The sequence below is a fragment of the Paenibacillus sp. FW101-FHT12H11 genome (genome assembly GCF_058790355.1).
Genome location: NZ_JBYTCO010000004.1, coordinates 213,464 through 271,134, shown reverse-complemented (window position 1 = coordinate 271,134; position 57,671 = coordinate 213,464). Strand labels below are relative to the sequence as shown.

The 57,671-nt window shown below is 47.4% G+C and carries 39 protein-coding genes and 2 pseudogenes (2 of these 41 running past the window's edge); 6 read left to right on the top strand and 35 right to left on the bottom strand.

What is annotated here, in order from left to right:
- The 18 genes and pseudogenes from AC3WTJ_RS14740 to coxB all read right to left on the bottom strand — a co-directional run.
- Positions 1 to 2,523 carry the 5' portion of a glycoside hydrolase family 2 TIM barrel-domain containing protein gene (locus AC3WTJ_RS14740; protein ID WP_492522409.1) on the bottom strand. The gene continues 2,295 nt to the left of window position 1, outside the view, so only the first 2,523 of its 4,818 coding nucleotides appear in the window; it begins with the start codon at positions 2,521 to 2,523; its stop codon lies off the left edge, out of view.
- A gap of 170 nt (positions 2,524 to 2,693) precedes the next feature.
- A complete protein-coding gene (locus AC3WTJ_RS14735; RefSeq protein WP_492522408.1) occupies positions 2,694 to 4,481 on the bottom strand; it encodes an S-layer homology domain-containing protein in 1,788 nt (595 codons plus the stop codon).
- Between the two features lie 78 nt (positions 4,482 to 4,559).
- Positions 4,560 to 10,877 carry a discoidin domain-containing protein gene (locus AC3WTJ_RS14730; RefSeq protein ID WP_492522407.1) on the bottom strand — a complete coding sequence of 2,106 codons (6,318 nt, stop codon included), beginning with the start codon at positions 10,875 to 10,877 and terminating at the stop codon, positions 4,560 to 4,562.
- Positions 10,878 to 11,034: 157 nt separating this feature from the next.
- Positions 11,035 to 12,342, bottom strand: a complete 1,308-nt coding sequence (locus AC3WTJ_RS14725; RefSeq protein ID WP_492522406.1) for an ABC transporter substrate-binding protein — start codon at positions 12,340 to 12,342, stop codon at positions 11,035 to 11,037.
- A 121-nt stretch (positions 12,343 to 12,463) separates the two neighbouring features.
- The gene (locus AC3WTJ_RS14720; RefSeq protein ID WP_492522405.1) at positions 12,464 to 14,095 is read right to left on the bottom strand and encodes a response regulator transcription factor; all 1,632 of its coding nucleotides are present in this window, start codon (positions 14,093 to 14,095) and stop codon (positions 12,464 to 12,466) included.
- A gap of 38 nt (positions 14,096 to 14,133) precedes the next feature.
- A complete protein-coding gene (locus tag AC3WTJ_RS14715; protein WP_492522404.1) occupies positions 14,134 to 14,385 on the bottom strand; it encodes a hypothetical protein in 252 nt (83 codons plus the stop codon).
- A gap of 80 nt (positions 14,386 to 14,465) precedes the next feature.
- On the bottom strand, positions 14,466 to 16,259 hold the full coding sequence (locus tag AC3WTJ_RS14710) for a sensor histidine kinase (RefSeq protein ID WP_492522702.1): 1,794 nt from the start codon (positions 16,257 to 16,259) through the stop codon (positions 14,466 to 14,468).
- 260 nt (positions 16,260 to 16,519) lie between these two features.
- Positions 16,520 to 18,539 (bottom strand): annotated as a pseudogene (locus tag AC3WTJ_RS14705) (beta-galactosidase).
- 36 nt (positions 18,540 to 18,575) lie between these two features.
- The gene (locus AC3WTJ_RS14700) at positions 18,576 to 19,457 is read right to left on the bottom strand and encodes a carbohydrate ABC transporter permease (RefSeq protein WP_246069069.1); all 882 of its coding nucleotides are present in this window, start codon (positions 19,455 to 19,457) and stop codon (positions 18,576 to 18,578) included.
- Positions 19,454 to 20,338, bottom strand: coding sequence for a carbohydrate ABC transporter permease (locus AC3WTJ_RS14695; RefSeq protein ID WP_492522403.1), 885 nt, complete (start codon positions 20,336 to 20,338; stop codon positions 19,454 to 19,456). Before AC3WTJ_RS14695 ends, AC3WTJ_RS14700 begins: the two co-directional genes overlap by 4 nt.
- Before the next feature lie 194 nt (positions 20,339 to 20,532).
- Entirely contained in the window at positions 20,533 to 21,819 is a 1,287-nt protein-coding gene (locus tag AC3WTJ_RS14690; RefSeq protein WP_492522402.1) for an ABC transporter permease, read from the bottom strand.
- Positions 21,812 to 22,717 carry an ABC transporter ATP-binding protein gene (locus tag AC3WTJ_RS14685; protein ID WP_492522401.1) on the bottom strand — a complete coding sequence of 302 codons (906 nt, stop codon included), beginning with the start codon at positions 22,715 to 22,717 and terminating at the stop codon, positions 21,812 to 21,814. The genes AC3WTJ_RS14690 and AC3WTJ_RS14685 overlap by 8 nt, the downstream gene beginning before the upstream one ends.
- Positions 22,718 to 22,870: 153 nt before the next feature.
- On the bottom strand, positions 22,871 to 23,326 hold the full coding sequence (locus AC3WTJ_RS14680) for a DUF420 domain-containing protein (RefSeq protein WP_127453741.1): 456 nt from the start codon (positions 23,324 to 23,326) through the stop codon (positions 22,871 to 22,873).
- Positions 23,327 to 23,344: 18 nt separating this feature from the next.
- Entirely contained in the window at positions 23,345 to 24,202 is an 858-nt protein-coding gene (locus AC3WTJ_RS14675; protein ID WP_492522400.1) for a cytochrome c oxidase assembly protein, read from the bottom strand.
- Between the two features lie 94 nt (positions 24,203 to 24,296).
- On the bottom strand, positions 24,297 to 24,614 hold the full coding sequence (locus AC3WTJ_RS14670; RefSeq protein WP_127453745.1) for a cytochrome C oxidase subunit IV family protein: 318 nt from the start codon (positions 24,612 to 24,614) through the stop codon (positions 24,297 to 24,299).
- A gap of 1 nt (position 24,615) precedes the next feature.
- Positions 24,616 to 25,230 carry a cytochrome (ubi)quinol oxidase subunit III gene (locus AC3WTJ_RS14665; RefSeq protein WP_127453747.1) on the bottom strand — a complete coding sequence of 205 codons (615 nt, stop codon included), beginning with the start codon at positions 25,228 to 25,230 and terminating at the stop codon, positions 24,616 to 24,618.
- Complete coding sequence (ctaD, locus tag AC3WTJ_RS14660) at positions 25,227 to 27,098, bottom strand: cytochrome c oxidase subunit I (RefSeq protein ID WP_492522399.1); 1,872 nt, start codon at positions 27,096 to 27,098, stop codon at positions 25,227 to 25,229. Before ctaD ends, AC3WTJ_RS14665 begins: the two co-directional genes overlap by 4 nt.
- 27 nt (positions 27,099 to 27,125) lie before the next feature.
- Entirely contained in the window at positions 27,126 to 28,142 is a 1,017-nt protein-coding gene (coxB, locus tag AC3WTJ_RS14655) for a cytochrome c oxidase subunit II (protein WP_492522398.1), read from the bottom strand.
- Positions 28,143 to 28,421: 279 nt separating this feature from the next.
- Between coxB and AC3WTJ_RS14650 the strand changes: the two genes are divergently transcribed.
- The 4 genes from AC3WTJ_RS14650 (at position 28,422) to AC3WTJ_RS14635 (ending at position 33,156) form a co-directional block, all read left to right on the top strand.
- A complete protein-coding gene (locus AC3WTJ_RS14650; RefSeq protein ID WP_127453752.1) occupies positions 28,422 to 29,108 on the top strand; it encodes a hypothetical protein in 687 nt (228 codons plus the stop codon).
- A gap of 168 nt (positions 29,109 to 29,276) precedes the next feature.
- Complete coding sequence (locus AC3WTJ_RS14645) at positions 29,277 to 31,178, top strand: DEAD/DEAH box helicase (RefSeq protein WP_492522397.1); 1,902 nt, start codon at positions 29,277 to 29,279, stop codon at positions 31,176 to 31,178.
- 160 nt (positions 31,179 to 31,338) lie between these two features.
- Positions 31,339 to 31,926 carry a guanylate kinase gene (locus AC3WTJ_RS14640; protein ID WP_492522396.1) on the top strand — a complete coding sequence of 196 codons (588 nt, stop codon included), beginning with the start codon at positions 31,339 to 31,341 and terminating at the stop codon, positions 31,924 to 31,926.
- 81 nt (positions 31,927 to 32,007) lie between these two features.
- Positions 32,008 to 33,156, top strand: a complete 1,149-nt coding sequence (locus AC3WTJ_RS14635) for a virulence factor (RefSeq protein WP_492522395.1) — start codon at positions 32,008 to 32,010, stop codon at positions 33,154 to 33,156.
- 78 nt (positions 33,157 to 33,234) lie between these two features.
- Here the strand turns inward: AC3WTJ_RS14635 and AC3WTJ_RS14630 are convergent, their stop codons facing one another.
- The 4 genes from AC3WTJ_RS14630 to AC3WTJ_RS14615 form a co-directional block, all read right to left on the bottom strand.
- Entirely contained in the window at positions 33,235 to 33,438 is a 204-nt protein-coding gene (locus AC3WTJ_RS14630; protein ID WP_492522394.1) for a hypothetical protein, read from the bottom strand.
- Between the two features lie 207 nt (positions 33,439 to 33,645).
- A complete protein-coding gene (locus AC3WTJ_RS14625) occupies positions 33,646 to 34,893 on the bottom strand; it encodes a M48 family metallopeptidase (protein ID WP_492522393.1) in 1,248 nt (415 codons plus the stop codon).
- The gene (locus tag AC3WTJ_RS14620; protein WP_492522392.1) at positions 34,890 to 35,396 is read right to left on the bottom strand and encodes a hypothetical protein; all 507 of its coding nucleotides are present in this window, start codon (positions 35,394 to 35,396) and stop codon (positions 34,890 to 34,892) included. Before AC3WTJ_RS14620 ends, AC3WTJ_RS14625 begins: the two co-directional genes overlap by 4 nt.
- Positions 35,397 to 35,631: 235 nt before the next feature.
- Positions 35,632 to 35,868: a hypothetical protein gene (locus tag AC3WTJ_RS14615; protein ID WP_492522391.1), complete on the bottom strand. Its 237-nt coding sequence runs from the start codon at positions 35,866 to 35,868 to the stop codon at positions 35,632 to 35,634.
- Positions 35,869 to 35,893: 25 nt separating this feature from the next.
- On the opposite strand from AC3WTJ_RS14615, the gene AC3WTJ_RS14610 reads away from it, so the two are divergent.
- Complete coding sequence (locus AC3WTJ_RS14610; protein ID WP_492522390.1) at positions 35,894 to 36,469, top strand: C39 family peptidase; 576 nt, start codon at positions 35,894 to 35,896, stop codon at positions 36,467 to 36,469.
- Positions 36,470 to 36,542: 73 nt separating this feature from the next.
- On the opposite strand, the gene infC is transcribed toward AC3WTJ_RS14610, so the two are convergent.
- The 4 genes from infC to AC3WTJ_RS14590 form a co-directional block, all read right to left on the bottom strand.
- Entirely contained in the window at positions 36,543 to 37,028 is a 486-nt protein-coding gene (gene infC / locus AC3WTJ_RS14605) for a translation initiation factor IF-3 (RefSeq protein WP_492522701.1), read from the bottom strand.
- Positions 37,029 to 37,169: 141 nt separating this feature from the next.
- On the bottom strand, positions 37,170 to 43,274 hold the full coding sequence (locus AC3WTJ_RS14600) for an S-layer homology domain-containing protein (protein ID WP_492522389.1): 6,105 nt from the start codon (positions 43,272 to 43,274) through the stop codon (positions 37,170 to 37,172).
- A 266-nt stretch (positions 43,275 to 43,540) separates the two neighbouring features.
- A complete protein-coding gene (locus tag AC3WTJ_RS14595; protein WP_492522388.1) occupies positions 43,541 to 44,692 on the bottom strand; it encodes a HupE/UreJ family protein in 1,152 nt (383 codons plus the stop codon).
- Positions 44,693 to 44,740: 48 nt separating this feature from the next.
- Positions 44,741 to 45,925: a WG repeat-containing protein gene (locus AC3WTJ_RS14590; protein WP_492522387.1), complete on the bottom strand. Its 1,185-nt coding sequence runs from the start codon at positions 45,923 to 45,925 to the stop codon at positions 44,741 to 44,743.
- Positions 45,926 to 46,273: 348 nt separating this feature from the next.
- Between AC3WTJ_RS14590 and yxiS the strand changes: the two genes are divergently transcribed.
- Positions 46,274 to 46,582, top strand: coding sequence for a protein YxiS (gene yxiS, locus AC3WTJ_RS14585; RefSeq protein WP_492522386.1), 309 nt, complete (start codon positions 46,274 to 46,276; stop codon positions 46,580 to 46,582).
- A 30-nt stretch (positions 46,583 to 46,612) separates the two neighbouring features.
- On the opposite strand, the gene AC3WTJ_RS14580 is transcribed toward yxiS, so the two are convergent.
- The 9 genes and pseudogenes from AC3WTJ_RS14580 to AC3WTJ_RS14540 form a co-directional block, all read right to left on the bottom strand.
- Positions 46,613 to 47,635, bottom strand: a complete 1,023-nt coding sequence (locus tag AC3WTJ_RS14580; RefSeq protein ID WP_492522385.1) for an LLM class flavin-dependent oxidoreductase — start codon at positions 47,633 to 47,635, stop codon at positions 46,613 to 46,615.
- A gap of 196 nt (positions 47,636 to 47,831) precedes the next feature.
- On the bottom strand, positions 47,832 to 48,536 hold the full coding sequence (locus AC3WTJ_RS14575; protein ID WP_492522384.1) for a phosphatase PAP2 family protein: 705 nt from the start codon (positions 48,534 to 48,536) through the stop codon (positions 47,832 to 47,834).
- Positions 48,537 to 48,577: 41 nt separating this feature from the next.
- Positions 48,578 to 49,243, bottom strand: coding sequence for a TVP38/TMEM64 family protein (locus AC3WTJ_RS14570; RefSeq protein ID WP_492522383.1), 666 nt, complete (start codon positions 49,241 to 49,243; stop codon positions 48,578 to 48,580).
- 465 nt (positions 49,244 to 49,708) lie between these two features.
- Positions 49,709 to 50,872: a YecA family protein gene (locus AC3WTJ_RS14565; protein ID WP_492522382.1), complete on the bottom strand. Its 1,164-nt coding sequence runs from the start codon at positions 50,870 to 50,872 to the stop codon at positions 49,709 to 49,711.
- 182 nt (positions 50,873 to 51,054) lie between these two features.
- Positions 51,055 to 52,023: a formimidoylglutamase gene (gene hutG / locus AC3WTJ_RS14560; protein WP_492522381.1), complete on the bottom strand. Its 969-nt coding sequence runs from the start codon at positions 52,021 to 52,023 to the stop codon at positions 51,055 to 51,057.
- Positions 52,020 to 53,321, bottom strand: coding sequence for an imidazolonepropionase (gene hutI, locus AC3WTJ_RS14555; protein WP_492522380.1), 1,302 nt, complete (start codon positions 53,319 to 53,321; stop codon positions 52,020 to 52,022). The genes hutG and hutI overlap by 4 nt, the downstream gene beginning before the upstream one ends.
- Positions 53,322 to 53,332: 11 nt before the next feature.
- A pseudogene (hutU, locus tag AC3WTJ_RS14550) lies at positions 53,333 to 55,023 on the bottom strand (urocanate hydratase).
- Positions 55,024 to 55,042: 19 nt separating this feature from the next.
- A complete protein-coding gene (hutH, locus tag AC3WTJ_RS14545; protein ID WP_492522379.1) occupies positions 55,043 to 56,620 on the bottom strand; it encodes a histidine ammonia-lyase in 1,578 nt (525 codons plus the stop codon).
- A gap of 307 nt (positions 56,621 to 56,927) precedes the next feature.
- Positions 56,928 to 57,671: the 3' portion of a sugar phosphate isomerase/epimerase family protein gene (locus AC3WTJ_RS14540; RefSeq protein ID WP_492522378.1), read on the bottom strand. Its footprint extends 108 nt past the window's final position; only the last 744 of its 852 coding nucleotides appear in the window; the start codon falls outside the window, past its right edge — the gene reads right to left on this strand; the stop codon is at positions 56,928 to 56,930.

The following is a 57,671-nucleotide window of genomic DNA, read 5'->3' as shown; positions in this document are numbered from 1 at the left end:
ATCGTTGTTTTCGCTGATTTTGTTGGCTACTCCGGTATTCCTGCCGATATGATCGGAGGGATATGCAGACCACAGACCTTTCCGATCCCAGCTCAATCGATCGACTGAACTTGATACATCATAGATAACGCCTGTCTCTTTAGCCCCAGCTATCGGATTTGTAAGGCTATATCCGGTAGTAACGAGCCCTGCACTATCTATACTTACCGTGAAATTCGTCCCCATCGTGCCATAGGAACCCGAAATGCGAATAACGGCTTGGTTTCCTTGCACAGACTGGCTTATGCTGGAAAGCGACCATGCTGGAAGACTCACAGGTGCTAGGTTGATTCTGGGGCCGCCAACAATTATCGTGCTTCCGTTATAAGTTCCGCTCGTGACTTGTCCCGAAGTTTTGCTGAATACGATGCTGAAGTTGGAGCCGGATACGGTGATGTTTGAACCATTCTCAGTTACGATCGGAGCAGTTCCTTGAACAGCCTCAAAAGTTTTTACCGGTGTACCTACCGTCAGATTGTATTCATCAATCCATTTCGAAGATTTGTATACTTGAATGTTTATAGTGTCACCGTACTGCCAATTTCGTCCCGGTATGACGAGTGTACCCTTTTCATGCGGCGCTATGTTCAGGTTGGTTATGCTGCCTGAGTCAGAGCCTGCACGCCAGTTAAAGGAAACTTCATTAAAGTTTGTATGGTCAAACCAGTTCTCTATCGGTATTTGAATGGTTTTCCCATTGCCTGGATTCGCGACTGGAACATCTGGTATACGAATAGGAGAGTAAGCCTTCTTGGTCAACCAGAACTCCGGTTTCTCCCTTCTCCAGCCATCAATAACTCCCCATTCTCCATAACCTCCAATCCAGTTATTTAGCGGGGATTGAAAGACTTCATCGGGAGAAGCCCATATTGCGCCTCCGAGCGCCCCGGTGGTAGGGAACAGGTTTTCCCAGAATTTCTTGATGCTTTCCCCCCAAAAATTCCGGGTATTCGGATCCCTCTTCTGCGTATCCGTATTGTATGAGTTCACATGTACATATTCATCATGAAGCGTAGGCTGTGTCCGAGATGGGGCCAAATTGCCGTCATAGTTCGGATAGTGATTGCTGTAAATGTCGGTTGCCTCATTCCCCCAGCTTACGATGGTAAGCCTGGTCGGATCCTCAGCCTTCACATAATCAAGCTCTTTCTGGAAATTGGAACCCCATTTCGTTTCATTTCCCAACGACCAAATGATAATGGAAGGATGCGTCAAATCCTTTTCCAACATCTCGGCGAATTGATTCATATAATTAGCCGTATAGTCTGCATCGTGGATGGTCGTTTTCCCATAATCCTCGGCTTGCCAGACAACGGCGCTTTCTTCTTCTACATAGACACCATACTTGTCAGCAGCGTCAAGGAAAGCATCCGACTTCGGATAATGCGAGGTTCGGATGAAATTAATGTTGCCGTCGGCAAACTTCGCTACCGTTGCATCATCCAACGCATCATTCGTAGCACGTCCCATTAATGGATCAATGTCATGTGCATTGACTCCTCTTAACTTAATTTCCTTACCGTTGACGAACACCTGGTTTCCGTTCTTCACAACTTCCCGAAAACCGATTTTTTTGGATATCGTTTGTACGGTTGATCCTCCAACTTCCAGGTTTGCCGTTATTGTATACAGATTGGGATGCTCTGCATCCCATTTCTGGGGCGAGGCTACAGGAATACTTACGACTCTTTCAGCCGTCGATGTCGATAGGTTCATTGAGCCTGGACTCATTGCAACATCATTTCCCTGTGGATCTTTCAGGGTAAAGTTGAGTGTCGCATTGCTCACACCGTTAAAAGATGCTGCTCCTGTAACATTCAAAGTCGCGTTTGTATAAGTTGCATCAAAATCCGTAGATGCATGAAATCTTGTTACATAGCTTTGAGGCAACGCCACAAGCTTAACGTCCCGGAGTATGCCTCCGATGTTATGTTTCGCATATCCATCCTCATTGGATATATCATCTGACTTGTCGGTAACGCCAACCGTAATCCAAGCCTGCTGTCCTGGTGTGACATAATCGGTAATATCGCAATCCCACGCCGTAAATCCTCCGGTATGGTCTCTAACATAGTTGCCGTTTACCCAAACACGCGCGTAACTGTATACCCCTTCAAATCTTAAAACGACTCGCTTCCCGCTATAATCCGAAGGAATGCTGATCTGTTTCTTATACGGATATTCATAATCCTGAGTAATATTAAAATTTTGCATAAAGGCCTCACCTGGCACCTGTATATCGCTCCAAGACGAAGGATCCATCGTGTTCTGCCAGAAGTTTGCCGGAGTTGACATGTTAAATTTCCATGTTCCACTCAGACTAATGACAGGATTCGCAACGCCGGATACCGAATTCGGTAACGGAACGATCTGTGGACGCTGCCAGACTGCATTGGCTGCAGCCGATTGAGGAGCAAATGGCACCATACATGTCATAACTGTCATGGCAATTAAAAAGATGCTCAACCATTTCTTTGTTCTCATGAATTTTCCCCCATTAAAATATGGGAATATGGAAGAGAAAGGGTTAACCTTTCTCCTCCACTTCCGATTATTTCTTATTGCAGGATCCGTTTAGCAATACCTACTTTGACATCGATCTTCTTTTTAAAGAAGGGATATTCGACTTCTCAGTTTTCTCTTGAGGCAATATACTAATTGATCAAACTCGCATATTGCAGCACTCGTTTGATAATGACGGCCGCTTCAGCGCGAGTGGCTACATCTTGAGGTGCAAACGTCGTTTCTGTTTTACCGTGAATAAGTCCTTTTCCGGCGGCGTCTGCCACCGCGCTGCGGGCATAATCCGACAACAGGTCTTGATCGGCAAACGGCGCATTCATTGTGCTTGCGTTAGATGCTGATGTTCCCTTAACGAGCCCAATCGCTTTCATCATCATCACGACCATTTGCTCTCTTGTAATCTGCGCATCCGGGCTGAATTTACCTTCCGCGACGCCTTGGACCAAGCCGTACTTTGCCGCTGTATTTACTTCTGGAGCATACCACTGCGCAGCTGCGATATCTGTGAAGACATTCAGCCCAGCCTCTGCAGGCAATCCCAGGCCTCGTACGAGCAAGGCAGCGAACTCAGCGCGAGTGACTTGCATCTCAGGCGTATACGTACGGTCCGAAGTCCCGTTAATAACCATTTTCGAAGCCAACTGTTCCACATCTTGCTGAGCCCAGTGACCGATCATGTCGTCAAATGTTTTCTTATTTTGAACGATCGCATACAAACTGTTTGTGTTTCGAATCACCTTCACTTCGGTTTTACCGTCTTTCACAGTAAACACGGAAGGCACGAATTTCATTTCTCCTGTAGCCGGATCATAAACGACCGCCGTCGCTGCAGAAGAATCTTGAATCATTTCGTCTACCTGAATAACACGAGTCACAAAGCTTTTGCCGAAGCTATGAATTTCCTCTTCTTTGTCCTTGGTTTTCAGAATGACTTTATAATCGATCATATCGCTCACACGCACCATGCCCTTATCGGAAATGGATTGGTCAAATTTCGTTTCATGCAGCGATTTAGCCTTATCGATACGAATGATTAGCGTCGCTCCCTCTGCATCAGCCCCCGCAAAATCCGACTGGTTCAGTACGGACATCGGAAGATCGTAAGTGCCTAAATGGCTGCGTACGCTCAAAATTGTATCTTTATGATTCTTCAGGATGTCGAGCAACGTCGGCAACGGTAATTCCAAGGCATTCAACTGGCGCTCGCCAGGAATCTCAAAGCTCAAAACGTTGCTGCCGCCCGCTGCTTGCAGATCCGCTAATTTCTGTGCCAGACGTTTGCTGTCGATCACTGCTGTCACAGAGGTTTGGCCGTCTTGTGTCGTTTCAATTCGGAGCTCCGATTCTTTTGGTACATAGAGGCCCGGATCTTCTTTCGTTGGTGGAGTCGTTGTGCCTCCTCCTCCTCCGCCGCCACCGCTAGGACCAGGAGTTGTCCCGTTAATTTTAACGGCAGCTTGCGCGTTAACACTCCAAATAGACGGAAGCTCTTGCGATGTCACTGTTGTCATCTTTGTCAATGTAACGTTGGCTTGTCCGCTCTGTTTAGCCTTGAAAATCAGTGTGCAAATAGTTAGATTTCCATTCTCTCCTGGTATATCTTTCATTTTCGAATGGGCAAATGTGACTTGATTCCCCGAATTTTGTGCAATCTTATACCCTTCGAATGTGCCATTCGATTGTGTTGAATTGAATTCCAGACGGTCTGAATCATAATTTAAAATAGCTTCATATCCATATAAATCTGTTACATTAGTACCTTGAATCGTAACGACCACATTGTCGCCGACGGTTACTTGAGAAGCATTTAGATTCACATTAAATGTAGGGATTCCAGCAGCACTTACCGTCATGCCGAATGGGATAATCGTAAATAAGAGCATCATAGTTGTTAAAAATAACCCTGTTTTACGTAACATGGGGTTCACTCCTTCTGAATATCATCCGAATATGGAAAGAGAAAGGGCTGGCCTTCCTCTTCCATTTCAGATTAATTGTTATTGCAGGATCCTTTTAGCGACTCCTACTACATCGAGAATGTTAATCTTGCCGTCATGATTGAAGTCGGCACCTTTGATCTCATTCCAATCGCTTGCTGCGGAAGTCTTGCCATAATTCACCGCTACTTTACCCAAGTCTCCGATATTAACGAATGTATCTTCATTAACATCTCCTGGCGCATAGGTCGTGATGAACTGCTGGTTAAACGCTTGGATCGCTTGGTTTAACACAATGGCTGCATCATCCGACTGTTGTTGGCTAACCGCCGGAGTCGTGTTGACGGCAGTTCCCGTTTGGATCGCAGCTAACAGTACTGCTTTGGAACCTGCTGCATGTTGTCCGACATACGTTCCTTCTATCGCACGATCATAGATGGACTGTGCCAAATTGAGCACCGTTTGCAGCGTTGTCTTGTCTACAGCTTCAGTCCCTGTAATAGAAATCGTTAGATTTGCCAGGGAGGCATCCATCTTTTGACTAAGTGCATTAGAAAGGGCTACCTTGGTCAGAGTCAGATTGGTTGTCGGGGATGATTGTTGGGACTTTGCCTTCCAATTAAAGCTGAATACATCTCCGCTTGCGGTAATAGCTCCCGCTTCTCCTTCGCTAATCGCGATAATCCGAACTTGACCCGGTACATCCGTTTTCGTATCTACCACTTTAAAACCGGATTTCAATGAATCCACCGATACGAATTCAATCGCACTAGCATCGAAGCTTACTACGATGTCTGCTGCATATACGCTGGAAGATGGGCTATTCGTGACGTTCGTTAAACCAAAGTTGGTCGAGAATGCAGCTCCTGCTTGAACGGCTGCCGGCCCTGTTAACGTAGCATGAGGCACATCGGTCGGCGTCGCTGTCTGACCGCTGATCTTGACATAATTGAATCCTTGAACACCACTGCCATCAGCAGCTGTCGCCACCACTTTCACAATTCCATCCGCATGTGCCGATAGCAGTCCGCTCGCGTTAATCGTTGCTTTATTGGTCATCGTGAGACCATCGTTTTCCCAGACACTCCATGCGACTTGACCATTGGCATTCGAAGGCAGTACTACGGCTTGCATTTGCAGCGTGCCGTTTTGAACCACAATCTCATTCATGCCGCCGATGCCGCTCACGGAAATCGATTGAACAGGGTACACATTATCGGTTACGGTCACGCTCGCAACGGCCGGTATCGCTGTGCCGTCTACAACGCCATTCACGTTAAAGCTGCCAGCCACCGCATACTTAGACGGAGCCACTGAGTCCCATTGAACCGATTTTGTCCCCGTTGTAGCATTGTTATAAACGACAGTGACATTGGCAGGCAGAATTGGCGCCACATAGGTAGCTGTAGCTACAGTCACTGGCTGAACGCCTGTAATGACTGGTGCACCAACTTGCTCCCACTTCGCATAGAGCGTAATATCCGTTGCCGGAATCGTGTTCACGCTGAAATCCCAGCCGACTGTCAAGGCTTCATCTTGATACCAGCCTGCAAAAGTAAACCCGTTTTTCGCCGGAGCTTCAGGTGCTGCAATCTTCGAACCTTGTACAGCTCCGTACACGGAACGAACCTCACTGCCACCGTTGCTGTTGAAGCTCACGGTAGTACCTGTTTTAAAGACGGAGTAATCCCACTCGTAGGACCATCTTGCGCCAATCGTTTGATTCTGGGTATTTATTTCGAACGGAAGCCATACATACCTGGAATCCTTCAGATCATTCGGGTACCAACGGTCGGCCATAAAAATAAATTTATTCGGCACGATCTCGCCATTGCCATCCCGGTAAGGCAGGACATACGTGCTTTGACTTTCATGTGTGGTGTGCTTCCAGTCATCCACAAACGGATCGCCTTTATGATCCCATGGACCGAAAATGCCATTTGTCGATACATGATATTCCGCTTGGTTCGGAGCCCACCCCGTCAGTCCGGATGTAATCATGTAATAGACACCATCTTGCTTGAACATCGTCGGCGCTTCTCTGTTCCACGAGAAGGCTCTCACATAATGAGTACCTTCCACAGACTGGCCGTTTGCATTCGTGGCCGGACCTGTGTAGTCATCATTCAGCATCGTGATGACCGTCGTGTGGTTCCCTTCGGATGCATAAATCAGATATGCTTTGTCATGCGTCGCATCATTGCCGTCATCGTCTACATACAACGTCATGTCGCGCAGCATGCCTTCGCCTTCTCCGCCACCCCAACCATTATTCGGCAATCGGAACGTGCCGAGATACTTGAATGGACCCGCTGGCGAATCACTGACGGCAACGCCGCCTGCTGCTGTCCAATAAGCACCGGCAATCGGCCCGTCTTGATGCCACCACATCACATATTTATCTGTTTTCTTGTTATAAACGACCTTAGGACGTTCAACGACTTTATCCCAATTGAAAGCTTTATACATCGCTTGCTTCTCTGCATTCGTTTTGTCCGCATACAAAGCATTCAGCTCCGCTATGCGTTCTGGCGAATTATGTTTGCTTAAAGAATTGACCGGCGATTTCATCGGACCTGTGTAATCGCCAAAACGATCCGTGATATTGACAATTCGATTCGGATTAAATGGAACCCCGCTGTTCTTGTAAGTCTCCGAATTCTCATCCAAGTACATGGGCAGGTCACCGGCAGGCAATACATCTTCCCCAAGTTGCGGGTTGTTGAATACCGGCAATACGACTCCTTCATTCTTCCAATTGTACAAATCTTTAGAAGAGTACGCGTGAACACCTGTTACTGGTACATAACCCGAGCCTACATTATTTTCCGTTTTGTCTTCGCCATACCAGTAGTACGTTTTGTTCTTTTCGTTGTAAAGGATTCCCCCGCCATGAGCCTGAATGGGAACACCGTCTCCATCCAACCACACTTCACCATTTTTAATGGATGCTGTTTTACCTACGGTCTGATATAAATTGTATAAGTCCTGCAGAACTTTACTGTAGTAAGGAATACTTTCCTCCGTTAAATCGCCAAGCGTGCCGATCGAGGCAACTTTACTTTCAATTGCCTCCGCTACTTTCGGGCTAATGCTGGAGGCCGTGCGCAATTGCGTAATGGCATTCTCCAAGCTTGACGTATCGAAGCCAGTGGATTTTTTCTGGCTGACAGCAATCTCTGCGGCAGTTAGGGTATCACCGTCCCCGCCTGTAGAAAGAGCCTGAATCGCTACATATCTGGCTTTATGCGATTTGAATGTTGCCGATTGTGCGCTGGAGCTGGATGTGTCCCAAACGCCGTTTGCTGCAAAAGTGAAATTCTGGTCCAAATAAGCTTGCGTACCGTCTACCGGTTTATTGGTTAAATCCGTATCGCTGTAGTAAATCTTAAATTGCCCAATTCTTCCGTTTGCCTTATCCTGCCTTGGCGTAACCATGACTTTTCCAATGTCCGGCCTGTTCTGACCCAGATCTACAATGATGTAATCGCCAGCTCTGTATTTTCTTCCGTTTAATGCCCAGTTGGATTCATAGAACGTTGAGTTGTTGTTATCCAGCATGAGACTGGAAGGATTAGATGCATAAGCTTCCGGAGCGTAGAAAAGACTGATTCCGTTAGCCTGCTGCTCATTGTTTTGGATTTTCGCGATCTCGGCAGTAATTTTGTTTGCCAGACTCGCCATCTCTTCCTGGGTCGCCGTGCTGCTGTTCAACAGTGCTGTACCTTGCGTGCGCAATGCTTCCAGGTCAGCCAAATAGGCAGGATCACCTAAAAAATTGTTAATGAACGTAGTCGCAGTAGCCATCGCATTGTCGAGTTTGGACGTATCCAAGGTAAATCCAGATTTGTTGAAAATATTGATTTCAGCAGCCGATGCATATTGCTTGCCTGCATCACTCTTTGAAGCAAGTGCAGTAAACTTCACATAGGAAGCGCCGTGTGCGTTAAAGGTTGCCGACTTCTCCAGTCTGTCTGCATCCCAGCTTCCTTCAGCAACTTTAGTGAAAGCGTTACCATCAGGGCTCACGGAGATTTCAAACTTCGTCACAACGCCGTTCCAATCTACGTCTTGTCTCGGCACATAGCTCAGCTTGTATACACCGTCATATGCTTTGCCAAGGTTGTATGTGATGGAATGCGGAAGTGCTGTATAAGAGCCATCCCAAGCCGTATGCCATTTCGTGCCGATGTCGCCGTCCAACGTTTTCGCTGGTCCTTCACCGGATGCAGAACTGTCTGCTGTTGCCGTCATTTGGTTCTGCAGGATGAGCCCCGCCGAATTAATTTGCTTATTATATTCAGAAGTAATTTTGCCTGCTGCCATCGCAATAGCTTCTTGCGTTACATACGCAGTATCCCGAATCGTCTTCCCTTCGTTAACTAGCGTTTGCAATGTTGCCAAACTGGCGTCAGCGGCTATCAAAGCTTCTGCGCTGGCAATGGTCTGGTTCAGTAAATCCTTATCCAGTATAAAACCTGGCTTTCTCAAAATATTGATCTCGGCGGCCGAACCGAATTGTGTGCCGGACCCGTTATTGGATTCCGTAATCGTAAACTTCACATGTGTAGCGCTTACGGCAGAGAATGTAGCCGTCTTCTCCGTCTTGTCGTTGCTCCACGTTCCTTCGGCCACTTTATTGAAATTCACGCCGTCCGTGCTGACCGCAATTTCATACTTGGTCGCGACTCCATTGAAGCTGCTATCCTGCCTAGGCAAGTATTTCAATTGGTACACATCGTCATAAGCGTTGCCCAAGTTGTAGGTGATGGAGTGCGGAACAGACGCTGGAGTACCAGACCAAGAGGAATGCCAATAGGTTCCTGTATTGCCGTCCAAAGTCCTCTCAGGCCCTTCGAGATAGGCGTAGTTGGTTGCATTAGCTGTCATCCCGCTTTGCGGAATCATCGTATTGCCCGTATAAGATGCTCCGTCAATCACAAACGTTGTAATCGATTTCGGGCTAACTGTCGTATTTAATGTTTTATTCATAATTGGAATATCTGCATGCTGCTCTACATTTTCTACAGCAGAAGAAACATAAGGCGTTGCAGTTCCGGTGACAGAGTCAAACTGAGACATGTCTAAGGAAATATCTTGGCTAGTCGTGTTATCATTCCTAAATACGACATAGATTTTATTCTTGGAAGGATCATACGCAGCTAACGTGTTATCATTGTTATCTGCAATGAATCTGGAGCCTTGCGGGATAAATTTGCTGAATTGCGCCATTGCATAATATTTTTTCCCGTAATACCAGTCTTGCGTATCAAAATCCGCGTGAAGGAGACCCCAGTTCATGTTTTCCTTCTGCATGTTTTTCTCGCTCTCAATTGCTTGCCAAAGTACCCAAGCCTTAGGTTCAAGCCAAGTAATATCCGTCATAATTCTTTCTGCTAATGCCAAAGCCGGCTCAAAATCATCATGATTATGAGCAATTCCTGAAGGACCAAGATCAACTTCAGACATCCATAGCGGTTTGCCGGCATCTTTGGCTGCATCCCTGACAGCAGTCCGATTATTCCCGCTGTACGTATGGGTATTCATTTGACCTATATTCGCTTTCGTTGCAGTATCATAGGAGTTCCAATCGGTCATGAACGTGTCTACACTAGTCTCATCCATCGCCGAGATGGCCACAGATTGAAGTCTTTTGGAATCAAGCTTTGCACGAGCGGCATTAATCATTTTCGCTTGCGAGGCCGTATCCCAGTGAGAACCTTCTTGCCCCCCGCCAAATTTCCAATAATCCGTATTGGGCTCATTGATCGGAGACAGTGTGTTGAACTTAATACCCTCAGAGTCGAAATGTTTGACAACAGTCGCCAAATAATCTGCGAAATTGTCGTATTCCGTCGATTTCAAGTTATCTTTCCAAGCATCCCTATTCCCTGTTGTACTTCCACTCTCCGTCATATAGTACGGAGCAGAGTTGGAGAATGCCTCCAATTTATTAGCTCCTCTTGCTATCGCTGCTCCTAGCCACCAACGTTGATTCGCATCCTGTGTCCAATCGTACACACCAGGAGAAGGAGAGAACCCAGGTACTTCACCGCCTTGGCGCATCGTATCGTACGCAGGATTTTCGCCACCGCCTATGTTGTATCTGGCAATATTGAAATTCAAACCTTGTGGCGAATAGAGCGCATCGGCCAATGCGTTTTTCGTCGCATCATTCCAACCGCCTGTCACATTGCCGAACCAAGCTAGCGCCGTTCCCCATCCGTCCCATGATTGCTGCATATTACTCGGATCTAAATTGATTGATGTTGTTGTAGCGGCACTTGCCTGCTGAGCTGTTAGACCATAAAACGCAGGTGTAACTAATGAAGCAGCAAGGCAGGAAGCAAATATTTTTCGTCCAACATTCGTAGTCATCAAGACAACCTCCTTCTAAGATGGCATAACCACCAAAACCATAATTTGGAAACGTTTACCATAATAGCTTGAAAAAATGGAAACCGATTTGCATCAATTTCCCGTAAAGGAGGAGAGAAGATGACCAGCCATCCCTCTCCCTCCTACATGCTAAACCCTACTTGCTGGCTCTTGCTTTCGTCCATTTGTCATTCAGATCGTTAGCAATCTTATCAAGCGGCGTTCCGCCCATCATTTCTTGACCAAGCTTTTTCCAATCCAGTTGGATGGCGTTTACATATTTATTGAAGTTATCGCCGCCTGGAAGGAAGCTGAACTCTTCCACCTTGTTTGCTTTGTAGAAATCATTCAAGAACGGAACATCGGCTTTAACACCCTCCATGACAGAATTCGCTTGCTTCTTGTTCACATAGAAGGAATACGCATCCGAACTGAACATCCACTCTTGGAATTTCTTCGCTGCTTCTACATTTTTGGATTTGTTATTAATCCCGAAGAAGTTATCCGTGAACGTCATCACTTTCAGCGGCTCGCTTTCAGAATGACGAGTAGGCAGTGGGAATGCCGCTAGATCATCGATGTTTCCAACTTTGGATTTGTATTGCGGCAAGTACCAAAGTCCCGCAGCAATAACGGCTGCTTTCTTCGCTTCAAACAAACCGGTTGCTTGGTCATTACTCAGACCAAGAGGATCCGCTCCCATGACTTTTGCATCATACAATGTTTGAATATCCGTGTATGCTTTGTAGAATGGCGTACCTTTATCAAATGGTTTGTCCATTCCAGCTATTTTATCGTAGTAGTTTGCGTCTCCGGACGCTAATATCGGCATGAATTCATTAAACGGATAGTTCGGCCAGGAGTCCTTACCGCCCATCGCATAAGGCTGATATTTACCGCTCTTCTTAATGTCCGTTAATACGCTTACAAACTGATCCCACGTTGTCGGAACGCTTAAGCCTAACTCTTTAAAGACACTCGGATGATAGTAAACAAGTTCAGGGAAAGAGATAACCGGTAGTGCCAGCACTTTACCATCTACAGCATATTGCTTGGCTTTCGTATTTTTGGCCGTAACGCTCAAACCATCAAGCGGCAGAAGCTCATCTTTGAAATCGTTGATAAAGTTAGGCTTCAACTCGATAATATCCGGCAATTCGTTAGCGGCTAATCTAACTTTCATCGCTTGCAGGTAGTCGCCGTCACTTTTGAAAGTTTCAACCTCCATCTTCACGTTCGGCATAACGGTTGAGAACTCTTTTACCTTTTTGGTCCAGCTATCCAGGAACTCGCTGTCGCTATCCCACATGGCGAGTTTCAATGTAACCGCATTCTCTTTGGTGCTGTCTGCTGCTGTAGGAGCAGCTGAAGAACTGTTGTCAGCAGGCCCCGTGTTCGCGCCGCAACCTGCTAATCCAAACGTCAAGGCAATCGAAAGTACAGATGTTACTAATCTTTTTTTCATAGTCTTTCTTAACCCCCTTAAGTTAACGTAAGCTTTTTACATCTTTATATTACAGAAATACAGAATACGCTTTCATTGATATATTTGGTGATTAACTTGATATATTTTGTGCTCACTCTTTTTACCTGGCATAATTGTCCCGATACTTTTGAGGGCTCATCCCGCGATATTTTTTAAACACACGGCTGAAATGTTCGGGATTCTCATAGCCCACCTTAACGGCGATTTCATACATTTTCATTTCCGTTTCCATGAGCCTCGTCGCCTCATTAATCCGCTGTTTTGTCACATATTCAATAAAATGCTCGCCTGTTTCTTTCACAAATTGTTTGCTCAAATGGCTCTCGGTCACCTGCGCCCAATCACTGACTTGCCCCAGCGTAATAGCCGTACAATAGTGTTTCTCTACATAGCGTTTGACCCTCTCCACCAACCGTTGTGGATTTTCTTCACGAATTTTATCAGGATGCAGTAAATCCGCCAGGCGAAACACCAACTTCTCAATCCACTCGTGTAAATCATCACGGAACGTGAATTGCTCAACAATCTCATATGGCCTTCGTCGCGTTTCAATGACATGCGTCCAGTTCATCCCTTTGGCATGCAGGAGTGCCCCTATATTCCAAATCAATTCTTCATAGATCGGAAGAGAACTTTCCAATGTTACATTGGGCATCTCGCTCAATTGACTTAACCCCGTGTACAATTGCTGCTGCCACTTGCTATCTCCCTTCTCCATAAGGTACATCATCACCGTGTAATCATAGGGCGTAGGCAGCACTTTCTCGTTCACGCTCACCGTTTCGGGATAATACACACGCCCTGGACCTTCTGAAAATCGCAGGCTGGCCAATCCCTTCGCCTGACTGTATCGGAGATGCCAGTTTTTCCAATCTGTACATGATTCCGCTACTCCCACGGATAACGAGACATTTAAAAAGTTCTTGACCGTATTGCGCAAAGAATCCAGGAGTTCCATTACGTGTCCACGCAAATTTAAAAAACTGGTAGACGACTCAAAACATAACAGAAGCGCATACTCATCCTCTTGAACCTGCAATAATTCATAAGGGTGTTTAACGATCTCCATCCCTTGTTTAATGATCTTAACTAAATGATCCTGATGATCTATACCGGCGTGCCCCGGCAAATTCGCAGCGGGCGATGGTATATCCGGCAAAACAGATACGATAACATGCTGAAAATTTACAAATTGCGTCATCCACTTTTGAAAGGAATCGTCCTGCGTTAAGTTATGGCTGTATATATAATCTTTATCGCATAACAGGCCTCGCAGCCAGGTTTCCCGCTGCTTCAAGTCGGATTCACTGTTGCTTTTTATCAAATTCGCCGTAGTGATCGACTTCTCTTTGATCTGGCTAATCGCTTTTTTGATCACAGGAATGATATGTTCGGGATCGAGATCCGCCTTCATAATGTAATCGACTGCTCCAAGCAGGAATGCTTTCCGCACAAAATCAAAATCTGAATACGCACTAAGCACAATACTAAGCGGTGGATTCGTCAAATTGGCTTCCTGCAATTTAGATAGCAAAGTAAGGGCATCCATAACTGGCATACTCATATCGACAATCATCAAATCAACGTCCTGATGTACCGATATGCGCTGCCATGCTTCATAACCATCCGCAGCTTCTGCCACTACCTCACAGTCCAAATCGCCCCACGGAATAATCGCCCCCATGGCTAGTCTTACTAGCGGCTCGTCATCGACAATTATGACTCTAAACATTCTTTTCCCCCATTCTAAATAAAGCCGATATTGCTGCCTTAATCCTGAACAATGACTTGATCGTACTTTTGCTCTATGATTCCTGGAACTTCGTATATTAAATAAGATCGACCGCCCACTTCTCCGCGAAACGAGCTGGGAAAGGACATGTACTCTTGCTTGGATAGAATAGGCAGAACAGCAATATCAACGGATAGACCGAATTTCTCCTTCAACAACAAGGCTGAAAGAAAGCTTTTTTCAATGAGGATGACTCGATCATATTTGGTATCATATAAGCAAAATTTCATAGGAAAGACACGCCCCCCTTTATCCGTTTTCTCTATGCATCACGGACAGCAGCAGTTACTTACAGTGTATAAACATCGGTCTATGAGGCCTGTGAATGATCCGGATCATTCGATAAGAGCGGCAGTATGACAATGACTTCTGTTCCAACTCCTAACTCACTGTTAATTTTCAAACCGTATGGCTCGCCGTAATTTAATCGAATCCGATCATTAACATTGGCAATACCTATCCCGCATAAAGACTCTACCTTCTTCTCATGCAGCAAGGCTTCCATTGTCCGTTGTTCCATCCCTTTTCCGTTATCCGTGATGGTGATGATGAGTTGATCATTCATTTTTCTACTTGTTATTTTGACGATGCCCATTGCTTCTTTGCCGTAAAATCCATGAATGATGGCATTTTCCAAAATAGGCTGCAGCAGCAGCTTCAGGACATAGGTGTTTGTTACACCATCATCGATGTCGTATTCGACCTTAAACCGGTCACCATAACGCACCTTCATAATATGGATATACTTCTCCAAACCTTGCATTTCATCAAAAACTTGGATGTAAGAGCCGCCGCGATGAAAGGTCGCAGATAACAGTTTAATAAGAGAATCCGTCATTTCCACCAGATTGGTGGCCTTGGACAACATCGCCATAATTTTAATGGCATTTAGTGTATTTACCAGAAAATGAGGGTTAATTTGAGATTGCAGCGCATCGATTTCCGCCCGTGTTTTCAGCTTTTCTTGTTCTTGCCTTTCAATGATAAGCTCCTGTATACGGACGGTCATATTCTGAAATGTTTTACCCAATGAATAAATTTCCAATGGACCCGCAAGCTCCAAATCCACATGAAAGGAACCGCTTTTCATTTTATTCATTTGGAAAATAAGCGATTTGATTGGGCCGACGATACTCCGGACAAGGAAAAACGAAACGATCAAAAATATGATGAGTCCCGCCGCGGAAACATTCATCACTAGTTTATAGATCTCTCTGACTTGGGCCGTCATCTGCTCATATGGCGTAATGTAGATGATTTTCCATTCCGTCCGCTCCATGGTTAGAAAGGTGACAAACATCTTTTCATCGTAAACCATCGTTTCAAAATTGCCGCTTTTCTTGTTCCGCGCTTGTTCAATGGTTTGTTTTTCAATGTTTTTACTTTTATCTTTACTTGTATCCAGCATGATATTCCCACTGCCGTCCAGGATAATAAAACTACCATCTTGGTTAGACGTAGATTCTGCCAGATTCTCAAATGTTTTGGCTTGTATCACAAAATAGATCATCTCTACATCACTAAATGATCTTTCGTACTGGGGAGCTATTGCTGCGGATAAAATGTATTTGTCATTCGATTCAATCAATACATTCTCTTCGGATCCGAATAACAGAACTCGCCCTTGGTTTTGAAGCGTTTTCTGATAAAGATCCGTACTCTTTAAGAGATTATCGTTAATCCGCGTATTAATATTGTGAAAATGGGTGCCTTCAAAGTAATAGGCGCCTCCGTCGCGATAAACGAACATCGCGGAAACAACATCGGGCATATCGTGCAAATAATTTTTTAATTGATTTTCTAATTGGATGGAAGAATTGAATAGGTCTTTGGATTGTGTACTGCGATGGTACGAAGTAGCAAGCGAAATTAGATTATTATCCGAGGCAATTGCGGCAACCGTCCTGATATATCTACTTTTCTCCTGATCGATGGAGTAAGAGACTTGTTCCAATGTTTGCATAGTGCGTGAAGTGATGTTAGACAGCAAAATATCCGTATAAGCTCTTAACGACAGAAATGCAACTAAAACAATTGGCATAACGATTACAAAAAAGAACATGACGTACAGAATCGATGTGATTGGCCATCTCTTTTTCAACATACGCACTGGCAGTCCCCCCGTTTTCTCAAGTTACAACGATGCTGTGAGATTACACATTCCGGCATAATGACGGGAAACTGGGTACCAGGTAATTTGTGTAAAAGTTGTTACGCTTTCATTAATACGTTGATCGCGTATTTACCAAGAATCGACATCTACCGTCATCATAAAATTTATTGTGAACTACGTCAATACCCCATTGAATCCAATTAATTACAACGAAAGATAGAGAAGACATTGCTGTCTTCCCTATGAATTTACTAGGAATAAATTTCTAAAATAGCTACTCCATGCGGTTCAAGTACCAGCGTCCACTCATAGACTCGGTGTGACAATAGATCCTTATAGGATCCAACATTTAATAGAATTGCTGTTTCATAAGCGTTATGATTCAAAACAAAGGTATACGTTTTATCTTCTTTCTGTCTGCTTCTGATCTCGACACCTTCTGGAGCTTGATGAGCCGTCGTCAAATTCAATCGTTCACAAATCGTTTTGCTGAGCTGTTCCAAAAATCTCTGTTCAGGGTCAGTTGCTACATAATAAGCTTCCCCACGCCCGAATGTATTTCGGGTGATTGCCGGCATGCCAGCGTAAAAAATCACGTCCATAAACGCCAAGCGCCTCCGCTCCCTCAAGATGCAGCAAATCGCACAAGAGTCCACATTCATATTCGCCATGAAGTTCCCCAAACGTCGAATTCATCATAATTCTATTCGTCATTTCCGGTTGGAGCGCATCGATTTCCTCTACCCATATGCCGAGCAAGTCACGTAATTCGCCTGGGTAACCACCTAACGTTACAAGATCATTTTCATTCACAATCCCACTAAAAAAGGAGGTAATGAACGTTCCGCCCTGCTTCACAAACGACTTCAGCCGGTCGCTCACGCCAGGTTTCAACATGTACATCACCGGTGCGATAATTAATTCATATTTGGAGAAATCACTAAGCGGGCTAATAACATCCATACTAACATTTAAATCATAAAAGGCTCTGTAGTACTTCTGAGCCTGCTTAAGATAATCCAGATCCACGCTTGGTCCGCTGGTCATTTCTACTGCATTCCAAGTATCAATATCAAACAACAGCGCTACTTTGGACTCCGTTACGGAATCTAGAAGCGTATCCCCCAACATCTGCAGCTCCTTTCCTAATTGTGTGCACTCTTGAAATACTCTCGTATGCTCATGTCCTGCGTGAGCAATCAAAGCACCGTGATACTTCTCGCACGCACCAACGGAACGGCGTAATTGGAAAAACATAACCGTATCTGCCCCGTGCGCTATCGCTTGATAGCTCCAAAGCCGCATAACACCAGGCCGTTTGAGACTGTTGTAAGGCTGCCAGTTTTGCTGGCTTGGCGTCTGCTCCATCAACATGAAAGGTTGTCCGTCCTTCAGCCCTCTCATGTAATCATGCCTCATCGCCACGTTGCTCATGGGCTCATTCATTTGGGGATAGCTGTCCCATGAAACAACATCCATATGGTCGGCCCATTTCTTTAAATCCAGCCCGTTAAATAGTCCCCATATATTCGACGTGATTTTAATATCCGGTGTAATCCGTTTAATGATGTCGTACTCGCCTTGATAACACTCTAGGATCGCATCCGACATAAATCTTTTATAATCCAACGCAATCCCTTGGAAACATCTGTTATTTCCATTCAAACTCGTAGGTGGTACAATCTCTTCCCATTCATATACCGTGTGAGACCAGAAGCTCATATTCCATACGCGATTTACAACCTCTAGCGTACCGTATTTCTTCTGCAGCCAAGTACGGAAAGAAGACGCACACGTATCGCAGTAGCAATGCGGCGCATACTCATTCCCAATGTGCCAAACTAGCAAGGATGGATGCTGTCCATAACGCTCTGCCATCATGGTTGCTAGACGCTGCGAGAACATTCGGTACACCCGGCTGTTAGGGCAGAAATTAACGCGGGATCCGTGCGTGCGCTTCCTGCCGTCAATATCGACGGGAAGCACTTCAGGATACAAGCGAGACATCCAGGCAGGCTGCGCTGCTGTTGAAGTAGCCAAACAAAGAAAGATGCCTTCCTTTGCGACTGTAGCAATAATTTTATCCAGCCATTCAAAATCGTATGTATCCTCTGAAGGCTGCAGCTTCGCCCAGCTAAACACAGGCAGTGTTACGATATTAATGCCTGCCAATTTAAACATTCGCATATCTTCTTGCCAAACTTCCTCTGGCCATTGGTCCGGATTGTAATCACCGCCGTAATAGATGGATGGCAGTTTGTCATTAATCATTGGTTGTCCCCCCCAAAGTTCTATCGTCTATAAGCTCTACTCTTTAATTGCTCCGTCCATTAATCCGGCAAAAATAAATTTACGCAGTACCAAATAAATCAAGATGGTTGGTAACATCACCAAAATAATCGCGGCTGACAACTCATTCCAATAGGTCGCGCGCTCGCCTACAAACGTCATCAACGCGGTAGATAGCGTACTTAGTTTCTTCGAAGGCATATACAAATAAGGAATGTACATATCGTTCATAATATCAACGGCCTTGATGATCGCCAGTGTAGCCGTTGCGGGCAGCAAGAGTGGGAATAAAATCGAGCGGAAAATCCGGAAATACGATGCTCCATCCAAAAGCGCGCTTTCGTCCAGCTGCTTCGATATTTTCTCAATGAATTGCAAATAAATGAAAATTTGCATTAAGTCCGTGCCGGCATAAATGATTAACGGTGCAAAAATCGTATTATAGAGACCTAACGACTTAATCGTTTGAAAACGTGCCACTTCAGTCGTGTAGGCTGGTACGACGGACGCGATGATAAATAGCAGAAAGATCGTTTTTTTGAAACGGAAATTAAACCGATTAAGTACGAAGGCTGTCATAGCTCCGAGAATAGCATTAATGACAACGCTAGAAACCGTAACACTAAGTGAGTTAATTAACCCTACTAACATATTCGCTTTCTCGAAGGCGACGGCAAAGTTGTGGAACGACCAGCTCTTAGGCAGCGCAAACGGTGATGTAGCCGCGAGCTCCGGGGATGTCTTGAATGCGGCGAAAACAACCACAAGCAGCGGAACAAAGATAATGATCGTGATGATCGATAAAATGACGTAATAGAGTGACTTGCCAAGAAAGGAAAACAAATTTGCCTTTTCCACTCTGCGAGGTTTGGCTGCAAGCTCGGCTTGAGGCATGCTCATGATGATTTTTCCCCTTTCTCACGAATCAATAGGTTCTGAATGAAACTGAAGGCAATGATCATAACCATTAGAATAATCGCCAAGGCCGAAGCTAAGCCATAGCTATTGAATTTAAAGGCCGTATTGATCGTGAAAATCGTAAACGTACTACTTGAAGTACCTGGACCACCTTGTGTGACAAGAAAAGGAATATCGAAGACTTGAAGCGCTCCCCGAATATTTAAGAACAAAATAATTTCAATGACGCGGCGAATGCCTGGTAAAACGATATAGCGGATCTGCTGCATTTTGTTAGCGCCATCAATCGTTGCAGCTTCATACAGATCGTTGGGTATGGATTGCACGCCTGCTAGAAATAAAATGATATGAAAACCTGCAAATCGCCATAAGGAGATCGCGACAAGAGAATAGTTAACGATTTTCACGTCACTGAGCCAGTTATGAATCCAACTCTCCAGACCGATGGCCATCAACACCTCGTTGATCGGACCGTTCACTGGATTGTACAAATATCCGAAAATATAAGCGACTGCTACACCATTAATGATGTAGGGAAGTAAAACGATAGAACGGAAGAACTCGCTAGCTCGCATCTTGGCATTCAACATAACCGCCAATAAAATCTCAATGGGAATCAACAGCGCATGGATAATAAAATAAAGCCAGTTATTCGAGAGCGATTGCCATACTTGCGACATGTTGAGCGCTTTCAAATAATTGTCAAACCCTACAAAGTGCAAATCTCTGCTAATCCCATTCCAGTCAGTCAAACTGTATTGAAACAGCTTCACCGTAGGATAGATGAGAAATAACAGCATTAATCCAATCGGCAACGCAAGAAAAGAAAAAATAAGCACTCTTTTTTGCATCATGTTATTCATGTACTTCCCTCATTCCTTCATCAATGATGTTTGCAATGACAGCGGTGCAGGTGCCTACCCCTTAGATCATCTTTTTGTAAGCCTAATTTTAGAGAGAATGGACGCGCTTTCACATGATAATTTTTGTGCTTTCGATTGATAAATTTTGTTGGCAAACAAAAAACGCAGGCAATAAATGCCTACGTTTTCACATATTAAACCTTATAAGCCCGCATCGCTTTGCGCAGTTCCCGCCATGTAGGCCTTTTACCATACATGAGCACGCCCGTGCGGTAGATTTTAGCAGCCACCCAAGCCATTGCTCCGATCGAGACCAATTGGATGACGATGGACAGGCCTATTTCCCACAACGCCGGTGAGCTCATCCCTATTCGCAGGAACATAATCAATGGTGAGAAAAACGGTACGAATGACATCGTGACAACAAATCCGGTATTCGGATTATTTAATCCGAATATGGCGATCATAAACGCCGCTACGACCAACATCGTCACCGGCATAATCGCCTGCCCTACATCTTCCGTGCGGCTTACCAGTGAGCCAACCGCCGCAAAGACGGTAGCGTAAATAAAGAAGCCTAAGAGATAGAAGATCAAAAAATAGACAATAAGTGAAACCTGCAAGTTTTCCCACTTCAGATTAAACTGTGAGACGAGCTGACTGCTGCTGGATAAGCTTAAGTTTGCAACGCCTACAGCAATGGAGAGGGCTATCTGTGTTAATGCCAGCAAGCAAATACCAACAATTTTCCCGAACATCTGCTTAAGTGGTGATACACTCGTGATGAGCAGTTCCATTACCCTCGAGCTCTTTTCTGCGGTTATTTCCATCGCTACCATGTTGCCGAAGCCAATGACACCCATGTACAACATGAAGAGCATAACGTATACAAGCGCATAGGACATGACCATTTGCGACTCTGTCTTGCCTGCTGCTCCTTCATTGTTCATAAGAAGCTGCACAGTCTCCAAAGAGACAGGGGCTTGCATGTTGGCTTTTTGCTCGGGGGCAATTCCAGCCCCCTGTAAGACTACGTCCGTTTTGACCAGCTGAAGAGCGGTCTGAAGCTTGTTTTTGAGCGAAAACTCCATCGTTCCCTCGGATTTATAAACCGTTTTGGGGAATCCGTCTACGGTTGTATCTGTGAATTCGAGATAACCCTTTATCGATTTATCCGCAATTTGCTTCTTAGCGAGCGCCTCATTCGCTGCGGTGCTTCCCGCGTCTTGTAGAGGTACAATGACAATGTCCGGTTTCTGCTGAGTATTATAAAAAGCGGCCAGTTTCGCTGCAACCTGCTCTTGTTTCCCCGGGAACACGCCGATTTTCGTCGCCTCATGCGATGATAGCTTTTCCATGATTGTTGGTAGATGTATGAGAACGGATAAGAGTACGACTAGAATTAAACTCATCACTCGAAAGGATTTGGAGCGGAAACGAGTTAAGTAGGTAAATTTTATAACGGTCCAGGTCCTATTCATGTGCATTCCCCACCTTTTGAATAAAGATTTCATTCAGTGTTGGCTCCATGATTTGAAACCGATGTATAGCAGACTGCTCTATCGCATGCTGCAAAATCCGCTGGGGATCGGCCGTGGAATCTATCCGAATTTGATAGCCGTTCTGCTGCTTTTCCACAGCCGTAACGCCTTGGAGCTGTTCCAAGCCCTCAACCGGCCGCTCGGTTTGTAAGATGATTTTCTCCTTTGGAAATGCTGACTTAATCTCCTTCAAGCTCCCCTGCAGTATGGTATTCGAACGATGCAATATGCAAATATGTTCACAGAGCTCCTCCACATGTTCCATGCGATGGCTCGAAAAAAGGATCGTCTTTCCCTTGTCGCGCAAGCTTTTCACTGTTTTCTTCAACAATTCCACGTTCACGGGATCCAGTCCGCTAAAAGCCTCATCCAGGATCAAAATATCCGGATTATGGATGACGGCAGCAATAAATTGGATCTTCTGCTGATTCCCTTTGGACAGCTCCTCCACCCTTTTATTGTAGTACTCTGGGACGTCGAACCGGTCAAGCCAAGCTTTCAGCTCTGCCTCGGCTTGTTTACGGGACAGACCTCGCAGCTCCGCTAAATATAGGATTTGTTCGCTTACTTTAACTTTTGGGTACAAGCCTCGCTCTTCCGGCAAGTAGCCCATAAGCCTTTTCAACTCTTCACGATAGCCCTTCCCTTTCCACAAAATATGTCCTTGATCGGGATAGATCAGGCCGAGAACCATTCGCATCGTTGTCGTTTTCCCTGCACCATTAGCGCCTAGCAGTCCATAAATTTCTCCTTCCTGCACACGAAGATGGATTGCGTTCACAGCAGTTTTCTCACCGTACTGCTTCGAAACGTTTTCTACCGTAAGCGGGTATGTCATGGATTGAACCTGCCTTTCTAATTGTGATAGAACTTGATCATTCATCTTTCTACTAGTTTACATGAGATTGGAAGATAAAAGAAATTTTGCAAACTTTCCTCCAAAATAAAAAAAGCCGAACACCGTGGATGTTCCACAGGTTCAGCTTCTTAATTATAGTCCAAAAATCGCATCAATAACCGGCTTCGTTGTTCCACCGGGATACATCAAGTAGAGCAACACATAGACCAATACACCCGTTGGTGCAGTTAAAAGCCATACAATTGCCGCAACGCGGCCAATTTTCTTGTGCTTGAGAAATTTGTTTTTGTAGGCAAACCAAAGTGTTATTAGCCCAAGAACACCGCCTACCGTAGCTAAGGCAATATGGAAAAACAAAAATAAGTGATACGGCAGCTTCAAGCTCTCAGGTCCACCGAATGATGTGTTCCCCTCAAACAACGTGCGCGACATATATATAATAAAGAACGCTAGTGCGAAAATGGCTCCAAGAACCATCAGCTTTTGATGGGTTTCCCGATTCCCTTTCACAATATGATACCAGCCGAAACCGACAAAAATGGCACTGATTACGATAAACATCGTAGAAATCGTTGGTAAAATGTGCATCTCCCTAAATCCTTTCCCCTAAGCGCGATTCCAATTACCGCCCTGATTATTCAGACCCTCTTGAGTCTCTATAAGATCCATATCGTTCTCTTCCTTCCGCTCTCTGCGGTACCACCGGAAGAAAATATAGGCAAGTGTCGCTCCATAGACAACTTCCTGAACCATCTTCATTAGAACGCCACCCAATTGCTGATCATCAAGAGGTGATAAATGGGCGAAGGGTACGGTTACATTCGCGTACATGTCATAAATGATCGTATCCGCGAAAATAATGAGCGCACAGGCTGGTGTCAGCAGAATTCCGTTACCAAAGATGTAAGCCATCTTCTTCAAATCATTTAAGCGATTCATCTCAGGCAGTGGACAAAAAACAGGAAACCACATCATGAAAGCGGTGAATAATAGCACCGTGTGGTAACCGAAAAGCGATAGATCATTAATCATTAAGTAATCCATAACCAAAGGCATATGGTAAATGGAGAAGAGCATGTTAAATAGGAATAGTGCAATCAACGGACGTGTGAAAAATGAGAATATACCGCGAATAACAGTTACTTTCATAATCGAACGCATCATCCACGCTGGTGTACCCAGCCATATACAGATAGGTACAATTAAATACAAGATCGTTTGCTGCAGCATATGCATACTGAACAAGTAGTGATGCCCAATATAATTAATCGGACTTCCTTGGCCAATATAGAAGAGCGCCAATCCAATATAGAAAGAAATCTGCTGCGAAACCGAAACTGTTTCATTCTCAGCGGAATTCCCTTTCCCCTTAGCGACAAAGCGACGATACATATATCCGACAACGACGATCACCAACAGTAATACCGGATTCCACAACTCGAAAAATCCACCAATTTGGCTCATAGCTGATCTCTTTCTCCTTTCAACTTCATGCTAGACCTTCATTCTAAAAAAAGAGGAGGCACTTTGCCTAGACAAAGTTGCCTCTTCCAGTGGTTTACCACCACATCCAGTATACGGCTGTAATAACACCTGTAAGAGCTACGAAAGCTCCTCCCGCTAGAAAAATTAACGGGAATAAGTGTCCTCTCTCTTTGGCGTGCATCCAGAAGAACAACTGGATAATCGCTTGTACAAGCGCCAAAGTGACGATGAAGATCAGAATAAACGAACGATCCAGGTCTCCGTAGAGTACGACTGCAAATGCAAGCATTGTCAGCAAGATCGAAATAATGTAAGACAAGTAGTGGTTCAAAGGAGATTCGTGTTTTACTCGTTTGCTAGGTGCGTGTGTATCATGAGAATTGCTGCTCATCTTAGTGACCCACCTTCCCCATCAGATAAACGACTGTGAAGATAAATACCCAGACCAAGTCAATAAAGTGCCAGTACAACGCTGCTACGTAGAACTTAGGAGCTGTAACAACGGTAAGACCTTTCTTAAGTCCTTGTAGAATCAACAGTGTAATCCAGCAAATACCGAATGCAACGTGCGCTCCGTGGAAACCAACCAGTGTATAGAACGAAGTTGAGAACGCACTTGTTGTAAATTTATGACCTTCGTGAACATACTCAACGAACTCATAAATCTCAAGACCCAAGAACGAAAGACCAAACAATACCGTAATCAGAAGCCAGAATAACAATTGGCCCAGCTTCTGTTTGTGCATCGCGATGATCGCGAATACGCTTGTTAAACTACTTGTTAAGAGGATGAAAGTGGACCAGCCCACTGTTTTGAGTTTGAAAATTTCATCGGCCGTTGGACCATCTGGAACAGAGTTCCGAAGTGCAATGTAAGTTGCGAATAAACAACCAAACAATACGACCTCGGCACCAAGAAATAACCAGAATCCAAGAACCTTATTTTTCCCTTCGAGGGTAGCCGTTTCCGGATTAGCAGGCAGTGCGCCCGTGTGATGAGTACTCATGCCTTTACCCCCTTGTCATCTTCAAGTTCTTCCGGTTCAATATGCCAACCATGATCGTCGTATACGGAGCGTAAGAACATAGCGAGTAATGTAACAACCATCCCTGCACCTGCTACATAGTAGTTTTTGTACATGAAACCAAAACCTGCAATGAACAAGCCAACGGACATCATTAGCGGCAATATGGATGCTGACGGCATATGAATCGAACCTACAGGTTCTGCCGGAGTCATTTCTTTATTACCTGCCATTTTTTCTTTCCAAAGTGCATCATAGCCGCGAACAAGCGGAGTTTGTTTAAAGTTATACTCAGGCGCTGGTGAAGGAATCGACCATTCCAATGTACGACCATCCCATGGATCAGATAGAGCCGTAGCTGGTTTCCTGGATGTTGCAATGATATTGATAAGGAACACGATTGTACCAATACCCATGAAGAAAGCACCTATTGTTGATACCAAGTTACCTACTTCAAGATCATACCCTGGTTGGTACGTAAATACACGACGCGGCATCCCCATCAGACCCAAGAAATGCTGCGGGAAGAATGTTAAATGGAACCCGATGAAGAACAACCAGAAATGTAATTTACCCAGTCCTTCGTTCAACATACGGCCAAACATTTTCGGCCACCAGTAGTACAGACCCGCGAACAAGCCTAGGATTAGACCACCAACGATAACATAGTGAAAGTGAGCAACTACGAAATACGTGTCGTGGTATTGGAAGTCTGCTGCAGGAATCGCAAGCATAACCCCTGTTGTTCCACCCATAACGAACGTCGGGATGAAAGCTGTTGCAAAAATATTAGCTGTAGTGAAGCGAATTTGCCCGCCCCAAAGGGTGAACAACCAGTTAAAGATTTTAACACCTGTCGGAACTGCAATAGCCATAGTTGCGATTGAGAAAATCGAGTTAGCAACTGGACCCAAGCCTGATGTAAACATATGGTGGACCCAAACCATGAAACCCAAGAAACCGATTAATACAGTTGCGAAGACCATGGAGCTGTATCCGAAAAGACGTTTTTTGGAGAACGTCGATACGATCTCAGAAATAATACCAAACGCAGGAAGAATCAAAATGTAAACTTCGGGGTGCCCGAAAATCCAGAACAGATGCTCCCACAATACGTTGTTACCGCCTCTGGCAGCATCGAAGAATGCTCCGCCAAAGACACGGTCAAACATTAGTTCAACTAGCGCTACCGTAATGGCTGGGAACGCAAGAACGATCAAACCTGAAGTAATGAAAGCCGCCCATGTGAACATTGGCATACGCATATACGTAAGACCAGGTGCACGCATGTTGATAATGGTAACGAGGAAGTTAATACCCCCGATAAGTGTACCAATACCGGCAATTTGCAAACCTAGAACATAGAAATCTGTACCTTGAATGTTACCCTCGAGCGTCTGCCCCCAACTGTTGTCGGTAATCGAGGACAATGGCGCATATCCCGTCCAACCGGCATCCGGTGCGCCACCCAAGAACCAACTTGTGTTCATCAATACGCCGCCGGCGAAGAACAGCCAGAAACCAAGTGAGTTCACGAATGGGAACGCAACGTCCCTTGCACCAATTTGAAGAGGAACGATGGCATTCATGAATGCGAAGATCATCGGCATCGCCGCAAAGAAAATCATCGTTGTTCCGTGCATCGTTGTTAATTGGTTAAATGAATCACCGATGAAAATATGTTGATCGGGATAAGCGAGCTGAATCCGAATCAGAATGGCTTCAAGTCCTCCTACGAGGAAGAAAAGCCCGCCCGCAAGTAAGTACAGGATACCGATTTTCTTATGATCGACTGTTGTAAGCCAATCCATTAGACCGGTATGTTTTTTTACTGGATGAGAGTGAGCCAACGTATTAACCTCCTTTACCTGAGAAGTTTATTTCAAAGTCTGTAAGTACTGAACGATATCGTTAATTTGGGCGTCATCAAGCTTGCCGCCTGCTGCTTTACCGAACGCCGGCATTTTGTTGCCTGGTTTCTGATCTTGCGGATTATGTATCCACAGCGCCATTTTCTCAGGAGTATGTTCCAGAATACCAGCAAGAGTATCGCGATCAGCGAAACCTTTGAGGTTCGGAGCAACACCAGGACCATTGGCTGTAACTGCGTGACAAGACATGCAATTTTCTTTGAAAAGCTCTTCACCCTTCTGCGCTGTTGCCGGCACAGTTACAGGTGCTTTCATTTTCGCTACCCATGCATCGAAATCCGTTTGGCTTTTCGACTCAACCGTGAAGTTCATCAAAGCATGTGAGGCTCCGCAAAGCTCTGTACATCTACCTTGGAATGTAGCGATTTCATCTGCTTGCAGGTAAAGCGTATTCGTGATTCCAGGGTTCGTATCCACTTTACCGCCTAGGGATGGTACCCAGAATGCGTGAGAAACGTCCGCGGAAACAAGTTCAAAAGCAATAATTTTATCCTTAGGCACAACAAGTTGTTGAGCTGTCGCGATGCCTAGATCTGGATATTCAAACTGCCACCAGAATTGATGCGCAGTGACTTTGACGTGAACGGCGGCTTTGTCCTTAGTGTAGTTCGTTGAATGCTTAAATGTGTAAGATACTGTTGGCACCGCAAGTACTAACAGTAAGAGAATCGGAACAACGGTCCAGATAATCTCAAGCACGTGGCTTCCTTCCACTTGTTTCGGAATACTGTTGTCGCCTTTGCGCTTCCTAAAGCGAATTAAAACGTACACATAAATCGCAAATACGACAATTACGACAAAAACCATGATAAAGAGACTTAATTTCATCAAAAACAATTGCTCTGATGCAACAGGACCTTTTGGCTGCAATGCAGACAGAGTTGGGTCTCCACACCCGGTTAGCAAGAACGTCATTACCGCTAAAAGGGGTAGCAGACGCCATAACTTTTTCAATCGACTCATTGTATCAACCCCACTTTTAAAACATTATTTTTACCACGATGGCCATGCCCTTGTCAATTCACTTTATTAACTATAAATTCGTGAAAAGTTTTTGTCAATCGCTGGAGGAGAGTTCACAAATTGTTCTTAAACCGCTCTGTAGCGATATATTTTCCCTTCATGGTTATTTCCATACACCCACCTCTTTATGCACAAAAGCGTATATTTGTGAACACGAATAAAAGGAGAGAAACATCCCATCCTATAGACATTACACTCTAGATTGGGAGGTCTTTATTGATGCTCAGTAAGTTAGGTTTTCCGATTTCTGGATTGCTATTCCTCATGCTGACTTTATCAGGCTGCGGGGAAGGTGGACGGGAATATGGCAAGAGTCCCGATCATACCAACTTCGGTGCTCCCGTCGATAAATCGACAGAATCCGAGAGAGCCTACCAAACTCAACAGCTCTCTGGTCCAGTTTCGCACAATAATACTAGTCTGGCCTACAATCAGTTTCTATCAAATCAACTCAACGCTATGAATGGTGTTAATACGGCCATTGTCATGACAACGGACAAAAATGCCTATGTCGCCCTTATGATTGACAGCAGCGCTACAGGCACCAAAGGAACAACGAAGGAGACAAACAATCAAGGAACGAGCAAAGGCTTTTACAATGACAATGCTCCTCACGATGATTATTTACCTTCCAATGATCTGAACAACGGGTATAACAGTTATGAAACAGCCGTTCATCATGACCTGCTATCTCATCGTTTTAAACAAGCTATGGCAGAGAAAATCCGTTTGCTCCAACCAAATGTGATGGATGTCTATATTTCAGCAAATCGGGATTTCCTTAACAAAATGAACAGCTATGCTCAGGAAAGTTGGAAAGGGAATTCGCTTATGCCGCTTCTGACCGACTTCAACAAGACTGTGGAGCGCGTTTTTGGAACTGCACAAGTATTGCCCAGTAAATAAAAACATTTTCTACTATATATAGTAGATATTTAATGCTTGTAGGCCGGCCCCTGTTTCCATTTGTCTGGCATTCCTGTACAATGGGGGAATCGTCTTAACAAGGAGAGACTTTGGACTACCACCAAAGATCCCTATCAATTGCAGGAAAAAGGGAGCTGGCCAATTACCATGTCAAGTGGATTTGCCTCATTAGGAATAAGAGAAAAACTCGTTGGAGTTTTACAAGCATCAGGCGTTATCGAACCGACCCCCATTCAAAGGGAAGCTATACCTGTTTTATTAAAAGGCACGGATGTTATCGCACAAGCACAAACAGGCACAGGTAAAACCCTAGCCTTTGTTCTTCCAATATTAGAAACGATCGATGTGGAAAGTGCAGATGTTCAAGCGCTGATTCTGACACCTACACGCGAATTGGCCATTCAAATTACGAATGAGCTGAAAGGCCTTGTCCAAGTGACCGGAGCAAAGGTACTTGCAGCCTATGGCGGGCAAGATGTAGAAAAGCAGCTTAGAAAGCTTCAAGGGAACATACATATAGTAGTAGGAACACCGGGAAGACTGCTTGATCATCTTCGCCGCGGTTCTATCAATTTCTATAAATTGAAAATACTCGTATTGGATGAGGCCGATCAAATGCTGCATATGGGTTTCCTTCATGAAGTGAAGGACATCATTGCACAAACGTCTCCTTATCGCCAGACCCTTCTCTTCTCAGCCACCATGCCTGAACAAGTGATGAACTTGTCCAAAGCTTATATGAAGGACGCCAAAGAAATTAAAATTCAAAGCAAACAAGTTACGTTGACTGAAATTGAGCAGGTTCTCGTTCCGACGACTGACCGTCAGAAGCAGGATGCTTTGATTGCCGCTATTAAACAATATAAACCTTACCTCGCGATGATTTTCTGCCGGACCAAGGCAAGAGCCATTGCATTAAATGAAGCTTTGCAGGAACTCGGGCTTATGTCCGACGAACTACACGGAGATCTGTCACAGGCCAAACGTGAGCAAGTTATGAAACGATTCCGGGACGGTCGTATCGAGTTATTGGTCGCTACGGATATTGCTGCGCGCGGGTTAGATGTCGAAGGTGTCACCCATGTCTTCAATTATGACGTACCGCAAGACGCCGAAAGCTACATCCACCGCATCGGCCGTACAGGTCGTGCCGGAGATACGGGTGTTGCGGTGACCTTCGCTACCCAGCGGGATATGCCGACCATCGAATTGATCGAAAAAGGCATCAAAATGTCCTTAAGGGGGGCATCCGAGCCTCAAGTGCGCCGCGTTCGTTCAAGCTCCGAGGATTACCTCGAGCATGAAGGCCGCGGATCAGGCCGTCGAAGCAGCGGAGCTTCTCGCTCCGGCCGCAGCGGCCGGACATCCGAGCCGCGCGCTCAGATAAGCCGCGGAAGATCCGGCGCTCGCGAAGAGAGAGCCGGCGTGCAATACGGCACGGGACGTTCCGCATCCAGAGGCGGCGATAAATTTGGTGCGCGCAGCGATGCGCCAAGAGGACAACGCCCTGCGAAGGTTAATTCGGAGCGCAACCCGAACACATGGGGTCGCGCAGAGAGAAAAGAGCCGGTAGACGCAGGACCGGGACGCGGAGACAACATGAGCGCTGCCAAAGCGCGGGTCACCCGTTCTTGGGGACGCGGCGAAGCCGACCAACGCCCTGCAGGTCGCGGTGATGGCACGGACCGCAAGCGCTCTGCTCCTCACGGCGATAAATCCTACTCGCCGTACAACAAGTACGCCGGCACAGGCCGCGACGACGCAGCAAGTGCATCACGCGCGATTCGCAGCGGCGGCAAAAGCCGTGGCGACAGCGCCGAGCGCGGTGCAGGACGCGGTGACAGCTTCGGAGCACGCGGCGGCGCAGCTCCACGCAGTGACCGTCCTGGCGCAGCGCGCGGCTACCAGGGTGGCGGCGAACGCGGCGGCCAATCGCGCGGACGCGGTGACGGCGCTGGCTCACGTACTGGAGCGCCGCGCGGCGGCGACAGAAGCGGTTCACCACGCGGCAGTGCACCACGTGGTGGCGGGCGCGGCGGGAAACGCTAGTCAGAAAAGCGTTTCCATAGCTAGACCTTTACCGAATAACCCGAACCATGTAAAATATAAGTACGGCTGAAAATGATCCTACTTAGACAAAAATCGTTTCATACCGTTGCACGCACGTAGGATTTACCCCCCACTTTTCACAAATAAGGAGGTATGTTCCATGTACGCATTAAAGGACAAGGAAATGATTTTTGTATTCACCGGTCCACACGGAGCCGGTCGTAAGACGGTTGCTGAAATGTCAGGTTCTACACTGGGCATGAAGCAAGTTATCTCTTACACCACCAGACCTCCGAGGGCAACCGAGGAAGACGGTCAAGACTATCACTTTATCTCCCCTGCTCAATTCGTACAGGCGCAGGCAAACGGTGAATTCATTGAGGTAAGCACCGTCAATGATCATTTATATGGGATTAAAAGTGCCGATATTGAGCGGATGTTCGAACACAGCGGAAGCATCTATCTAATCTTGAACCGCTTCGGCGCGGAAACGCTCAAAAAGCATTACGGCGATCACGTTGTTCTCGTTTTCATCTACGCGCAGCGCGATATTCTCGAAGAGCGGATGAGAGAAAGCGGAGATTCCGAAGAGATCATTCAGAAGTATCTCTCTTATTACGAAGATGAGCTGGCTTTCCGCGATCAATGCGATCACGTTTTCGAGAACGTGGATTTGGCCCATACGGTGTTTGATCTCACCAAAACGCTCGATAAATACCTAAACCGTAACCTCGTTGATTTGGATTAATATGAAATGCCTATAAACAGGCCTGGACGTACCTACGTCCGGGTCTTTTCATGTAACATCCGACTGGAAGGAGTGTCAATAATGAAAATTATATCCATAGAACCTACACCAAGCCCAAATTCCATGAAACTTAACATGGACGAATCGCTGCCTGCCGGCGTGCGTAAAACCTACACAAAGAAAAACAGTACGGAAGCCCCGGACAACGTTCAGCAATTGCTCGCTGTTCAGGGTGTGATCAGCTTATTCCACGCAGCGGATTTCATTGCGCTGGACCGTACCTCCAAGGGAGACTGGCAGTTCATTTTGGCCAAAGCCCGCGAGATTTTGGGAGTTGCCGAAGGCTCTGCCAGCAGTAATGACTTGCCGCTGGAACAAACGCAAGCTGAAGCGGCCTTCGGAGAGGCACAAGTCCTCGTGCAGATGTTCCGCGGCATCCCGCTTCAGGTGCGGGTCCGCGCAGGCAATGAAGAAGCGCGCGTGGCGATGCCCGAGCGCTTCACGCAAGCCGCGGTCCGCGCAGGTACGGCATCGCCGAACCTGATCAAGGAGCGCAAGCTGGAGGAGCTCGGCGTGCGCTACGGCGAGCTGAAGGACATCGCGGGCGAAGTCGTCCAGGAGCTGGACGCTTCTTACGACGACGCCCGCGTCGAAGCTTTGGTCTCCAGCGCGATGCTGGAGACCGACGTCTCTCCTTCTTCGGAAGCCTCCGAAGAAGATCAGACCGGCGCAACGCTGGAACAGCTGCGCCACAGTGACTGGAAGCTGCGCTACGCCGCGCTTCAAAAGATCCAGCCGTCGCTGGAGACGCTGCCGCTTCTCGTCCATGCCCTGCAGGACGAGAACACGTCGATTCGGCGACTGGCAACGGTTTACCTCGGGGATATCAAGGAACCCGAGGTACTGCCTTTCCTGTATCGTGCCCTTGAGGACGATACCCCATCTGTTCGTCGGACGGCTGGCGATACGCTGTCCGACCTCGGCGACCCCGCCGCCATGCCGGCTATGGCGAAGGCGCTCAAGGACCGCAATAAGCTGGTCCGTTGGCGAGCGGCGCGCTTTTTGTACGAGGTAGGCGACAACTCCGTGCTGAAGGATCTCCAGGAAGCGGCGGACGACCCCGAGTTCGAAGTGCGCATGCAGGTCAAGATCGCGCTGGAGCGGATCGAGGGCGGGCATGCCGCCGAAGGCTCGGTCTGGCAGCAAATGACGCGCAGAAACGAGCAATAACATACGATTCGTAGCTATGGAAAATCAAGGCTAGTGGAAAAAGCGATGATCGCTGCTTCCACTAGCCTTTTTGATCGCTTATAGCTTCACGCGGAGCTCATCTACCGAAACCCTGCGGCCACCATACTTCTTGGGCGGCGCGGGCACAATCGTCGGAGCGTCTTCCCCCGCTTCCACCATCTTCTGAATCAACCGCTCACGCAGTTCAACGGCAACCTCAGCAAACGGCTCCAGTCCCACGAGGTTGCATAACTCATGTGGATCGGCTAGCAGGTCATACATTTTCTCCAGAAAAAGACAAATAGCACAATCCCCTTCGCGGCTTGCGTATGAGCGAAATAAGTATGCCGATCGATACTAACTCTTTTCTTTGAAGCAGAATAGATTTCATCTTAGTAACCAAATGCTTGCTTTGTCAATATCGAAAAGCAGAAAGCGCTAGCCCTCCCGAGAATTCCCAGGAGTTCTAACGCTAGTTAACGGTATGAATTATCGTTCATACTGCTTAAAATACATAATCCGATCCATAATCTCCGGATGCGAGCCACGAAACCAATGAACGAGCCTCGGCTGTGTGACAGGGCTCAAGTTCTCTTTGGCAATTTGCTGAAAAGCGCGAATGGCGGCTCTGCCGTCTCCTGTCAGTTGCATCGCATACACATCTGCTCGATGCTCAATCACCCGGGAGAAGGCGTTTTGAGCCGGCGCGGAGACAAAGCTCATGAACGTAACAAGCAGCAGCAGAATGGGCAGCGCCGCTAAGTCATTTTCTCCCCGAATGCCCCATCTAGCGCCCCATCGTTTAAGGAAGAAACGATAAGCGTGAAAAGCGAGCCATAAGCCCACCAAGCTAAGCGCAATGCCATAAGCAAGGCCGATATAGATATGCTTCTCTACATAGTGTCCCATTTCATGTGCCATCACGGTTAAAATCTCATCGGGCTGCAGTTTTTTCAGCGTCGTATCCCACAGTACAATTCTGGCGTTGCCGCCTATTCCATTGACATAAGCATTAATCGCGTTAGTCCTCTCAGACATATTGACCTCGTAGACCTGCTTAGCCGGAATGTGCGATTCCGCCGCCAATTGAAGAATTTGCGCCTTAAGCTCTTGATCCTGTAGCGGCTTGAAATCATTGTACAGGGGATCAAGCACAACGGGTTGAATAAACGTGACGAACACAATCAATGGAACAGACACAAGCCAGAACCAGAACCACCATCGGTTGGGACTCCATTTCAGCACCAGCCTGAATATCCACACCATCACAATGGTTCCCACGGCATTTAACAGAAAATCCTTCGCATGGTCCCCGAGGAAGATCGCGAGCGTCTCGGTTGATATCCCGTAGGCTAGATCGATTTTGAACAAGAAATAGTCCACCGGCAAGAACAGCACGTCCATCAACAGAGTAAATAGAAGCACAAAAACGGCCATTTGCAGGAAGGATGCCTTGAACAGCTTTTCAGCCAAACTTCGAATACGGACAGCCACACCTAAGAGCAGCAGGATCAATCCGATTTGGAGCGGAGAACTAAGGAAATAAGCTAATGACCGAATGCGCGACAAGGATTCAGCTTTGTCTATTTCCTGTGCCGTCATGAACGTATGCGGGTCCGCGCTGGTGCCAACCAGGGTTTGAGGTATCCCAAATAAATCTCCTTTTAATAAATACACAATCATGACGATCGCATACAAGCCAAAAGCTGCGCCAAGCCCTATGTACAGACGCTTCATTTCATCCCTCCACCGCCAACGTCATATAAGTCAATTAACAGCCAATCCGGTGTAAAATCTCTAGATAACAGCCATACTTGCGTAAACCTTCCACTTGGCGGAACGAGCTTATGCTTGAAACTGAGCACATCGGACATCCCGAACAGCAGAGATACGTTGCGTATGAGCAGCATGCAAGGATAGTCATGGGAATAATCCTGCAACTTCTGTTCCTTACTCACAATCCGATCGTTAATGACCTTAATGAAATTATCCAGCACTTCCGCCCCAGGCTTCGTAAGCTCGGATCGTGACATCATACGTCTGGCTTCCTCCATATCGTAGAACAAATGAGTCACTTCTAGCCCTACTCGCTCGTTATTGGCATCCTCCAGAAGCGCATCCGGTTTCTCCTGCTGGCGTACCATTCTCAGCGCTATCGGGTTATTTATATTATATAGTTCAAGAAAAATATCGATAGCAGCTTGCTCTAGCGCCTTTTTCTCCTCTTCATGCTTATTCATATACTTCCCTCTTATCTATGGAACGGGTATTTTTAATCATTTTACCCTATTGTATGAGCTATTGCCTCATATGGTCATCCCTAGTCCTTCTTTCATGCCATAAAATATGCTCAAGACGCCGTCCGCTTTCCTAGACTATGCCGCTTGACCATCCTTATATGTCTTACTGACTTCATCTTGCATTTCCAGATTCTTCATGATGTAATGAAAAGATCGTACTAGAACGGAAGTGATTTCACATCAAAAAGTTGACATGCTGCCTTATCGTTGTATGGTCAGTGATGTGCTTGGCGTTACCCAAGCCTACTGCTCCTGCCTTTGTACAAGCTCTCCAACCCGTCGCGCCAAGTCCGTCTGCCAGTGAGTTTAGTAACCCGCTTCTGGCTGCATCTGCGCTTGAATCTGCGCCAACATCTACATCTGCATCTTCACCTGTGCCTGTATCTGTACCGCTACCTTCTGCTGCTGCCACTCCGCCCGTGGAACACCATTATCAAGTGCTTAATGCCCCTGCTTTATCACAGCTGCCGGAGCTGCCCAATGGGTGCGAAGCCGTGGCGGCCACCATGCTGCTGAATTGGGTCGGGCTTCCTGTCACCAAGGAGGAAGTAGCTGACGCACTCCCTAGAGGCGAGATGCCTGCCGAGAACGCCGATGGGGCTTTTGTTGGCGCCAATCCCGAAGACGTATTTGTCGGCAACCCCTATAAGGCGGGATACGGCATTTATCATAAACCGATGTATGCCACAATGAACCAGCTATTGCCTGGGCGTTTCAAAGATATCACAGGCGCTTCTTTTGATGCGTTGCTGAGCGTCATAGAAGCAGGCAAGCCCGCCATGATATGGGCTACGGAACATATGGATACCCCTTATCTGGATCTGGAATGGCAAGATGACGAGGATCGGCTCGTGGAATGGTATCAACCTGAACACGCCTTGCTGCTAACCGGCTGGGACGACGATTACGCCTATATGAACGACCCAATGACCGGACAGCAGGAAGCTTATGCATTAAGCGACTTTAAGCAAGTGTGGGAGCTTATGGGCTCGCAGGCCATTACCTTGAACTAAGCGGCTTTCCCTATAACGAAAAAAAGCATGAACGTCTCTTTCCTTCCGGAACAAAGGAGCGTTCATGCTTTTCTTATAAAGGATCCAACTGTACGGAAGCTTGCTTTCCGCTGAGTTGAATGCCTGTTTGCTTGCGTCCATAAGCGCTTAGATCCTTCACCAGATCTTCAAGCAAAGCTTTGGCCTGAGCGCCTTCTTTGCCCGAAATCTTCACGACCAACTGCACGGCATCTCCGCCTTGCAGGATTCGTACCGCCTGCTGGCGCTTCGTTTCCAAATCGTGATCCTCGATGTGCGGCGTTAAGCGCAGTTCTTTCGTCTTTGGCGCTTGCTCCCGCTTACGGGCTTGCTGTTTCTCCTGCATCGCTTCTTGCTTGGCCTGGCCCGCTCCAATTAATTTGCACGGCGGCGGGCTGCTCATGAGCGAAGTACACACCAAGTCGACTTTCAACTGCTTCGCCAGAAGCAGCGCTTCCTTCGTGGACATCACACCCAGATCTTCACCCTGAATACCCGTGACGTGAACCTCGGAGGCTTTGATTTTCTCATTCATAATCATCAACCGTATTACCTCCTATACGTACAACCCTTTTCTCATAAACTATACCATAATGAGTAACGAAAAAAAGTCCCGGACCGCGTCCTGTCGCTCCATAAAGGAACTTCAGGCTCACGATCCGAGACTTTATTCTGCTTGCTATTACTTTTTGAGGGCTTTCAAGATAACAGTAACGGCCTCAGCACGCGTAGCGTTCGCTTGCGCCTTGAAGGAACCGTCGCTATAGCCGTCGATCACATGGCTAGCCGATGCAGAAGCAACGGCGCTTTGCGCCCATTCCGAGATCGCTCTGCGATCCGTGAATGTATTGCCTGAAGCTGCTGCAGGCAGCTTGGCTGCACGAACGATCATCACCGCCATTTGTTCGCGGGTGATTTGATCATCCGGTCCAAAGGAGCTGTCGCTGTAACCGGAGATAATGTCATAGGCTGCCGCTGTTTCAATTGCTTTGCGCGCCCAGTGATTGTTCGTGTCGGCAAAACCTTTGCCGCTCTTCTCTTGAAGCTTGAATGCTTTGACAAGAATCGATGCAAATTCCGCACGGGTAATCGTATGATCCGGTCCGAAGGTGCCGTTAGGATAACCTTCAATCGCTCCAGCTTGAATGAGCTCGCGAATATTGGCTTCCGCCCAGTGGCCGGCGATATCGGACAGGGTGCCTTTACCTGTAGAACCGGTATTCGTTGGATCTGTCGGCTTTTTATCTGTTGCAATTACGGCGAATTTCGTAAAGTGGTTGACTATGCCGCTAACCGTCGAATTGTCTTTATCGACGCTCGGGTTGCTGAGTGCATGCCACTTCTTCGCTGTCTCATCGTACCAGTAGACTGCCACGTCAGACTTGGTCAGATCTACCTTAGTCAGGTCAAACGGTATGCTAATCGTTAGATTAGCAGTGAAGTTGCCTGTTAAATCTTTCTTGATCTCAAACACATCGCTGATTAGCTTACCAGAAGTGCCTTTCAGCATTTCATCGGTATTCGTTACTTTCTCAACCGTTACCCGGAAATCCGTGTTTGCCGCTCCAGCTGGAATGACAATCGTCACACCGTTATCCTTCACCGTTCCTCCGTTAGAAGAGGAGATCAGAGTGCCGCTAGGAGCGGAGCCGCCGCTGGATGAATTGGATGGATTTGATGGATCAGTTAACGTGACCTTCAAGATCTCGGAACGGTCTCTGACTCTAATTCTCGGATGCATATCCGAATCGCTGGAAACCTCGCCGATAGAAGCCAAACCGACTACGGAAACATTTGCTCCGTCTGTAACGAACGGAAGCGCCGTTCCCTTTGTAATGTATCCGTTAATGAAGACAATTGCCGGGCCGGACCCATCATTAATCGTAAATTGGTTAATGGTTCCGTCTGTGTCTTTGTAAATATTTGACACGACGCCTTGTGTTTTCACCAAGTTTCCGGTATTAGCGGATGACATGGAACCAGCTGTCGTAAGCGTAGTAGGCGCCAGTTTTTGGATACTTGGATCCAAAACAGTCATTTTGCTAACCGTCAACTCTACCTCACCTTGATAATGCGTGATCGTACCTTCAAACCTTGCCTTCTGTCCTTCTTGTATGCCTGAGGCAACCGGGAATAGGTTGATACCGCCCGTTGCGTCCTGCGCATAAATAGAGTCGAAGAAGCCTTTGTTTGTATCAGGATCTGTGCTTTGCGTATTTACCTCACTCGTCGCTGTGGCTTCAATGATGACTTCTGTCCCATCCGGCAGATTCTTGGCGTTGGCTACGCTTGTAATCGTCATCGGATTAACAATTTTATAAAGATTATCCATTAAATTATAGTTGGCATAAGGCAGTGTCCCTGCATTGTCCAAAGTAACTTGAATTTCAAAGTTACTCATGAATGATCCGCCGGCAACGACGACAAGCGAAGTTTTACCGTTCGGATGCGTGACAGTTTCAGATGCCGCCAGCATTTTTTCTTCCGGGTTTGTTGCAATCTTGCTGTTTGGATTTGCATATTTCGGTATATAAAGCCCTTGAGAATTACTTATTCCCTTATCGGTTTTATTCGTTCCGACTGTAATGTAAGGAAAGGTAGCTTTAGTTGTCCCATATCCAAAGTTATCATTATCAGTTTCAGCTGAATATGTGGTTGGGAAGCCAAAAACAAGCGGGCTGACCGTTGTCGGCAGCGTTGAGGTTCTCTCTCCTGTCGCCGGGTCTACGGCGTAAATGGTTGAACCTGAGTATTGGCTGTAGGTCTGTCCGTCGACGACGCCTTGCAGCAACGGATTAGCCATATTGAACTCTGTCGGATACAGTCTGTATGGTTGTCCTCCGTTTTTATCATCGTCCATCACCTCATCGTCGCTTTCGCGCAGTGTGGAGCCAATAGCTGTCAGGACATCGTTCTGCAGCTCGGACATATGTTTCTTCGGCGAAGACGGATCCGTGTTTGTGGATTCACCAAAGTCCGCGATATTTCCGAAGACAAGTGTGTTTCCGTTTTCCGAGAATGCTTTCAACGCCTCAATTTCTGCCGGCGTGTAATTTGCCGGAGTCGGCCATGCCGTAACGCTTTTTCTAGACGGAGCATTTAAAATGATCATTTTGTATTTAGGATTGCTAGTTGCGGCAATGAATTCCGCCGACGTTTTCAATTGTACAACTCTCACACTATTTGTACCTGCGAGAGTCATCATATTGGCCATTGTATCCGGATAGCTGCCTCCGCTGACGTACTCATTGCCGTGTGAGGCGTCAAGCCCGACATACGACACGGAGTTGATATCTACGACCTTCATCATATTGGTCCCTGTATAAGTCTTATCAACGCCTCCCACCGTAAGCACAGCGCTAATCGTGACTGTTTTGGTTCCAGGAGTCGTCGGTGTATAACTGAATTCATGCTTTGCGACACCGGAAGGCGCAATACTTGTGCCGGGCGTATACGATTTGTTGGCTGCGGAATCTCCTTCTACGGTATAAGAAATAGATTTAAGTGTGACAGGCGTGCTTTCATTATTGAAGAAATTTGTTGTTACATTCAACGCCTCTGTTGTGACAGGCATGACTGAACTGTTGGTCACCGAGGTGATTCCGACCTTCGGCGCTGAACCAAGCCATATCGGTGCAGTGACAGCTACAAAACCTTGGTTGTCCGTGATAATCGCGAAGTAGTAGCCGGCAGCAGGGGCCGTCATTGAATAGGTGTAATTAACGTTACTGCTTCCACCAGAGTAGGTCTGCTTATCTACAACTTTTCCTCCGGAGCTTATCAGCTGGACAGATGCGATATTACTAGTCGCTACGCCTGGGTTTTTATTCACTGCTGTTACCGTAATGTTAGCAGTCGCAGGGGGAGCATTCAAAATAGCACCCATGCTGTAGGTGTTCGTCCCGTCGGACAGATGATAGGTGACATCCAAATCCCTGTTTTCTGTCGACCATACCGAACGGTCGTGCAATGCCGTATAAATTCCGCTCAATGTAAAATCGTTCGTGTAAACGACTGTCCCAGCGGTATTCGATGTTCCCCAACCTTTTTTATGATTATCGCCGTTATTGGTCGGGGCTACGTGCCATCCTTTATCTAATGCCAAAATAAACTGGTCGACAGATCGGAAGTATCCGCCTGAGCCGATAGCGCCTTCGCCGTTACCTGCTTCAACAAGCGTGACTTTATCGTCAATCGCATTGTTGTGATAACCAAAATCGGCAAAGTTACCGAATGTAGCTCCAGGATGATTCAATTGTGAAATGGAGCCCGGCGTACTCTGAAGCATTTGATAATAGGTTTGCAGGCCACCATCATTTGTTTTGTTATTCAAAGTCGCGTTGTTCCGACTGACAAAACCTGTTGTGTTAAACGTATTCATGTGCCCTGGACCGCCGGACCATGTCATCTCATAACCGTAGTCGGTTATGTAAGTAGGAGTCGCTGCATCTATCGCCGCCTTTTTACCGGCAAGCCAAGGAGCGTTGGTTGTGTTGTAATTATTAATATTTTGATCCTTGGTGACGTCATAAGTTGCTGAATCGTAAGAGTTTGAGTGGTCTGTCACGATAAAGAAATCAAATTTGCCCTGGTCTCTTGCATAAGCGTACGCCTCTGGCAAGGTCCCTTGACCGTCTGAGTTCATCGTATGCGCGTGAAGTGAACCGTAATAGTTCTTCTCGCCGCCGGTCGCTTTCTTGGCCGTATAGGAGAAACCTTCAGAAGCACTGTCCAAATAGTTTTGAAGTGTTGCCTTTGCAGCTATTCTTACCGGGAAGTACGAAGCATCCAATGTAATAGGAGCTGTATAGGTTTGATTGGCTGTACCCACCAGAGTACCGTCTGTGGAAGTAAAGGAATTCCTGTATACAGAATAAATGATCGTTGAACCCGCTGTATCTGATGATAAAGTGATGGGTGTTGCGGGATCAATCGCAGAACTCCCTGGGCTTGCTAATACTTTTGCGACTTGGCTTTGTGTATAAGTAAAAGTTTGAGTCGCCGTTGTATAGGAGCCGTCTGACGCTGTTGCTATAATCGTTGCTGTTCCGTTTTGGAATGCATCAACTGTAATATAAACGGAATTTGTCACACTAGTTACAGGAGCGCCTCCGTTTAAGCTATAAGTGATTTGCGCGACTGTTGTTGGTGTGGTAAGCGTCACTCTGGAATTAAGTGGGATTGTCGTTCCGGTAGGTACGCTAGATGTCATAAATTCAACGGTCGGCGCTGGAACAGCGACGAGATCGGCAACATCGGTAGAAAGCAGCTGTACGCCGTTGAAATAACTGGCTATGGACCTTGTAATGTTAACATAGCTTCCTGAAACGCCAACTGCACTAGTAATACCATTACTGCGCAATGTCGTTTGTATGCCTGCCTGGCTTACTATGTGATTATAAAGAGTTCCTGGAGCTGTTCCGCCAACCGTGTTGAGCTTTACCGTATCGAAGGAGACCAGCATGCCCTCGTATGTTCGGTCAGTAAGCTGGCTGAACATGATTTTGGTCGGAGTTGGAAGAGTCGGGCTAGCGTTGCGTACAACAATATTTGTCGTTACATCATCTGGAACAATCTCCATCAAGCCGTTATACAACGTTGCTTTCCCATAGACATAAATTTCTTTGCCCACATAGGAGGAGATATTTGCGCCGGATTTAAAAATAACGAGACCGCTGCCGGCATTCATACCGTCTTGCACGTACAGAGTATTAGTGGCAGTTGAGTACGTACCGATTCCTTTTACCCAGGCGTATTTCCCAGCATCAAGCTTTTTCGCATCGGCATTTGATGTGATGGTTTGCTGATTAAAGGATAATGTAGCGACATCGGACGGCATAAGGCTCGGGGACTTCGCTACAGCCTTTACGACAAACGGATTTGTTCCTGTAAAACCGCCTTCGGAAAGAGCTGTGAAAGGCGCTGTGTATAATTTAGTGGAACCGCCAGCTGTTGTCGCCGGAGTCGTACCGTCTGTTGTGTAAAAAATTTGTGCGTTAGTATCTGTATTCGTTAAAGTAATGGGTGTAACGTCTAGTATCGCACCGGTTGTATCCGGCGACGCTGTTACGGCAGGTGTCGTATACGCTGGATCTTTGGCTCCGTAGAGTTGAAGACCGTTAACTGTGTAAGTACCACCTGTACCGATTGTACCATTTCCTTCAGAAGCATCAGATTTCTGAATAATTCTGATATATAACGTATTTTGATTCGCTGCCTCTGCCGGCAAAGTCATACCAAATTGCTCGAGAGACGTACTCTCAATTTTAACGGTATAGCCTGTATCGGCAACTTTATTTCCGAATACAGTCCAGCTTGTTCCATCAGTACTCCACTCTGTATTAAGATCACGAGGACCAGTTCCTGAAGAACGTGTGCCATAATTAAAAATCAGATCCTTAAATCCAACAGTGGAAGTCTTAATGATCCAATATCCTTTATCCATCTGTCCACTGAAATTAGTGTTTGAGATCCCTCCAGAAGCATAGCTTACTCCTGAGGTTACTTGGGCATTACTTTTAAATAATTGCAAAGTTGAACTTGGATTGGAATAATAACCGCTTGTTGCTGCAAAGCTTGGGGCCGCAGCAGTAACTTGCGCAGCACTGGTATAGTTCCAGGTTGCAATATCCGTTTTTTCCACAATACTTTGCGGTGGATTTTCAACCGAATTGCTGCCGCTAATTGCGGCGAATGCCGTTGTAGCTGGTAAAGCAGGCGATATCAAGTTCACTAATAGTAAACTTGACATGCCTATACGCCACAGCGCTTTTTTTAATGCTTTCATGTCCTCGCTCCTTGTTTCATTTTATTTATTGTAAAATCTTCGCTCAAATGAAAGGATCTAAAGAGTCAGCAGGTTGGCGAAATGTCCCCCGATTTGTCTCGCTGCCTCCCCGATTGTTTCATTCGGGCAAATATTTTCACAAACATTGTTGATGTTTTACCAATACCTAATGGGGACATTATGAAATGTCCCTATTAGATCAACTTGTCATCTCGTTTACTTGAAAATCTAATTAAACAAAGGTTAATAATTAATCCAAATAATGGTTAAATATTAGAAACTACCCGTTCGACAAGCCACAGTCCACCTAGCACCAGAGCCAGGGCGGAGCAGGCAACAGCCACGTGTCTCGAGTGCTTCCAACGATAAAGGAGAGCTAACGCGGGCAGCACCAGACCAACGATGAATACCTGAACGGTTTCAATGCCGACATTAAAACTAATCAGATCAACGGCCAATTCGCTCTTCGGAATGTTCATTTCTGTTAAGATGTCCGCAAAACCCATCCCATGGATCATCCCGAAAAAGAAGGTCAATACCCATCGATAGCTGATTTTCTTGCGAATCAAGTTGTCCAAAGCGACATAACAAATGCTCAGAGCAATGGCCGGTTCCACAATACGTGAGGAGATATGGATCACACCTGTGACCGTCAAGGCCAAGGTAATACTATGCGCGATTGTGAACGCAGTGATTGTCCCCGCATACTGCTTGAACGTTTGCCTTGCGATAAGCAAGGAGAATAAGAACAAAAGATGATCGTATCCCGATAAAATATGATTCATCCCCAACACGAAAAAAGAAAACCAACCGTCCATCTTGCTTGACGAAGCTTCCTCCTCAGGCTGTTGCTGCTGAGGCGATGTATCGCCCGACTGCAATCCGGCGAAATCATTTTCCGCCATTTGCATCGTCCAGGTCCGGTTGTTACCAGCGATTGCCGCTGTACTTTTCTGGTTTCCATAATAAATCGTCATCAGATTTACGTAATTACTCGCTGTGTCATTTAAGTACAACTGATCGGTCAGCTGGATCGACTGGGATGCCGCTACCGCTGGGAAGGAGATCTTCATAATTGCCCTTTTTCGGTACATACCGAAACTCTCAAGTTGGGGCCACGCTGCGGCTTCTCCGTTAATTTTCACAACGAGGTTGTTCTGTAGAACTGTCAGCAGCTTCTGATCCACTGCAGCGAATTCCTCTGAATCGAGTGTTCCGTCATGATTGGTATCGCCACCTACAAGCTCTATGACCGATAAGTCATCGAGTGCATAAGTAAGTTCCGTCTTGGATTTATAAAATTCCAATGTCGAATAAGTCGCGCTGTAGGCATGAGCATCCGCTCGATGATCAGTGGACAGAAGCACTACCAGTGCCATGAAAATTGAAAGAAAGAATCGCCATCTACAAACCGCCATATATGCCCTCCTGTAATTAAATTATTAAGTTCAATAGATGAAAACCAGTTATTTGCGAGGGTTCCAGATATATTTTCCGATTCTATCGATATATCCAATCCTTCCATCGGACAAGCTTACTTTGGCAATTCCACTTCTAAATTCTCCGGCCATATTGCGTTTCAGATAATTGCTCTCATCTTTCGTAATAACCGGAGCAATACTAAGTTTTCCTTCTTTATTCATATACCCGCCAGCCCCATCAGCAATGGGTGCTAAGCCCTCTGATATCAGCGTTTCATCATAGCTATCATTTAAAGTAGGGCCAATTTTATAGGCTCCTGTTTCATCTATATATCCTATTGAATATTGGTTGATACTTTCGCCAACGCATACCTTTGCAAGCCCTTCTGAAAAATCATATGCCCTTGCATATTTAGGCTCTATCTTCATGTTGCCCTTTGTATCAATATATCCGTACTCAACAGTGGACCGATCCTTATTCTGCACGGCTACGGCTGCTAATCCACCCGAGAAGCTTTTGCCGGAGACATATTTACTAGCGTCAATCATCACTTTTCCTGTTTTGTCGATATAGTTGTAATGCTTGTCATCCTTTACTAAAGCTAAGCCATCTGAAAAGCTGCTAGCTTCATGATATTGAACTGGAATGATCATTTTCCCATAGCGGTCAATGTACCCGTACATTTCGGTTTTATCGTCTTGCACTAATATCAGACCTTCACTTTGCGTCTGCAAACCCGTTCCATTGAACAGCATAGAAACGATCTGCATTTCAGGAGGTAACGTGTATAAAATCTTACCCTTACTATCCAAGATGAAATAGGTAAGATCATACGTCATTGCATCTACTTGAATCGCTCCAGCTACACCTTCGTTATACTTGGTTATATAGGAGTAATCCGGCTTTACTACCATTTTTCCTGTAGTATCAATGGCGCCATATTTTACACTATCTTGATCCCTCGAATCTTTGCTGCCCTCTGAATTATTATTTAATAGAACAACGGCGACACCATCATGAAAATCATCGGCCCATGCGTAAGTTGGTTCTACGACGATCTTCCCACTTTTATTGATATAGCCCCATTTTCCATCAACCTGTATCGGATATAATAATGTCTTCTCATTGTTCTTCTTGTTTACAGCCAAAACACCTATGATTATCGCTGCCATAATTAAAATGATAATTGGCACCCATATGTTACTTTTCTTCATTTGTCTATTTTTCAATTTTAATTATCCTTTCTGAAGGTAACGAGCAAAAACGATTACTACTTCATTCTATTAATTTTTTGTTTTGGCTGCATAAGCGTCATGATAAGCTTTGGTAAAGGAATTCGACATATTCTGACAAAAACTGGAACAACGCAACCGCACCCCTATACCGAACCTGAAATAAATGCAAAAAGAGCGCATTCGAAGGGACGAATGCGCTCGTGGTACCACTATAAATGCCATGCAATACTAACGTGCAACGAAGTCTTTCTTAATCATTGTGATTGCACCTGATCTTTCGCTATAATGAACCCATCCGTTCCATTAAGTCGAAAAGTAGTTGAAGGAGATGTTTACCCTAGCATGAATAAAAAACAATTAGAAGAACAGATGATCGAAAACTATAAACGCGAGGAGCATATGATGATTCTCGTTTTTGCCCAGTGGTGTATCAATCATGATTTGGACCCGGCCGCGCTTTATCGTGCTGCTTATCCGGATCAAGAGGACAATGCCTCACTTCAGCAGGCTCTCGATCTAACGGTTCCCAAAGAGGAAGCCGGCGAGGTGGCGGATCACACCGTATTAGGCGTGCTGTCTCTCTTCGGCAACGAGGAACTTGCGTTCATCGTGACACAGGAGATCGATAAAAGGAACAAACGAAATCGTTAACCCCCTAAACCGTTAACACCCTAAAGGAAATCAGACCTTAATTGCTGCGAGATCAAAAGCTTCGGCCAGCAGCTCAATCGTCCGCTGCCTCGTCTCTGGCAGGTAACCACCTGCAACGACCATGACTTCATCCACTTGGTAGCTGTCGGCCAAGTTCAGCATCTGTTCCCGAACTTGCCCTGGATCCCCGATAATCATCCGGGACCGATTATCCCTTACTCGCGTTTGATCCCAATCCGAGTAAACATAGCTAGCCGCTTCTTCAGGCGATTTCACTCCGGTGAACTCGCCTTTTTCCATTTGCAAAATGCGCAAATCGATGGAACCGGCGAGTTCCTCCGCCTCTGCCTGCGTTTCGGCGCAGAGCACATAGATGCATACCGTCGCCTGCGGCACGACATTAAGCGCGGACGGTTTGAACGAGCTGCGGTAGCTGCGCACCGCATGTTGTCCGCCCGCCCCGTTAATGAAGTGCGCGAAGCAGAACGCTGCGCCTGCTTGCGAGGCGTACACCCCGCTCTGCCCGGTGGAGCCGAGCAGCCACACCTGGGGCACTCCAGCCACCATCGGGGTGGCGCGGATGCCCTCGAACACGTGCCCGGGTTCCACCGAATCGGTGAGGAACCCGAGCAGATCCGTGACTTGAGCCGGGAACCGCTCAAGTCCTTCGAACAGATCGGCGCTGACCCCTCTCAGCGCTTTGGCCGTGTGCGGCGTGCCGCCCGGCGCACGCCCGATGCCAAGGTCGATACGCCCCGGATACAACGCTTCGAGCATCCGGAAGTTCTCGGCGACCTTGTAAGAGCTATAATGCGGCAGCAGTACGCCGCCAGAGCCTAACCTAATGCGGCTTGTGCGCGCTGCTAAAGTCGACAGCAGCACCTCCGGAGAAGAGCCGGCGAGCCCCTGCGAGTTATGATGCTCCGACACCCAGAATCTTGTGTAGCCTAGGCGGTCAGCCAACTGCGCCAGCTGAATCGTCTGCTGCAGCGCATCGCTATGCGTAAAACCGGAAGAAACCGGTGATTGATCAAGAATACTTAGTTTCAGCATAGTCATCCCTTCTTTCTGAGTCATCTGCCGATGGGTTAATTATACAACGTCCTGGAAGCAAAAGAAAAAGGACGAACCCCTGGAAGGCGTTGTCCCCGATGTGAACTATGTCTTTAGTGATCCTCTTACTTACTAAAAGTGTATGGCTTTGGCATCATTTTATGCCTTACTTTTTTGTAAAAATACCTCATCTCGTCTATGCAGGATGATTGTAGCCTGGCCGATTTGACCGGTTCATGCCTTGCTGCACGCGAGCTTTACGATCTGTAATACGATGAATGGCCAGCATGCATCCACTTAGCGCGGCGCCGCCCGCTGTGAATCCAGCCAGCACATCGCTGGGGTAATGAACGCCCAAATAAATCCGGCTTGCTCCAATGCACAGAACAAATACAACAGTCACAACCGGTACCAGCCATGCTGCCTTCCATCCGCTGCGTACATGGATCCATATCAAGTAGCCTATCAATCCGTAAAATAAAATAGACACCATCGCATGGCCGCTAGGGAAGCTGAAACCTGTCTCCTCAATGAGCCACGGTCCCGCAGGGCGTTCACGTTCAATTAATCCTTTAATCAGGATGTTAAGCCCCCACGTAGCCAGAACACCTATGAACAGCACAAGCGTCTCCCATCTCTGTTTCCATTTAAACAACAAGATTGCAGCAACTACTACGAAGACGATGCTTTCCGCTTTTGCTTTTCCGAGCGTAGTAATAAAGATAACGGCCGGCGTTAATGCTTCACTTCGAAGTGACTGAATAGCGCTGCTAATTCCTGCATCAAATGTTTGTAACCAGCTGGAAGATAGGCTCTGCCATAAGATAACAAAGCCAATTAGCAGCACGCATGCCGCCCCTAACCCCCAGACTAAATCTTTGTATAATGATTTCCCCTGCATGCTGATTTTCCCCTCTGATGATCCGCTAGATTTCTTATTCGTCAGGCCCGTTTGCGAGCCCGTATCGACTGTCTTTTTTTGAGCAGCAGCGGAATTAATGCAAATACGATGTACATCCCAACGGCTGCATAAAATTTACCGGATCCAATGTCTTGCAGTGATGCGCCAAATACGTTATAGACCACTGCTCCTGGAATTATACCAATGAGCGTCCCCCATGTGTAGTCCCAAAAACGAATTTTGGAAAGCCCGGCCCCGTAACTGACACCGTCAAACGGAAAAAAAGGCATCAATCGCATGTACAGCACGACCATGAACCCTTTCTCTTCGGCTTTCTGATCAAAAGATTGCAGCTTCTTATTGCGTAAAATCCGTTGAAAGCCATTTCTGCCCCATTTTCGCGTTATATAAAAAGAAAGCATCGCACCGGCACCGGCTCCAATGATATCGTAGATCGTCCCCCAAAAAGCGCCAAACACATAGCCCCCATACAGTGTCAACGGCGTTGCTGGAAACAGCACCAAAGGACGCAGCGTGTAGACAATAATGTACAAAAGCCCGCCTAACGGCCCTGAATGCCGCAGCCATTCCGTCACTCGACTTAAATCCAAGCGAGCCCATACTCCGGTCCATTGCAGAACGAGCAAACCCGCTCCAGCAGCCAGAAACCATCCCACTAATAACCAAAGCGACTTTGAACGCCCCATGGGCTGCCTCCTTTCGGCACAGTCTTATTTGACTTCCATCTTACAAAACCGAAGGGGCAATATCAACAATTTGGCGCTTTTGCTTATTGGGCTGCAGGGCTCCTCTGCGTGGGGCTAAGAGGCTGGTTGGAATTAGTGTGCGAGGATAAAGGAACTAGAGGCCCTATTCTATCAAATTCAGCCCGTTTCCACATTCATGCGGAACTACAGGGCCTTATTTGATCACCTCATCCCGTTTTCTTTAAGGAAACGGACAAATAGAGTCCCACAGTTCCCCTCCGTGCGAAGTAGGGCCTATTCCGGATGAAATAGAGCCCTGTAGTTCCCGTCGCTGGCCCGGGAGGGACCGCTCAAGCGATTGCAACAATTTTCTTGAGTGGCCCAACCCAATGCCAAAAAAACCGCCAAGACAAATAGTCTCGACGGTTTCTCTATTTTTTAAAGCCAGGTTAATGCCGCTAATGCTTAACCCGCACAGCACTTCTTAAACTTCTTACCGCTTCCGCACGGGCAAGGATCGTTCCTGCCTACTTTCGTGCGTGTTTTCATGTCAATGACATCTGCCACGGCAGGAGGTTGCTGGAGTACAGCAAGCGGTTTGGCAGGAGATAACTCATTCGGCGAATAACCCTTGAGAATCCATTGCCTTGTCGTATTATTTAGAGCTGCAATGTGATTCATAAAGCTTCTTGTCAGCTCTAAGTCGTTGATTTCAAGATCTTGTTGGATCGATTGAAGCAGAAAACCCGGCGTTGCTCCGTTGCGAATATGATCCCCACAATCCTCTACGATAAAGTCCGCCTCTTCAAACGAAATCGTATAGTTTTTGCGAATGAAGTCCACGAAAGCTTTGTGCGCTGGAGTCCGATCCACAAAATCTTTCTCCCCAGCAGCCAGAAGCTGCTCTTTGGTGAAAGGATACAGGGAGACACTCAATCGGGACTCCTGCTCCTGCTGCACTTGTTTCGGGTTGGTCAATAGAATATTATGATAGCCTCTGGAGTCTGGGCTAATTTGCATATAAAACACAAGCGAATCCTCTATAACAGCTGAGTACTCTTGCCAGTACACTTCCGTCCCCATATAGCTCTCAACGAGGTTATGCAGCTCTTCGATACTGAGATGACCATAATAATACAAAAGGCCGTTCGTGAGCTTAATCCATTCCGCATTTCTTTGGAACTTCTCGCGGAAGTATTTGTAGTCCAGCTTTTGAAAGCTTTCACGCACTTCCTTCGGCATGGCTATGACAGGTTTCCCATTGTGCACCCCAATGAAAAGCAGCCCTCGCTTCACATAATAAGAAATCTGATCTACATCAATCAGCGTACTAGGGGCAACGCCGCCACGCCCAGCAATTTGTTTCATAATTTGATAGCGTTTATCATCGAATTTAAAAAATAAACTTGGCAGCGCGTTTGGAATATGCTCTACCAATGCCATAGCTAGATCCTGTTTCTTTAAAGTGCTTACCCCTTTAATCTCCAAATTAGTCCGAATTTCCGTAAGATCGCCTTTCGTTAATCGAACAAGACAGTCAGCGAGTGAAAGCGGAATTGTAAGCTCGGGTCCAAACTCCTCCCCTACATAAGCCTCATTCTGATTTTTGGCGCTCTTGCGCTTGTCCATTTTCTTCATCCTTTCCGAAAAGAAAAACATCTTCAACTTGTAATGACATCCTACCATTGTACAATTTATCGGCGGTTTGCGATAGAGTTTCCCACTAGTTTCCATAAAAGTTAACGAATTAGCCATAAAAAAAGCACTTACCAACTTATCGGCAAGTGCCTTGCAAAACATTACTAACCCAGTTAAACCGGACGTGCTGCCACTCCCGCCAGGAAGCTGAGCATGAACTGAACCGCCAAACGCGATGTCACATTGCGGAGGTCGACAGTCAGATCAATGCAGACAAAATCCAGCCCCTGCACCTTCGGAAGCGCTCCTAAGCGATAAAGGGCATCCATAGCATCCCATGGATTCATCCCACCGGTTCCGATGGCCGGGCAGCCCGGTGCATAGGCTTGGTCGATCACGTCAACATCAAAACTCACATACAGCACATCCGTATTTTTCCCGGCAAGTCCAATCGCTTCATCCAGCACGGCATCAATCCCCATACGTCTTACATCCCTTGAGGTATACACGTGTACGCCTTTGCTCTTCACATAGTCATGATAGGGCTTAGCGTTCATGAATCCGCGGATTCCGATTTGCACGATGTCAGGTCCGTGAACCACACCGGACTCCAGGATGCCGCGAAACGGCGTACCATTCGTCACCCCGCCATCCTCGAAATTACGTACATCATGATGCGCGTCAAAATGGATGATGCCCACCTTCTGGCCCGGATGGCGGTCAGCAAAGGCTTTGAGCGACGGACAGCTCGTCGAATGATCGCCGCCAACCATAATCGGGATCAAGTTAGGCTGCTCCTTGTACAGCGCCCGGAGACTCTCTTCGATACGTCGATGACATTCCGCAATGTCGGTCACATGCATCTGGATATCGCCGAGGTCACGGACGGCCAAATCCTGCAAATCGACGCCATATTCCATCGAATAGGTCGTAAAAGACTTGAACGCCGCGCGAACTGCAGCTGGGGTCGTCGAGGCGCCCGAATGCGAGATAGACGGCTTGGATAAAGGTACGCCGACAATCCCTGCAAGAAGCTCCTCACGGCCGTCCCAAGGGCGGATCCACTGGGCGACTTTGGTTTCCATATGATCGCGAAATGCAGCTTGATCAGGCGATTTCAAATAAGGAATTTCACCACTCATAACGCTTCCTCCTCCTCTGGCGCCGCCACAAGCTGGCGGTTCCAAACGGCGGGTTTCCCGTTTTTTATCACACCATATGTGTGGTTGATCCCAAAATGATACGGGAGATAGGCAATATTAGGCGCATCAAAAATCGCTAGATCCGCGCGTTTGCCCACCTCGATCGATCCGATATCGTCCCCGCGCCCCAGCGCATTCGCAGCGTTGATCGTGCAGGCGGTCAGAATTTCCTCCGGCGTCATTTTCAGATGGAGCGACGCCAGCATCATGATAAGCTGAATCGACTCCGTCGGACAGGAGCCGGGGTTGTAGTCCGTGGACAGGGCTACCGGCAGGCCGTACCTGTCGATCATGTCACGGGCACGCGCATGCGTGGCTAGACCGAGATTGAACGATGTGCCCGGCAGCAGCACCGGGATAACGCCGCTCTCAGCCAGAGCCGCGAGTCCCTTATCCGTTGCCGCCAGCAAATGCTCGGCGGATATCGCGCCTACCTCTCCCGCCAACTCGGCACCGCCGAGCGGAACGATTTCGTCCGCGTGAATTTTCGCACGCAGCCCCAGACGTTGCGCTTCCGTTAAGATACGACGCGACTCCTCGACAGAGAAAACGCCATCTTCGCAAAACACGTCGCAAAACTCCGCAAGGCCCTCTTCCGCTACTTTAGGCAGCATGCCGCCCACGATAGCATCGACGAACGCCTCGCGTCGCCCCTTATACTCCTCAGGCACCGCATGCGCCCCCATAAATGTGGATACAACATCAACAGCGTGTGTCACGTCCAAACGTTTGGCAATGCGCAGCTGCTTTAATTCCGCTTCTAGCGAGAGACCGTAGCCGCTCTTCGCTTCAACGGTTGTAACGCCATTCAACAGTATTTCGTTGAGGCTGCGGCACGCTTTCTCATACAGCTCCTGCTCGCTTGCCGCGCGCGTAGATCTGACGGTATGAAGAATGCCCCCTCCCTGCGCCAAAATGTCCAAATACGGGACACCCGACCGCTTTAACGCCAGCTCATGTTCACGAGACCCCCCATGCACGAGATGGGTATGCGGATCAACAAGACCGGGCGTGACTAACCGTCCGCCGATGTCCAGCTTCACCGCTACTTCGCTCCCTGCAAGCTGGTCTTGAAACACATTCGCCGGTCCGAACCAAGCAATTTTCCCCTGCCTAATGGCGATTACCGCATCCTTGATCTCACAGACCTCTTTCATGGACTCCCCGCAGCGCGGTTTATTTCCCTGCGGGGTCACCAAACGGCCTATACCGGTGAGAAGCAAATCAATTCGTTCCATCTTCGCTCCTCCTATTCCTGCTCGCGCATCGGGATGCGGATGCCGTGTTTCTCCGCCGTTTCGACCGCTTCGTCATACCCTGCATCTACATGGCGGATAACGCCCATGCCAGGGTCTGAGGCCAGCACACTATGCAGCCTTTCCGCCGCTGCATCCGTTCCGCCGCTGCATCCGTTCCGTCCGCCACCACGACCATGCCTGCGTGAAGCGAATAACCCATGCCAACGCCGCCGCCGTGGTGAATAGAAACCCAAGAGGCGCCTGCTGACGTATTGATTAGAGCATTCAATATCGCCCAGTCGCCAACGGCATCAGAGCCATCCTTCATCGCTTCCGTTTCCCGATTCGGCGAAGCAACGGAGCCGCAATCCAGATGATCGCGCCCAATAACAATCGGCGCCTTCAGCTCTCTGCTGCGGACCATCTCGTTAAGCGCGAGCCCGAATTTCTCGCGCTCGCCATAGCCCAGCCAGCAGATCCGCGCCGGCAGCCCTTGGAAGGCGACGCGTTCGCCCGCCATTTTAATCCAACGATGCAAATGGGCGTTGTCCGGGAAGAGGCGCAGCACGAGCTCATCGGTTTTGCGAATGTCCTCCGGATCGCCGGAAAGCGCGGCCCAGCGGAACGGCCCTTTCCCTTCACAGAACAGCGGTCGGATATACGCAGGAACAAAGCCAGGGAAATCAAAAGCATTCGCGACGCCTTGGTCGAACGCAACCTGACGAATGTTGTTGCCATAGTCGAATACAATGGAACCCATCTTTTGCAGATTAAGCATCGCTTGCACATGCTGGGCCATGCTGCTTTTGGAAAGCTGCACATACGTTTCCGGATCGCGCTGCCGGAGTTCCGCCGCTTCCTCCAGCGTCATCCCGGCAGGGATATATCCGATAAGCGGGTCATGTGCCGAAGTCTGATCCGTTACAAAATCCGGCTTAATCCCGCGCCGCACAAATTCCGGGTACACCTCTGACGCATTGCCCAGAAGTCCGATGGAGAGCGGCTTCCCGGCTGCCATCGCTTTCTCGGCGAGGAGAAGCGCTTCATCCAATGTTTCTGCGAGGACATCGCAATAGCGAGTTTGAATGCGGCGCTCGATTCGAGTGCGATCGACTTCCACGGCGATGACGACGCCCTCATTCATCGTAACCGCCAGAGGCTGTGCGCCGCCCATGCCGCCAAGACCGGCTGTAAGGGTCAGCGTACCTTGCAGCGTACCTCCTGCATGCTGTCTGGCCGCTTCCGCGAACGTTTCGTAGGTGCCTTGCAGAATGCCCTGCGTACCGATGTAAATCCAGCTGCCCGCTGTCATTTGGCCGTACATCATCAGCCCCTTCGCTTCCAGCTCGCGGAAATGCTCCCAATTGGCCCATTTGGGCACAAGCACCGAGTTGGACAGCAGGACACGGGGAGCCCGTTCATGCGTTTTGAAAACACCTACCGGCTTACCCGACTGAATGAGCAAAGTTTCATCGTTGTCCAAACGCTGGAGCTCACGAACAATGGCGTCAAACGCCGGCCAATTTCGTGCTGCTTTGCCGATACCACCATAAACCACAAGATCCTCCGGGCGTTCTGCGACCTCAGGGTCCAGATTGTTCATCAACATGCGCATCGCCGCTTCCTGCACCCAGCCTTTGCAGGATAAGTCTGTGCCTCGAGGGGCGCGGATTACTCTTTTTCCGTGGTTAGCATTCGTCATATCAGCATCTCCTTTGATTTTAAAATAACGAACCGGTAACAGCCTCAACGGCTAGCAGCCATTCGCCTTGCAGCAGCGCAGCAGCTACTTCCTCAATCTCACGAGAGGTGGAGCGATCCTGGGTAACGGGCGGGACGACCGCTCGCAGTTTGTCGTACAGCACGCGAGTCGCTGGGGCAAGACCTTCCGCCCCGATGAACTCAGCGGCTTCAGCTGCACAGATCAGTTCGATCGCCAGCACCTTCGACACATTGTCGATCACATGGGCCGCATGGCGCGCTGCCGTTGTCCCCATCGACACATGGTCCTCCTGATTTGCCGAAGACGGGATGGAATCAACGCTAGAAGGGTGCGCCAGCACTTTATTCTCCGAAACGAGCGATGCGCTGACATACTGGGTAATCATCATGCCGGAGCCGACACCAGGGTTATGGCTGAGAAAAGCAGGCAGTCCGCCGGATAACGCCGGATTCACCAGCCGCTCCGTGCGGCGTTCGGAAATGTTCGCAAGCTCGCTCATGCCGATTTTCAGAAAATCCATCGCAAAAGCAATCGGCTGCCCGTGGAAATTGCCTCCGGAGATGACAAGTCCTTTATCCACGAATAATAAAGGATTATCTGTCGCTGAATTAATCTCTATGGCGATCTTGTCTCCCGCATAACCAAGAACTTGGCGCGTCGCACCGTGAACCTGCGGCAAGCAGCGCAAGGAATAGGCGTCTTGCACGCGAATTTCGCCTTGGCGCGTCGTCAGCTTGCTGCCTTGCAGCAGCGTGCGCAGGTTACCCGCTACCCCGATCTGCTCCGGGTAAGGACGAACGCGCTGCACTTCATCGGCATAAGCGTCCGGGATGCCGCGCAAGCACTCCACCGTCATCGCCGCGATGACATCCGCGATCCGTGCGAGGCGTTCTGCTTTGACGAACGCCAAAGTGCCGATCGAGGCCATAATCTGCGTGCCGTTGATCAAGGCAAGCCCTTCTTTCGCCTGAAGCGTAATCGGCTTCAGGCCTGCTTTGGCAAGTGCCAGAGCGCCCGGCAGGCGCTGCCCTTGGTAGATGGCCTCGCCTTCGCCCATCAGCACGAGCGCCAGATGAGACAGCGGCGCCAAGTCCCCGCTTGCGCCAAGCGAGCCCTGCTCCGGCACAATGGGATGCACGCCGCCATTGATGCAATCGACCAGCAGCTGCAGCGTTTCCTGCCGGATGCCGGAGTGCCCTTTGGCCAGCGCGTTTGCGCGCAGCAGCATCAACGCCCGCACGGTTGGTTCCGGCAGCGGCCTGCCTACCGCGCAAGCATGGCTGCGGATCAGATTGAGCTGCAGCTGTACCGCGTCCTGCGGGGAAATGCGTACGTCGCTGAATTTCCCGAAGCCCGTCGTGACGCCATACACCACTTGGCCTGTCGCGACAAGCTCCTCCACCATAGCGCGGCACTTCACCACGCGTTTCATCGCTTCTTCCTCCAGTGCCACAGGCACTCCTTCGTAAGCAACCGCTGCCACCAATGCCGGCGTCAACTGCTCACCATCTAATTTCACCGGAGGTTTACCTCCTCCGTCATCTTGTTGCAGCTTCTCTTCATATATCATCGCCATGTCTATTCAGACCCCTTTCTCGCTTTAATAAAAGAAAGGGACCGTACGGAAGATGTTCTCTTCCATACGGTCCCATTTTAAAAAAGAGGGTTTTATGCGATTGTCCGGTATCCTGCTTCAGCCGATCCCTCATCGCGCTCACTCACTTTTGAATTATTTTGTTGTTATGCCTTTGTTATACCTTCCTTTATTGTCACACGGGGGTTCGCAGACTGTCAATATGGCTTATTGCCCAAAGACTGAGATCCACACACAAAAAAAGCCCCACCCGCCTTTGTTTGAGCGAATGAGACTTTTATCTAACAACTTAAGCTAACCATTCTTTCACTTTGGAAGAGAAATTGTTTAGCATTTCCTGCGAGGCATATTGACCGCTGAAATCTTCGATGCCAAGGTAACCGTCGTATCCAACTGCTTTCAAATCAACCAGCAGCTGTTTCCAGTTCACGATACCCGCGTCAATCGGTGCCCACTCGCTTTTCCAAAGCTTAATGCCGTCTTGCGTTTCACCTGTCGGTACCCATTGCGCATTTTTCACATGCACATGTGCCAAGTATGGCCCTAGCAGCTCAAGGCCCATGCGGTAGTTCTCGAAACCTTCGTGCACCATGTTACCTGCATCATGCAGCACGCCGATGTGGTCTGGATTGAACTGCGAAACCAGGCGGTGAGACAGCCCCGCGCTTGGAGTAATTGTGTTATGGTGGATTTCAGCCAACGCCTTAATGCCATATTGCTGCGAAAACTCTTGCACGTGGTGCAGATAGTCCGTAGCTTTTGCAAACAAATCGTTATAGTTTACGCTTTTATCATAATTAGGAACTCCGCAACGGATGAAAGAAGCTCCTACTTTTTTCGCCGCTTTAAATACACGCTCAGTTTCATCCACATTGCAGTCATTCAAGTAAGGAGTTACGCTTAAATTCACCAGGTTATTGTTAACAGCAATAAGTCTGAAACGCTCCAATTCTTCATCGGAAGCACTTGGATCAATGGAGCAAAGATTGTTACGCCAGAAAGACGGCTTCTCGTTAGCCACTTCCGCCGGAGT

Coding starts and splice junctions, on each gene's coding strand:
- AC3WTJ_RS14735 (WP_492522408.1), bottom strand. CDS start 4,481: ATGTTACGTAAAACAGGGTTATTTTTAACAACTATGATGCTCTTATTT.
- AC3WTJ_RS14730 (WP_492522407.1), bottom strand. CDS start 10,877: ATGACTACGAATGTTGGACGAAAAATATTTGCTTCCTGCCTTGCTGCT.
- AC3WTJ_RS14725 (WP_492522406.1), bottom strand. CDS start 12,342: ATGAAAAAAAGATTAGTAACATCTGTACTTTCGATTGCCTTGACGTTT.
- AC3WTJ_RS14720 (WP_492522405.1), bottom strand. CDS start 14,095: ATGTTTAGAGTCATAATTGTCGATGACGAGCCGCTAGTAAGACTAGCC.
- AC3WTJ_RS14715 (WP_492522404.1), bottom strand. CDS start 14,385: ATGAAATTTTGCTTATATGATACCAAATATGATCGAGTCATCCTCATT.
- AC3WTJ_RS14710 (WP_492522702.1), bottom strand. CDS start 16,259: ATGTTGAAAAAGAGATGGCCAATCACATCGATTCTGTACGTCATGTTC.
- AC3WTJ_RS14700 (WP_246069069.1), bottom strand. CDS start 19,457: ATGAGCATGCCTCAAGCCGAGCTTGCAGCCAAACCTCGCAGAGTGGAA.
- AC3WTJ_RS14695 (WP_492522403.1), bottom strand. CDS start 20,338: ATGAATAACATGATGCAAAAAAGAGTGCTTATTTTTTCTTTTCTTGCG.
- AC3WTJ_RS14690 (WP_492522402.1), bottom strand. CDS start 21,819: ATGAATAGGACCTGGACCGTTATAAAATTTACCTACTTAACTCGTTTC.
- AC3WTJ_RS14685 (WP_492522401.1), bottom strand. CDS start 22,717: ATGACATACCCGCTTACGGTAGAAAACGTTTCGAAGCAGTACGGTGAG.
- AC3WTJ_RS14680 (WP_127453741.1), bottom strand. CDS start 23,326: ATGCACATTTTACCAACGATTTCTACGATGTTTATCGTAATCAGTGCC.
- AC3WTJ_RS14675 (WP_492522400.1), bottom strand. CDS start 24,202: ATGAGCCAAATTGGTGGATTTTTCGAGTTGTGGAATCCGGTATTACTG.
- AC3WTJ_RS14670 (WP_127453745.1), bottom strand. CDS start 24,614: ATGAGCAGCAATTCTCATGATACACACGCACCTAGCAAACGAGTAAAA.
- AC3WTJ_RS14665 (WP_127453747.1), bottom strand. CDS start 25,230: ATGAGTACTCATCACACGGGCGCACTGCCTGCTAATCCGGAAACGGCT.
- coxB (WP_492522398.1), bottom strand. CDS start 28,142: ATGAGTCGATTGAAAAAGTTATGGCGTCTGCTACCCCTTTTAGCGGTA.
- AC3WTJ_RS14650 (WP_127453752.1), top strand. CDS start 28,422: ATGCTCAGTAAGTTAGGTTTTCCGATTTCTGGATTGCTATTCCTCATG.
- AC3WTJ_RS14645 (WP_492522397.1), top strand. CDS start 29,277: ATGTCAAGTGGATTTGCCTCATTAGGAATAAGAGAAAAACTCGTTGGA.
- AC3WTJ_RS14640 (WP_492522396.1), top strand. CDS start 31,339: ATGTACGCATTAAAGGACAAGGAAATGATTTTTGTATTCACCGGTCCA.
- AC3WTJ_RS14635 (WP_492522395.1), top strand. CDS start 32,008: ATGAAAATTATATCCATAGAACCTACACCAAGCCCAAATTCCATGAAA.
- AC3WTJ_RS14630 (WP_492522394.1), bottom strand. CDS start 33,438: ATGTATGACCTGCTAGCCGATCCACATGAGTTATGCAACCTCGTGGGA.
- AC3WTJ_RS14625 (WP_492522393.1), bottom strand. CDS start 34,893: ATGAAGCGTCTGTACATAGGGCTTGGCGCAGCTTTTGGCTTGTATGCG.
- AC3WTJ_RS14620 (WP_492522392.1), bottom strand. CDS start 35,396: ATGAATAAGCATGAAGAGGAGAAAAAGGCGCTAGAGCAAGCTGCTATC.
- infC (WP_492522701.1), bottom strand. CDS start 37,028: ATGATTATGAATGAGAAAATCAAAGCCTCCGAGGTTCACGTCACGGGT.
- AC3WTJ_RS14600 (WP_492522389.1), bottom strand. CDS start 43,274: ATGAAAGCATTAAAAAAAGCGCTGTGGCGTATAGGCATGTCAAGTTTA.
- AC3WTJ_RS14595 (WP_492522388.1), bottom strand. CDS start 44,692: ATGGCGGTTTGTAGATGGCGATTCTTTCTTTCAATTTTCATGGCACTG.
- yxiS (WP_492522386.1), top strand. CDS start 46,274: ATGAATAAAAAACAATTAGAAGAACAGATGATCGAAAACTATAAACGC.
- AC3WTJ_RS14580 (WP_492522385.1), bottom strand. CDS start 47,635: ATGCTGAAACTAAGTATTCTTGATCAATCACCGGTTTCTTCCGGTTTT.
- AC3WTJ_RS14575 (WP_492522384.1), bottom strand. CDS start 48,536: ATGCAGGGGAAATCATTATACAAAGATTTAGTCTGGGGGTTAGGGGCG.
- AC3WTJ_RS14570 (WP_492522383.1), bottom strand. CDS start 49,243: ATGGGGCGTTCAAAGTCGCTTTGGTTATTAGTGGGATGGTTTCTGGCT.
- AC3WTJ_RS14565 (WP_492522382.1), bottom strand. CDS start 50,872: ATGGACAAGCGCAAGAGCGCCAAAAATCAGAATGAGGCTTATGTAGGG.
- hutG (WP_492522381.1), bottom strand. CDS start 52,023: ATGAGTGGTGAAATTCCTTATTTGAAATCGCCTGATCAAGCTGCATTT.
- hutI (WP_492522380.1), bottom strand. CDS start 53,321: ATGGAACGAATTGATTTGCTTCTCACCGGTATAGGCCGTTTGGTGACC.
- hutH (WP_492522379.1), bottom strand. CDS start 56,620: ATGGCGATGATATATGAAGAGAAGCTGCAACAAGATGACGGAGGAGGT.